This is a genomic window from Exiguobacterium sp. s39 (assembly GCF_018618925.1).
GTDB lineage: Bacteria > Bacillota > Bacilli > Exiguobacteriales > Exiguobacteriaceae > Exiguobacterium_A > Exiguobacterium_A abrahamii.
The window spans coordinates 978,537-1,033,962 of the sequence record NZ_JACSNA010000001.1; the positions used below are offsets into that span (position 1 = coordinate 978,537).

The 55,426-nt window shown below is 46.2% G+C and carries 67 protein-coding genes (2 of these 67 only partly in view); 30 read left to right on the plus strand and 37 right to left on the minus strand.

The window, feature by feature from the left end; translation table 11 throughout:
- Nucleotides 1-158 carry the final stretch of a phosphotransferase gene (locus KNQ11_RS05215; RefSeq protein WP_214770204.1) on the plus strand. 649 nt of this gene lie to the left of the window's left edge, so only the last 158 of its 807 coding nucleotides appear in the window; its start codon lies beyond the left edge, outside the window; it ends in the stop codon at nt 156-158.
- A gap of 67 nt (nt 159-225) precedes the next feature.
- Here KNQ11_RS05215 and KNQ11_RS05220 read toward each other — a convergent pair whose 3' ends face one another.
- From KNQ11_RS05220 to KNQ11_RS05240, 5 genes are read right to left on the minus strand one after another with little or no spacing between them, the layout of a single operon-like run.
- Nucleotides 226-1,539: a HAMP domain-containing sensor histidine kinase gene (locus tag KNQ11_RS05220; RefSeq protein ID WP_214770207.1), complete on the minus strand. Its 1,314-nt coding sequence runs from the start codon at nt 1,537-1,539 to the stop codon at nt 226-228.
- Nucleotides 1,536-2,207, minus strand: coding sequence for a response regulator transcription factor (locus KNQ11_RS05225; RefSeq protein WP_214770210.1), 672 nt, complete (start codon nt 2,205-2,207; stop codon nt 1,536-1,538). Before KNQ11_RS05225 ends, KNQ11_RS05220 begins: the two co-directional genes overlap by 4 nt.
- A 16-nt stretch (nt 2,208-2,223) precedes the next feature.
- Entirely contained in the window at nt 2,224-3,369 is a 1,146-nt protein-coding gene (locus KNQ11_RS05230; RefSeq protein ID WP_214770212.1) for an ABC transporter permease, read from the minus strand.
- Nucleotides 3,366-4,043, minus strand: coding sequence for an ABC transporter ATP-binding protein (locus tag KNQ11_RS05235; protein WP_133207334.1), 678 nt, complete (start codon nt 4,041-4,043; stop codon nt 3,366-3,368). The genes KNQ11_RS05230 and KNQ11_RS05235 overlap by 4 nt, the downstream gene beginning before the upstream one ends.
- Nucleotides 4,043-4,900, minus strand: a complete 858-nt coding sequence (locus tag KNQ11_RS05240) for an efflux RND transporter periplasmic adaptor subunit (RefSeq protein ID WP_214770215.1) — start codon at nt 4,898-4,900, stop codon at nt 4,043-4,045. Before KNQ11_RS05240 ends, KNQ11_RS05235 begins: the two co-directional genes overlap by 1 nt.
- 168 nt (nt 4,901-5,068) lie before the next feature.
- Here KNQ11_RS05240 and KNQ11_RS05245 point away from each other — a divergent pair, with 168 nt between their 5' ends.
- Genes KNQ11_RS05245 through KNQ11_RS05270 form a run of 6 tightly spaced genes read left to right on the plus strand, consistent with a single transcriptional unit; the run spans nt 5,069 to nt 12,871 of the window.
- Nucleotides 5,069-5,764, plus strand: coding sequence for an ABC transporter ATP-binding protein (locus KNQ11_RS05245; protein WP_023468400.1), 696 nt, complete (start codon nt 5,069-5,071; stop codon nt 5,762-5,764).
- 27 nt (nt 5,765-5,791) lie between these two features.
- Nucleotides 5,792-6,559, plus strand: coding sequence for a hypothetical protein (locus KNQ11_RS05250; protein WP_214770218.1), 768 nt, complete (start codon nt 5,792-5,794; stop codon nt 6,557-6,559).
- Nucleotides 6,560-6,578: 19 nt separating this feature from the next.
- On the plus strand, nt 6,579-9,224 hold the full coding sequence (locus KNQ11_RS05255) for an ABC transporter permease (RefSeq protein ID WP_214770220.1): 2,646 nt from the start codon (nt 6,579-6,581) through the stop codon (nt 9,222-9,224).
- 52 nt (nt 9,225-9,276) lie between these two features.
- The gene (locus KNQ11_RS05260; RefSeq protein WP_214723299.1) at nt 9,277-9,693 is read left to right on the plus strand and encodes an NUDIX hydrolase; all 417 of its coding nucleotides are present in this window, start codon (nt 9,277-9,279) and stop codon (nt 9,691-9,693) included.
- A gap of 14 nt (nt 9,694-9,707) precedes the next feature.
- Nucleotides 9,708-12,326, plus strand: coding sequence for an ABC transporter permease (locus KNQ11_RS05265; protein WP_214770223.1), 2,619 nt, complete (start codon nt 9,708-9,710; stop codon nt 12,324-12,326).
- Between the two features lie 17 nt (nt 12,327-12,343).
- Nucleotides 12,344-12,871 carry an HAD-IIIA family hydrolase gene (locus KNQ11_RS05270; protein WP_214770225.1) on the plus strand — a complete coding sequence of 176 codons (528 nt, stop codon included), beginning with the start codon at nt 12,344-12,346 and terminating at the stop codon, nt 12,869-12,871.
- Between the two features lie 201 nt (nt 12,872-13,072).
- Here KNQ11_RS05270 and KNQ11_RS16900 read toward each other — a convergent pair whose 3' ends face one another.
- Complete coding sequence (locus KNQ11_RS16900; RefSeq protein WP_285800976.1) at nt 13,073-13,195, minus strand: hypothetical protein; 123 nt, start codon at nt 13,193-13,195, stop codon at nt 13,073-13,075.
- A 152-nt stretch (nt 13,196-13,347) separates the two neighbouring features.
- Between KNQ11_RS16900 and KNQ11_RS05275 the strand changes: the two genes are divergently transcribed.
- From KNQ11_RS05275 to KNQ11_RS05285, 3 genes are read left to right on the plus strand one after another with little or no spacing between them, the layout of a single operon-like run.
- Nucleotides 13,348-14,049 carry a hypothetical protein gene (locus KNQ11_RS05275; protein ID WP_214770227.1) on the plus strand — a complete coding sequence of 234 codons (702 nt, stop codon included), beginning with the start codon at nt 13,348-13,350 and terminating at the stop codon, nt 14,047-14,049.
- Nucleotides 14,021-15,277, plus strand: a complete 1,257-nt coding sequence (locus tag KNQ11_RS05280; protein ID WP_214770230.1) for a hypothetical protein — start codon at nt 14,021-14,023, stop codon at nt 15,275-15,277. The genes KNQ11_RS05275 and KNQ11_RS05280 overlap by 29 nt, the downstream gene beginning before the upstream one ends.
- Nucleotides 15,278-15,307: 30 nt before the next feature.
- Nucleotides 15,308-16,561: a hypothetical protein gene (locus tag KNQ11_RS05285; protein WP_214770233.1), complete on the plus strand. Its 1,254-nt coding sequence runs from the start codon at nt 15,308-15,310 to the stop codon at nt 16,559-16,561.
- 1 nt (nt 16,562) lies between these two features.
- Here KNQ11_RS05285 and KNQ11_RS05290 read toward each other — a convergent pair whose 3' ends face one another.
- Together KNQ11_RS05290 and KNQ11_RS05295 are read right to left on the minus strand one after the other, a co-directional pair.
- The gene (locus KNQ11_RS05290) at nt 16,563-17,093 is read right to left on the minus strand and encodes a nucleotidyltransferase family protein (RefSeq protein WP_149427424.1); all 531 of its coding nucleotides are present in this window, start codon (nt 17,091-17,093) and stop codon (nt 16,563-16,565) included.
- On the minus strand, nt 17,090-17,677 hold the full coding sequence (locus KNQ11_RS05295; protein WP_197484507.1) for a TetR/AcrR family transcriptional regulator: 588 nt from the start codon (nt 17,675-17,677) through the stop codon (nt 17,090-17,092). Before KNQ11_RS05295 ends, KNQ11_RS05290 begins: the two co-directional genes overlap by 4 nt.
- 154 nt (nt 17,678-17,831) lie before the next feature.
- On the opposite strand from KNQ11_RS05295, the gene KNQ11_RS05300 reads away from it, so the two are divergent.
- Both KNQ11_RS05300 and KNQ11_RS05305 read left to right on the plus strand, forming a co-directional pair.
- Nucleotides 17,832-18,548, plus strand: coding sequence for an ABC transporter ATP-binding protein (locus KNQ11_RS05300; protein ID WP_214770237.1), 717 nt, complete (start codon nt 17,832-17,834; stop codon nt 18,546-18,548).
- Complete coding sequence (locus KNQ11_RS05305; protein ID WP_214770240.1) at nt 18,548-19,576, plus strand: ABC transporter permease; 1,029 nt, start codon at nt 18,548-18,550, stop codon at nt 19,574-19,576. The genes KNQ11_RS05300 and KNQ11_RS05305 overlap by 1 nt, the downstream gene beginning before the upstream one ends.
- On the opposite strand, the gene KNQ11_RS05310 is transcribed toward KNQ11_RS05305, so the two are convergent.
- Nucleotides 19,577-20,281 carry a hypothetical protein gene (locus KNQ11_RS05310; protein WP_214770243.1) on the minus strand — a complete coding sequence of 235 codons (705 nt, stop codon included), beginning with the start codon at nt 20,279-20,281 and terminating at the stop codon, nt 19,577-19,579.
- An 82-nt stretch (nt 20,282-20,363) separates the two neighbouring features.
- On the opposite strand from KNQ11_RS05310, the gene KNQ11_RS05315 reads away from it, so the two are divergent.
- From KNQ11_RS05315 to KNQ11_RS05325, 3 genes are all read left to right on the plus strand, one after another.
- Nucleotides 20,364-20,708 (plus strand): DUF2200 domain-containing protein, encoded by a 345-nt coding sequence (locus KNQ11_RS05315; protein WP_050678012.1) that lies wholly within the window; start codon nt 20,364-20,366, stop codon nt 20,706-20,708.
- A gap of 12 nt (nt 20,709-20,720) precedes the next feature.
- A complete protein-coding gene (locus tag KNQ11_RS05320; RefSeq protein ID WP_023468416.1) occupies nt 20,721-20,891 on the plus strand; it encodes a hypothetical protein in 171 nt (56 codons plus the stop codon).
- A gap of 75 nt (nt 20,892-20,966) precedes the next feature.
- Nucleotides 20,967-21,176, plus strand: a complete 210-nt coding sequence (locus KNQ11_RS05325) for a hypothetical protein (protein WP_214770245.1) — start codon at nt 20,967-20,969, stop codon at nt 21,174-21,176.
- A gap of 59 nt (nt 21,177-21,235) precedes the next feature.
- Here the strand turns inward: KNQ11_RS05325 and KNQ11_RS05330 are convergent, their stop codons facing one another.
- The 5 genes from KNQ11_RS05330 to KNQ11_RS05350 form a co-directional block, all read right to left on the minus strand.
- Nucleotides 21,236-21,778 (minus strand): NADPH-dependent FMN reductase, encoded by a 543-nt coding sequence (locus KNQ11_RS05330; RefSeq protein WP_050678013.1) that lies wholly within the window; start codon nt 21,776-21,778, stop codon nt 21,236-21,238.
- A 54-nt stretch (nt 21,779-21,832) separates the two neighbouring features.
- Nucleotides 21,833-22,816: a ring-cleaving dioxygenase gene (locus KNQ11_RS05335; RefSeq protein ID WP_214770260.1), complete on the minus strand. Its 984-nt coding sequence runs from the start codon at nt 22,814-22,816 to the stop codon at nt 21,833-21,835.
- 58 nt (nt 22,817-22,874) lie between these two features.
- Nucleotides 22,875-23,309 (minus strand): MarR family winged helix-turn-helix transcriptional regulator, encoded by a 435-nt coding sequence (locus tag KNQ11_RS05340; RefSeq protein WP_214770263.1) that lies wholly within the window; start codon nt 23,307-23,309, stop codon nt 22,875-22,877.
- A 369-nt stretch (nt 23,310-23,678) separates the two neighbouring features.
- Complete coding sequence (locus KNQ11_RS05345; RefSeq protein WP_214770266.1) at nt 23,679-25,979, minus strand: AAA family ATPase; 2,301 nt, start codon at nt 25,977-25,979, stop codon at nt 23,679-23,681.
- Between the two features lie 92 nt (nt 25,980-26,071).
- Entirely contained in the window at nt 26,072-26,500 is a 429-nt protein-coding gene (locus KNQ11_RS05350) for an Lrp/AsnC family transcriptional regulator (protein WP_214770269.1), read from the minus strand.
- 136 nt (nt 26,501-26,636) lie between these two features.
- On the opposite strand from KNQ11_RS05350, the gene KNQ11_RS05355 reads away from it, so the two are divergent.
- Nucleotides 26,637-26,795: a DUF1272 domain-containing protein gene (locus KNQ11_RS05355; RefSeq protein WP_214770271.1), complete on the plus strand. Its 159-nt coding sequence runs from the start codon at nt 26,637-26,639 to the stop codon at nt 26,793-26,795.
- A 35-nt stretch (nt 26,796-26,830) separates the two neighbouring features.
- On the opposite strand, the gene KNQ11_RS05360 is transcribed toward KNQ11_RS05355, so the two are convergent.
- Both KNQ11_RS05360 and KNQ11_RS05365 read right to left on the minus strand, forming a co-directional pair.
- The gene (locus KNQ11_RS05360) at nt 26,831-27,295 is read right to left on the minus strand and encodes a DUF4188 domain-containing protein (RefSeq protein ID WP_214770274.1); all 465 of its coding nucleotides are present in this window, start codon (nt 27,293-27,295) and stop codon (nt 26,831-26,833) included.
- 1 nt (nt 27,296) lies between these two features.
- Nucleotides 27,297-27,833 carry a PadR family transcriptional regulator gene (locus tag KNQ11_RS05365; protein ID WP_075642403.1) on the minus strand — a complete coding sequence of 179 codons (537 nt, stop codon included), beginning with the start codon at nt 27,831-27,833 and terminating at the stop codon, nt 27,297-27,299.
- A 147-nt stretch (nt 27,834-27,980) separates the two neighbouring features.
- Between KNQ11_RS05365 and KNQ11_RS05370 the strand changes: the two genes are divergently transcribed.
- On the plus strand, nt 27,981-28,253 hold the full coding sequence (locus KNQ11_RS05370) for a hypothetical protein (protein WP_214770276.1): 273 nt from the start codon (nt 27,981-27,983) through the stop codon (nt 28,251-28,253).
- Between the two features lie 5 nt (nt 28,254-28,258).
- Here KNQ11_RS05370 and KNQ11_RS05375 read toward each other — a convergent pair whose 3' ends face one another.
- Nucleotides 28,259-28,816, minus strand: coding sequence for a histidine phosphatase family protein (locus KNQ11_RS05375; protein WP_214770279.1), 558 nt, complete (start codon nt 28,814-28,816; stop codon nt 28,259-28,261).
- Entirely contained in the window at nt 28,813-29,475 is a 663-nt protein-coding gene (locus tag KNQ11_RS05380) for a Type 1 glutamine amidotransferase-like domain-containing protein (RefSeq protein ID WP_214770282.1), read from the minus strand. The genes KNQ11_RS05375 and KNQ11_RS05380 overlap by 4 nt, the downstream gene beginning before the upstream one ends.
- Nucleotides 29,476-29,565: 90 nt before the next feature.
- Here KNQ11_RS05380 and KNQ11_RS05385 point away from each other — a divergent pair, with 90 nt between their 5' ends.
- From KNQ11_RS05385 to KNQ11_RS05405, 5 genes are all read left to right on the plus strand, one after another.
- Complete coding sequence (locus KNQ11_RS05385) at nt 29,566-30,285, plus strand: alpha/beta fold hydrolase (RefSeq protein ID WP_214770285.1); 720 nt, start codon at nt 29,566-29,568, stop codon at nt 30,283-30,285.
- Nucleotides 30,286-30,366: 81 nt separating this feature from the next.
- The gene (locus tag KNQ11_RS05390; RefSeq protein ID WP_214770288.1) at nt 30,367-31,074 is read left to right on the plus strand and encodes a hypothetical protein; all 708 of its coding nucleotides are present in this window, start codon (nt 30,367-30,369) and stop codon (nt 31,072-31,074) included.
- A 10-nt stretch (nt 31,075-31,084) separates the two neighbouring features.
- The gene (locus KNQ11_RS05395; protein ID WP_149427443.1) at nt 31,085-31,789 is read left to right on the plus strand and encodes an AAA family ATPase; all 705 of its coding nucleotides are present in this window, start codon (nt 31,085-31,087) and stop codon (nt 31,787-31,789) included.
- Nucleotides 31,790-31,894: 105 nt separating this feature from the next.
- Nucleotides 31,895-32,233, plus strand: coding sequence for a hypothetical protein (locus tag KNQ11_RS05400; protein WP_214770290.1), 339 nt, complete (start codon nt 31,895-31,897; stop codon nt 32,231-32,233).
- Nucleotides 32,223-32,441 carry a helix-turn-helix domain-containing protein gene (locus KNQ11_RS05405; RefSeq protein WP_167507574.1) on the plus strand — a complete coding sequence of 73 codons (219 nt, stop codon included), beginning with the start codon at nt 32,223-32,225 and terminating at the stop codon, nt 32,439-32,441. Before KNQ11_RS05400 ends, KNQ11_RS05405 begins: the two co-directional genes overlap by 11 nt.
- Here the strand turns inward: KNQ11_RS05405 and KNQ11_RS05410 are convergent.
- From KNQ11_RS05410 to KNQ11_RS05420, 3 genes are all read right to left on the minus strand, one after another.
- The gene (locus tag KNQ11_RS05410; RefSeq protein ID WP_149427447.1) at nt 32,416-32,826 is read right to left on the minus strand and encodes an SRPBCC family protein; all 411 of its coding nucleotides are present in this window, start codon (nt 32,824-32,826) and stop codon (nt 32,416-32,418) included. The two genes, KNQ11_RS05405 and KNQ11_RS05410, sit on opposite strands and share 26 nt — an antisense overlap.
- Before the next feature lie 86 nt (nt 32,827-32,912).
- Entirely contained in the window at nt 32,913-33,131 is a 219-nt protein-coding gene (locus tag KNQ11_RS05415; RefSeq protein ID WP_149427448.1) for a hypothetical protein, read from the minus strand.
- Entirely contained in the window at nt 33,128-34,414 is a 1,287-nt protein-coding gene (locus tag KNQ11_RS05420) for a right-handed parallel beta-helix repeat-containing protein (protein WP_214770292.1), read from the minus strand. Before KNQ11_RS05420 ends, KNQ11_RS05415 begins: the two co-directional genes overlap by 4 nt.
- A 117-nt stretch (nt 34,415-34,531) precedes the next feature.
- On the opposite strand from KNQ11_RS05420, the gene KNQ11_RS05425 reads away from it, so the two are divergent.
- A complete protein-coding gene (locus KNQ11_RS05425) occupies nt 34,532-35,110 on the plus strand; it encodes a hypothetical protein (protein WP_214770295.1) in 579 nt (192 codons plus the stop codon).
- Nucleotides 35,111-35,146: 36 nt separating this feature from the next.
- On the opposite strand, the gene KNQ11_RS05430 is transcribed toward KNQ11_RS05425, so the two are convergent.
- Nucleotides 35,147-35,761 carry a histidine phosphatase family protein gene (locus tag KNQ11_RS05430; protein ID WP_214723355.1) on the minus strand — a complete coding sequence of 205 codons (615 nt, stop codon included), beginning with the start codon at nt 35,759-35,761 and terminating at the stop codon, nt 35,147-35,149.
- A gap of 144 nt (nt 35,762-35,905) precedes the next feature.
- On the opposite strand from KNQ11_RS05430, the gene KNQ11_RS05435 reads away from it, so the two are divergent.
- Nucleotides 35,906-36,781, plus strand: a complete 876-nt coding sequence (locus tag KNQ11_RS05435) for an alpha/beta hydrolase (protein WP_214770298.1) — start codon at nt 35,906-35,908, stop codon at nt 36,779-36,781.
- Between the two features lie 274 nt (nt 36,782-37,055).
- Here the strand turns inward: KNQ11_RS05435 and KNQ11_RS05440 are convergent, their stop codons facing one another.
- Together KNQ11_RS05440 and KNQ11_RS05445 are read right to left on the minus strand one after the other, a co-directional pair.
- Entirely contained in the window at nt 37,056-37,766 is a 711-nt protein-coding gene (locus KNQ11_RS05440) for a hypothetical protein (protein ID WP_064299789.1), read from the minus strand.
- Nucleotides 37,763-38,293: a nucleotidyltransferase family protein gene (locus tag KNQ11_RS05445; RefSeq protein WP_251139634.1), complete on the minus strand. Its 531-nt coding sequence runs from the start codon at nt 38,291-38,293 to the stop codon at nt 37,763-37,765. Before KNQ11_RS05445 ends, KNQ11_RS05440 begins: the two co-directional genes overlap by 4 nt.
- A 186-nt stretch (nt 38,294-38,479) precedes the next feature.
- On the opposite strand from KNQ11_RS05445, the gene KNQ11_RS05450 reads away from it, so the two are divergent.
- Both KNQ11_RS05450 and KNQ11_RS05455 read left to right on the plus strand, forming a co-directional pair.
- The gene (locus tag KNQ11_RS05450) at nt 38,480-39,067 is read left to right on the plus strand and encodes a hypothetical protein (RefSeq protein WP_064299787.1); all 588 of its coding nucleotides are present in this window, start codon (nt 38,480-38,482) and stop codon (nt 39,065-39,067) included.
- Nucleotides 39,068-39,132: 65 nt separating this feature from the next.
- Complete coding sequence (locus tag KNQ11_RS05455) at nt 39,133-42,369, plus strand: FtsX-like permease family protein (protein ID WP_214770304.1); 3,237 nt, start codon at nt 39,133-39,135, stop codon at nt 42,367-42,369.
- A 52-nt stretch (nt 42,370-42,421) separates the two neighbouring features.
- Here the strand turns inward: KNQ11_RS05455 and KNQ11_RS05460 are convergent, their stop codons facing one another.
- The 11 genes from KNQ11_RS05460 to KNQ11_RS05510 form a co-directional block, all read right to left on the minus strand.
- Nucleotides 42,422-43,345: a DMT family transporter gene (locus KNQ11_RS05460; protein WP_214770307.1), complete on the minus strand. Its 924-nt coding sequence runs from the start codon at nt 43,343-43,345 to the stop codon at nt 42,422-42,424.
- Nucleotides 43,346-43,450: 105 nt separating this feature from the next.
- A complete protein-coding gene (locus KNQ11_RS05465; protein WP_149427462.1) occupies nt 43,451-43,921 on the minus strand; it encodes a hypothetical protein in 471 nt (156 codons plus the stop codon).
- A gap of 33 nt (nt 43,922-43,954) precedes the next feature.
- Nucleotides 43,955-44,272 (minus strand): hypothetical protein, encoded by a 318-nt coding sequence (locus tag KNQ11_RS05470; protein ID WP_149427464.1) that lies wholly within the window; start codon nt 44,270-44,272, stop codon nt 43,955-43,957.
- Between the two features lie 29 nt (nt 44,273-44,301).
- Nucleotides 44,302-46,746, minus strand: coding sequence for an ABC transporter permease (locus KNQ11_RS05475; protein WP_214770311.1), 2,445 nt, complete (start codon nt 46,744-46,746; stop codon nt 44,302-44,304).
- Entirely contained in the window at nt 46,743-47,492 is a 750-nt protein-coding gene (locus KNQ11_RS05480) for an ABC transporter ATP-binding protein (protein WP_214771902.1), read from the minus strand. The genes KNQ11_RS05475 and KNQ11_RS05480 overlap by 4 nt, the downstream gene beginning before the upstream one ends.
- A 97-nt stretch (nt 47,493-47,589) precedes the next feature.
- Complete coding sequence (locus tag KNQ11_RS05485; RefSeq protein WP_214770313.1) at nt 47,590-48,012, minus strand: cytidine deaminase; 423 nt, start codon at nt 48,010-48,012, stop codon at nt 47,590-47,592.
- A gap of 10 nt (nt 48,013-48,022) precedes the next feature.
- Nucleotides 48,023-48,793, minus strand: a complete 771-nt coding sequence (locus KNQ11_RS05490; RefSeq protein WP_214770316.1) for an ABC transporter permease — start codon at nt 48,791-48,793, stop codon at nt 48,023-48,025.
- Nucleotides 48,790-49,491 (minus strand): ABC transporter ATP-binding protein, encoded by a 702-nt coding sequence (locus KNQ11_RS05495; protein ID WP_214723369.1) that lies wholly within the window; start codon nt 49,489-49,491, stop codon nt 48,790-48,792. The genes KNQ11_RS05490 and KNQ11_RS05495 overlap by 4 nt, the downstream gene beginning before the upstream one ends.
- A gap of 96 nt (nt 49,492-49,587) precedes the next feature.
- Nucleotides 49,588-50,028, minus strand: a complete 441-nt coding sequence (locus KNQ11_RS05500; protein ID WP_167507577.1) for an NUDIX domain-containing protein — start codon at nt 50,026-50,028, stop codon at nt 49,588-49,590.
- A gap of 10 nt (nt 50,029-50,038) precedes the next feature.
- On the minus strand, nt 50,039-50,293 hold the full coding sequence (locus tag KNQ11_RS05505; RefSeq protein ID WP_167507578.1) for a hypothetical protein: 255 nt from the start codon (nt 50,291-50,293) through the stop codon (nt 50,039-50,041).
- Between the two features lie 116 nt (nt 50,294-50,409).
- On the minus strand, nt 50,410-52,014 hold the full coding sequence (locus KNQ11_RS05510) for a M3 family metallopeptidase (protein WP_214770319.1): 1,605 nt from the start codon (nt 52,012-52,014) through the stop codon (nt 50,410-50,412).
- Between the two features lie 159 nt (nt 52,015-52,173).
- Between KNQ11_RS05510 and KNQ11_RS05515 the strand changes: the two genes are divergently transcribed.
- Nucleotides 52,174-52,380, plus strand: a complete 207-nt coding sequence (locus KNQ11_RS05515) for a helix-turn-helix transcriptional regulator (protein ID WP_023468455.1) — start codon at nt 52,174-52,176, stop codon at nt 52,378-52,380.
- Nucleotides 52,377-53,075, plus strand: a complete 699-nt coding sequence (locus KNQ11_RS05520; protein WP_214770322.1) for a DUF3169 family protein — start codon at nt 52,377-52,379, stop codon at nt 53,073-53,075. Before KNQ11_RS05515 ends, KNQ11_RS05520 begins: the two co-directional genes overlap by 4 nt.
- Nucleotides 53,076-53,119: 44 nt before the next feature.
- Here KNQ11_RS05520 and KNQ11_RS05525 read toward each other — a convergent pair whose 3' ends face one another.
- Nucleotides 53,120-53,269, minus strand: a complete 150-nt coding sequence (locus tag KNQ11_RS05525) for a hypothetical protein (protein WP_023468457.1) — start codon at nt 53,267-53,269, stop codon at nt 53,120-53,122.
- Nucleotides 53,270-53,369: 100 nt separating this feature from the next.
- Between KNQ11_RS05525 and KNQ11_RS05530 the strand changes: the two genes are divergently transcribed.
- Together KNQ11_RS05530 and KNQ11_RS05535 are read left to right on the plus strand one after the other, a co-directional pair.
- Complete coding sequence (locus tag KNQ11_RS05530; protein ID WP_023468458.1) at nt 53,370-53,552, plus strand: hypothetical protein; 183 nt, start codon at nt 53,370-53,372, stop codon at nt 53,550-53,552.
- Between the two features lie 6 nt (nt 53,553-53,558).
- Nucleotides 53,559-54,422 carry an NAD-dependent epimerase/dehydratase family protein gene (locus KNQ11_RS05535; RefSeq protein WP_214723377.1) on the plus strand — a complete coding sequence of 288 codons (864 nt, stop codon included), beginning with the start codon at nt 53,559-53,561 and terminating at the stop codon, nt 54,420-54,422.
- A 47-nt stretch (nt 54,423-54,469) separates the two neighbouring features.
- On the opposite strand, the gene KNQ11_RS05540 is transcribed toward KNQ11_RS05535, so the two are convergent.
- Nucleotides 54,470-55,426: the 3' portion of a phosphotransferase gene (locus KNQ11_RS05540; protein WP_214770325.1), read on the minus strand. The gene runs 30 nt beyond the window's last position; 957 of the gene's 987 nt are visible here — the last part of the coding sequence; its start codon lies beyond the right edge, outside the window; it ends in the stop codon at nt 54,470-54,472.

Below are 55,426 nucleotides of genomic sequence, written 5' to 3' on the forward strand. Positions count from 1 at the left end.
AAGTCCTGTATCTGTTGATTGATCAAAGAGCTGCGGAAGGTGATGCTGCCTTCATCAAGATGAAAGAAGAGGGTCACGACACACATTACCGCGCGGAATACCGTTTCATCGCGGAACATGGGGAGAAGTGGTTTACCAATGCAAATAACTTAAGCTAACACATACTAAAGGAGCGTCACACTTCACGATAAAACCGTGTAAGTTCACGCTCCTTTTCGTCTGTCTTCATTCTCGCGTCTCGTGCGCCATCAACATAACGGTCACGATTGCTCCTTGATCTGGATGATTCTTAATCGTCAACTCACCGTCATGTAAATCGATGATTCGTTTAACGATTGATAAACCAAGACCATGTCCTTCATTCGCTCGTGACTGTTCGCCCTGATAAAAGCGATCGAAAACGTACGGTAAGTCCTGTTCCGCGATTCCTGGTCCTTCATCGCGAATCGTGACACGAATGTTCTTTCCTTCATGCAAAGTCACTTCTAACACTCCCGATTCTGGCGAATAACGAATCGCGTTCTCCAGCAGATTGAGCCAGACGTGCTGCATCAGTTCCTCTTCCCACTCGACGGACACTTCCGGTAAATCGAGCTCCAGTCGAAGTGATTTCTCCGTCCATTGTCGTTCCAGTAACAAAAGACTCGTCCGAAGTTGTTCGTCGAGGCGATACCGTTTCCGCTCGATGATCGTCTGATGATCAAGCCGCGACAAGCGGACCAGATTCGAAGTCAAGCGTGATAGACGGGTGCTCTCTTGCTCCATGATCGTCAAGTACTGCTGCCGTTTATTCAGATTTTCTTCTGTCTGTAACAACCTAGAAAATCCTTGAATCGAAGCAATCGGTGTCTTCAGCTCATGCGAGATCGAGGCGACGAGATCCTTTGCAAGATGGTCGTTTCGTCGCAGTGCTTCGGTCATGTGGTTGAAGTTTTCAACGAGGAGCGCGACCTCATCATTTCCGCCTTCCGTGATCGAGACATCATAGTTCCCGTTCGTCACTTCAATTGCCGCTTCACTGATGCGACGAATCCGTCGTGTCACGAGCGTGACGGCGAGCCAGGTCAGGATGAAGGCGACGCCGATCGTGATTGCGATACCGATCCCAGCTGACGCTCGTAATCCGTCAAGGATCCGTTGCCCGGCAATCGGTGTCGAAACGAGATATCCTGTCTCCATCTGACGGATATATCGCGACGGTTCGATCCATGTTCCATCGATCGTGATCTCACCCTTTTGCTGTAACTGGTTACGTTCTGACGCCGATAATGACTGTACTTGATTGAGCGACGTGTATTGTGTCGTTTGAATCAAAGACTGATCCATGTATTGACTCGCTTCAGCGAACGACAGGTTTTGGTCTTGCATCAATCGTTCAATCTGATCCGTTCGTTGTTGCAATTGATTATTCAGATCTTGATCGATTTCTTGGAACTGGAACCAGACCGTCATGATGAAAGGTAACAGCAGTGGAAGTAACAACAAACCGAATAGGATGACGAAAAAGCGACCGGAGATCGAGCGGATGAAGCGCTTCACTGGATCACTCCTTTATAACCGAGTCCCCAGACCGTCTCGATCGTAAAATCATCATAAGTGCTGAACTTGTCACGCAATCGCTTGATGTGGACATCGACCGTCCGACTGTCGGTCTCGACATCATATCCCCAAATCTCGTCCATCAACTGCTGACGTGTAAAAATCTGCTTCGGATGTGCCAACAAGCGATAGAGCAGTTGAAACTCCTTCTGTGGCAACGGTATCTCACCACGAGGCGTTACGACCGTCGCATCCGTCATCCGTAGTTGCAGGGAATTAACGATTAATTCTTGTGCTGCTACGATCTTTGACCGGCGTAACAGCGCTCGGATCCGCAGTAAGAGCTCGTCCAAATCAACTGGCTTGACCATATAATCATCGGCACCGGTCGTGAATCCGGATTCCTTATCCTGAAAGGAATCCAGCACTGTCAACATCAAGACAGGTTGTTCGTACCCGAATTCACGCAGCAGTTCAACCAGTTCAATCCCTGAAACGTGCGGCATCATCACATCCGTCACGACGAGGTCGACGTGTTTCTGATCGAGTTGATCGAGGGCGTCTTTTCCGTCTCTCGCTTCAATCACCGTAAAGCCGGCGGACCGGAGTGTCTCACCTAATAGTAGACGGACATTCCGGTCATCTTCGGCAATCAAAATCGTTACCATCGTCCTCCTCCTTCACTTAAACATTTCGTAAGGCTTCGATCGGATTCAAACGGGACGCCTTTCGCGCTGGCATATAACCGAACAAGACGCCGACACCGATCGAAAATCCGGCGGCAAGCAGAATCGTGCTCACGGAGAGTGTAAACGGTGTACTAATCATCAAACTGACGCCAAATGCGAGCATCGCTCCGACAAGAATCCCGATCAGTCCACCCATCAAGGACAGCAAGATCGATTCCAAGAGGAACTGTAGGCGGATCGTACGTGGTTTCGCACCGAGTGCTTTTCGCAAGCCAATCTCCGTCGTCCGTTCTGTGACCGAGACGAGCATCATGTTCATGATACCGATTCCGCCGACGATCAAGGAAATCGACGCAATACCCGTCAACAGGAGCGAGAGCATCGTATTGATTTGGTCAATCGAATCGAGTGCTTCATCCAAGCTGACGACGTCATACGTATCGTCGCGTCCGTTATAGAATTGATACACCTTTGCCGAGACATCCCGTTTGACGGTCGCGACGTCTGCCGCGTCCGTCTTGAAGACATCCACTTGCTTAACGGCTGTCACCCCAAGCGTCCGCAGGGCTGTCGTATAGGGAATGACGATTTGATCGCCATCCGCGTCACTGACACCGACGATCCGGTAATCGAGTCCATCGAGCTTGATCGTCTTACCGATCGCGACCTGACCCGGATAGAGCGTCCGGGCGACGGACGGACTGACGACGGCGACATGCGTCTGTTGTTTCACATCACTGATGACGATACCACGTCCTTGCGGGACATCTTCTGATTCCCGGTAATAGATGTGGTTTCGTCCTTCGATCGTCACTTGGTCGAGCGTGTGATTTTCGACACGGACGTCCCGGACCGTCGAAACGGTCGGTGAGACACCGCGTGTTCCTTTAATCGTGTTTAACTCTTCCAGTTGTGCAGGTGATAATCCTTCTTTCAACGGTGTCTCTGTCGTTTGGACCGTTAATTTATTGGCACCGAACGACGCGACCTCTTCGTTGATTGAGGCCGTCGCGCCGTTGACGATCGAAATCAAGGCGATGATCGATGCGACACCGATGATGACACCAAGCGTCGTCAAGAACGACCGCATCTTATGATGCCAGATATTCGACCATGCCATCCGTAACGTTTCGCGAATCATGTCGTCACCTCCGTCACCTGACCATCCTCGATCCGGATGATCCGGCGGGCTTGCTTAGCAATATTGACATCGTGTGTGATCATGATGATCGTCTTCCCTTCCTCTGAGAGGCTCTCGAACAACTCCATGATTTGTTTCCCTGTCTTTTGATCGAGCGCTCCGGTCGGCTCATCGGCGAGTAAGATCGTCGGTCGCGTCACGAGCGCCCGGGCAATCGCAACCCGTTGTTGTTGACCACCGGACAGTTGACTTGGTAAGGCATCGGCTTTATCTGTCAATCCGACACGTTCCAGGAGCTCAAGCGATCGTGCGCGGCGCTCTTTGCGCGAGACGCCGGCATAGATGAGCGGTAATTCGACGTTTTGTAGGACGCTCATGCGCGGTAGCAACTGGAACTGTTGAAAGATGAAGCCAATTTCTTCATTGCGGATCGTCGCTAGCTGATCCTCGGATAGATCGTGGACGAGCTGCTCCTGCAAGCGATAGACGCCGTTTGAAGCGACATCGAGGCATCCGATGATGTTCATCAGCGTTGATTTTCCTGAACCCGAAGGTCCGAGGATCGTCACATATTCACCAGCCTCGATCGTCAGCGATACTCGATCGAGGACGATGTGACGATTGGTTCCTTCGCCGTAAGATTTTTGGATTTCTTGCAAGTCAACGACCGGCATCAGGACGCACCTCCTGGTGGGGTCGGAAGAAGACCGGAACCACCGTCTTCACTCGGCAGGAAGACTTCGTCTCCGGCGGACAATCCGTACTTGATTTCAATATCCTGTCCGTCCGTCACGCCCGTCTCGATGTATTGACGAGTCGTTTCCCCGTCTTTTTTCACATACACATACGGACGATCCGACTTCGAATACGAAATGACATCGAGCGATAAGACAGGTACATCTTGTGCGAGTTGATATGGTAAACGTCCCTCGACCGTCATGCCGGGTAACCAGTTTGACGAGCTCGGTATCGATACCTTTGCATTGAAATACGTACTTCCATTTTCCGTCACAGCTTCCGGACTAATCGATTCGACCTTCCCGTTGATGGTTTTATCAGATGCATCCGTCTGTAGTTCAATCGCATCTTCAACTTTAATCCGTTCGATATCTTGTTCATCAATTTTCAGACGAGCGATCAACTCTTTGTTGTCTGCAACAACGAAGAGGACGGTATTCGGGGCATAGGCTTCGCCTTCCGCGACGTCAAGACGAACGAGTTGTCCGGAGCGAGGTGCCTTTACATCTTCTCCTCCTTCGACGCTGATGATCGTTTGACCTGATTTGACGGTATCCCCTTCTTCAAAGCGAACGTCGGTGACGCGGACATCACGATCACTGATGACCGTCTGTCGATCTTTCGCTTCAAGCGTGCCTGAAAAGTAGAAGAATGTTTTTAATGTCTTCGACTCGACGACCTCCTTCGTTCCTTGTGCTTCTCCTCGTCCTAAAAAGAGCGTGGAACCGATTAATAGGAGTACCAGGATGACCCCTCCACTGATCCATAACCATTTCTTGCGTGTTCGTTTCATGTTAAATGCCTCCCTTGATTGGTGTTAATCCGATCATAAGGAGAAGTTATGAACCAACTATGAACAAATGTAAAAAAAGTGGTTGGGTCAGAAATAAAAACGCAATAGACAAAATTTTCTAAAAATAATACACTGAACATAACCAAATTATGTAAAAGGAGTGGTCATATGGATATTACTTTTCAAGATATTTCGCATACATTCGAACGAAGCGGTGTCCGGACCGACGTCTTGCATCAACTAAACGGTCAGTTTTCGCAAAGTGAGGTGACGGCACTCGTCGGTCCATCCGGGTCTGGAAAATCAACGTTCCTGAGTCTCCTTGGTTCACTCGATCGCCCGACGTCCGGTCAGATTCTTTATGACGGACAGGACATCACGTCTTGGAAGAACAAACGGTTATCGCAATTTCGCTCGCAAGAGATCGGATTCATCTTCCAGCAGTTTCACTTATTACCGGCACTGACGGTATCTGAGAACTTAAAGGTCGCCTTGTTAAAGCAAAAGACATCCTTTAATCAAGAGGAGCGGATTCTCGAGTTGCTCGAACGGGTTGGACTCGACGATAAACGGAATGCTTTACCGGCTCAATTATCCGGTGGACAACAACAACGGGTCGCGATCGCCCGTGCCTTGCTTCACCATCCGCAATGGATTCTCGCGGACGAGCCGACCGGTAATCTCGATTCCGTGACCGGTGACGCAATCTTCGAGCTGTTACTAGAGCTGCATCGTGAAGCCAAATGTGGCGTTTTATTTGTCACACATGACCTAGAACTCGCCGAACGTGCTGACCGGATTCTCTTCATGCAGGATGGACGAATCGTTGAAGATCGCCGGAAGCGTACGGTGCAAAGTGTCTAAGTATTGTTAATGAGGAGGTGTCTCGCGTTGCACACGTTTCGTGCCAAATTAATCACGAGCTTCATCGGCTCAATTGTCGTTTTTCTGTTGCTGTCGGTATCGACGCAGTCCGCGTATGAAGCGTTTCAGAATGCGGACTTCTCGGAACAGGAGACGACGATCGTGCGGGGATGTAATCATAACGACTTATCCAATTTATTCTTCACAAAAAACAGTTGTAATTTCGATGACAAAATTGATGAAAAAGAAGACGGCGTCTATCTGGGAACGTCCGATGAAAAAAGTAAAAATACGGGAGGCACACCACGCGGTCGAAAAGTAAAGGATCTTCCTCCATTTTCTATTTTGAATGTTGTAGAAGGCACATCCTCCAACAACATTCTATTCTTCACCGCTGTACTTGTACTCGTTGCTTTCGTAGCATACCGGATTCTTCGTCGGCGGCGACGTTCATCACAATCACGAGAATCTGAAAGTGAAGCAAACCATTGGGTCCAACCATCTCCTGAAAGTTATGTCCAACAAACAAACCTTCAATCGATGCTTACTCCGCCTGAAGAATCATTGCGCCTGATGCTATTTGATTTTAATCAACGCTTACCACGTGCCCTCAAGCGGCGAAGCCATGAATCGTTGACAGACTGGACGGAGCGCATTCATCTGGTGACGCCACTCTCCCCTTACTTCGTCACCCGCTACGCGGCGCAAGCAGAAGTAGAAGCACTCGATGCACAAGCGATTCACCATTTCGAACAAGATCTTGCGTGTTATTTAAAGACGCAGCTCTCCCAATAACAAGCAAAGGAGACTACATATGCTTCGTTTCGTCATCAATCACTGGCGCCGGCAGCGAGGGAAATTCATTCTGACGCTCATCGGTGCCCTCATCATCAGTGCCGGACTCAGTTTGATGTTCAACTTGACCGATTCGAGTCAAGGGACGGTTGAACAAACATTACAAAAAAAATGGTCGTCTGCCTATGACATCGTCGTGCGACCGAAAGGAAGTCAGCTTGCAAGTGAGTCGAATGATTTACTTGAACCGAACTATTTAAATGGGATTGATGGTGGAATTTCCTTCAAACAATACGAAACCATCAAGAAAATGCAGGACATTGCAATTGCTGCACCCGTCGCCGTGATGGGTTATGTCAAACTTGGCTTACGCGTTGATGAGCAATGGGACGTTCCCGATAAACCTGGCTTTTACCGTTTGAGAGAAACGCTGACATCACCTAACGGTTTCGGGGAAAAAATCCTAAGCGACGAAGCCGTTTATAGTGTCAATGGCAATCAAAACGCACGTGTTGCTGATATACCAGGAGTCTTTACAACTAAGTCCACGTCGCGAATCATCTATCCTCGGACATTCAGCTTGCTTGTAGCAATTGATCCTGAAGCTGAAGCCAAGTTAGTGGCTCTTGACCGTAGCATCATTCCTTCAAAAGGAAATAGTCGCTATTTTACTAAAAATGATAAAGCTACCGAAAAAGCAAATCCAAATACCATTCCGATTCTTTTAAATCCAAATTCATTTAATCAAGGGACTTTTCAGTATTCAATCGAACGACTAGATGTTCCATTCGATACACAAAAACAACAAGATACATTTTATTCAAAGATTCCAAAGGATTTTACACCTGCGTTTGAGATGCTGAATGAGATTCCAGGTAAAACAATCAAAAAATTTAAGATTTCTTCAAAAGATGTTGAGCAAAAATTTTTTAGCACTTTAACGAATACTCCAACCAAAAATACTCAATCATCACGATTAGATGATGCAACGATTTCTGATTACTTACAACTCGAAATCACGACTGGACCGCTAACGTACCAATCTGAAAAAAGTCCGTTTGCCGCGCGTTGGTCAAATGCCTACCAAGTTGAGAGTCAGAAAATTCAAGTCACGAATCCATTTTTAAAGGATACGAACGCTTTACCTAAAACCGGATATCGTTCCACGCATTCGTTAGAAAAAAAAGTAAAAGACACTATGGGTAGCGGAAATGATATTTATTATTCTCCCGGCTTTTCAATGAATGTCATTGGACTTTATGATCCTAACAAAATTCGTGTATCAAAAGATCCACTTAATGAGTTACCGATGGAAACATATCGCCCTTCTTCAGCTGATCTGGTCTTAGATGCAAACAGAAAACCAATCAATCCAGCTAAATCTATCAATACTTCAGGCGACCCAGTCGGATTACTGACTAACTCACCGAATATGTTGACGACTCTAGACAGTGCACAGCAATATCGAGGCAACAAATCGATCTCATCGATTCGTCTAAAAATTAAAGGTGGCGAAACACTCAGCGAAAAGTCAGATCAGCTCTTACAACAAATCAAAGCAACCATCGAGAGAGATCCTGGTCTTGTCGCTACGATCACTAAGGGTTCTTCCCCACAACCGGTCGTCACGAAAGTCGTCGAACAAGGCAAAACACTCGGTTGGATCGAACAACCATGGGTTCATATCGGTGCTGCGATGACGATCTTCCGCGAGACGAGTGTCGGTTTTTCAGGCGTCATCTTCGCGATGCTCGCCGTCGCCATCGTTTATGTCCTCGCGACGAGTTATGTTTCGATGCTCGCGCGCAGAAAAGAATTCGCTGTTTTACTCGCACTCGGCTGGCGGACGAAGGATCTCTATAAAATTGTCTTGATCGAGGCTTCAATCCTCGCCGGATTCGTCTCTACGGTTGCCTTGATTGTCGAAGGAATCTTCTCATATGTCCGTAATGAAGCGATGAACGGTTGGAGCCTCCTTTGGATCGCGCTGTTCAGTCTCGTCATTTACCTGGCTGGCGCGACCTGGTCGGCGTGGACGATCCGTCGCATATCACCTTATGAAGCGATCAAAACCGGCGAATACGCGAAAGCAGCTCGCGTCGGACTGAAACTTCGTTCGACCGCGACACTCGCACTAAAGGAACTGATCGGGAAATGGAAACGAAACAGTTTGTCGGTCCTCTCGATTGCTTTACCGACAGCTCTCTTGACCTTTTTCCTGTTCGTGACGTTCCATTTACAGGGTGTTCTTTACACTTCGTGGCTCGGTCAGTTCGTTGCCCTGCAAGTCGGTCCGATGCATTACGTGACGATGGGTGTTGCCATCACGATCGCTATTTTGACGACGGGAGAGATCATGTGGCAAAACGTCACCGATCGCCGCGCCTCACTCGCCGTCCTAAAAGCACTCGGCTGGACGAACGGTGCGATCCGTCAATTGATTGTCCTTGAAGGTTTCCTCGTCGGTCTCATCTCCGGAGTCATTGGGATGATTGTCGCCTACTCGACGATTTACGTTTTATACGATCTTGTTCCCTGGAATGAGCCGTTATTGATTGGCGTATCGCTCGCCCTACCGATTCTGTTCGGTGTCATTGCAGCCTTCATCCCAGCACAACTGGCAGCACGTGTTCAACCGTATCAAGAACTGAAAGATGCATCTTAATATTTGGCGGAGGGGCAACAGGCGTTGTCCCTCTCTTCACAGGAGGAAGTCTATGTTACCGACATCGATTTATTCGTTATCAGCTGGAGCGGTCGTCTTGAATGACCAAAACGAGATTCTTTTGATCCAAGGACCAGATCGCGGTTGGGAGTTTCCGGGTGGCATCGTCGAGCCTGGGGAAAGTGCAGCTGACGGTATCATTCGCGAAGTCAAAGAAGAGTCTGGAATTGAGATTGAAATCGTGAAATTTTGCGGCATCTATCAAAATCTCGAGGCGAATGTCTGTGCGACCTGTTGGCTTGCAAAAGCGATTGGTGGTCAACCGCAGACGAGCAGCGAAAGTTTAGCAGTCGGTTTTTTCCCGCTCGAAGAAGTGTTACGACGCGTAACGTGGTCGAACTTCAGCGAACGAATCATACATATCTTAGATGAACAGTCTCATCCGTTTTTCGTAGCTTTTACTCCATAAAAGGAGGAATGACGATGTTTCATTTTGTCTTAAACCAGTGGCGCCGGCAACGTGGAAAATTCATTTTGACGCTCGTCGGTGCGCTCATCATCAGCGCTGGACTCAGTCTGATGTTCAACTTGACCGATTCAAGTCAGGGTACGGTCGAGCAGACGTTACAAAAGAAATGGTCGTCCGCGTATGATATCGTCGTTCGACCGAAAGGCAGTCAGATGTCGACGGAGTCGAATGATTTGCTGGAGCCCAACTACTTAAACAGTATTACAGGTGGTATTTCTTTCGCACAGTATGAAAAAATCAAACAGATCGAGGATGTGGACATTGCCGCGCCAGTAGCGGTGATAGGATATGCCAATATCGGTCTAACCATCAAAGATCAGATGACAGCTCCGAAAGCCCCTGGGTTCTATCGCATTTCTCGCACGGAGTACAGTGATTCCGGATTGAAGAAGGAGAAGCTCTTCACGACCAACATCCATGCCATCAAGAGTGACGTCTCTTCTGAATTACGCATCCCAAACCTCGATAACTTCTTCGTCGAGGATATCAACCCTTCGAAGATGGCGATGATTGTCGCAATCGACCCGGAACAAGAAGCACGCCTCGTCGGTCTCGATAAAAGCGTCAAGAAAAGTCCCACATCCCGTTATTTCGAAGAGACGGACCAAGCAAATCCGACATCTAATGTCGTTAACGGTTTTACGTTACCGATCCTCATCAATCCGAATACTTCAGATGCGGGATATACCGACTTTAAAATCGAACGGCTTGATTTACCATTTAAAACGGAACAACAACAGACGGAGACGATCGACCGCCTCCAACAGCAATCAGAACTACAGGATTATTTAGTAACGATTAAAAGTAAAACACTCGAAACGAAACGTATTTCCGCAAAACGTCTAGATTCACTGTTGTTCAATGCTTTAGCAAAACCAGATTCCGTGAAACGAAAAGAACTTGAAGTCACCTCATCTGGACAGCTACTCTACCGGACGGGAGCTTTAAACTATACTGCAACCGATAGCCCGTTTCCGAAGCGATGGAGTCAAGCCTACTCGTTGAACAGCGAGACGCTTCAAACTGATCAATCGCTTTTTGATATTCCCATCCTCCCCTCAAAAGGATACCGTCCCGTCCAGTTCAGCAAGATGAAAGTCAAAGATACAGACACGAAAGAAGTATCTGAACTTACTCCAACCGTCGACTTTGATGTCATCGGATTGTTTGACCCGAAAAAAATCACAGTATCCAAAGATCCGTTGAATGAACTACCGTTAGAAACGTATCGCCCGGCGACCGCTAATCTGGTCCTTGATGCAACAGGAAAGCCGATCAATCCGTCACCTACCATCAATTCATCGAATAACCCGGTTGACCTATTGACGGGTTCACCGAATATTTTAACGACCTTAAACGCCGCTCAACTGATCAACGGAAAACAATCCATTTCGTCCATCCGTTTAAAAATCAGTGGTGCCAAACAGATGGGTGAGAAGTCCGAACAATTACTCCAAGACGTGAAGCAACAAATCGAGCGAGAAACCGGTCTCATCGCTACGATCACCAAAGGTTCCTCTCCTCAACCGGTCGTCACGAAGGTGATCGATGACGGGAAGACGCTCGGTTGGATTGAACAACCTTGGATCCACATCGGTGCTGCGATGACAATCTTCCGCGAGACGAGCGTCGGGTTCTCCGGTGTCATCTTCGCGATGCTTGCCGTCGCCATCGTCTATGTCCTCGCGACGAGCTACGTCTCAATGCTCGCCCGCCGGAAAGAATTCGCTGTTTTACTCGCACTCGGCTGGCGGACGAAGGATCTCTACAAAATCGTTTTGATCGAGGCGGCGATCCTCGCTGGATTCGTCTCGACGATCGCCTTGATTGTCGAAGGCATCTTCTCGTATGTCCGTAATGAAGCGATGAACGGCTGGAGCCTCCTCTGGATCGCGCTGTTTAGTCTCGTTATCTACCTCGCCGGCGCCACTTGGTCGGCGTGGACGATTCGCCGGATCTCGCCGTACGAAGCGATCAAAACAGGCGAGTATGCAAAGGCGGCTCGTGTCGGACTAAAGCTTCGTTCGACCGTGACATTGGCGCTAAAGGAACTGATCGGGAAATGGAAGCGTAATAGCCTGTCCGTTCTCTCAATCGCTCTTCCAACGGCTCTGCTGACGTTCTTCTTATTCGTAACGTTCCATTTACAAGGAGTGCTTTATACATCATGGCTCGGACAATTCGTTGCCTTGCAAGTCGGTCCGATGCATTACGTGACGATGGGCGTTGCAATCACAATCGCTATTTTGACGACGGGTGAAATTATGTGGCAAAACGTCACCGATCGCCGCGCCTCACTCGCCGTCTTAAAAGCGCTCGGCTGGACGAACAGAGCGATCCGTCAGTTGATCGTCCTTGAAGGCTTCCTCGTCGGTTTAATTTCCGGCATCATTGGACTGATCGTTGCCTATTCGACGATTTATGTCTTGTATGACCTCGTTCCATGGAATGAACCATTATTGGTTGGCGTATCGCTTGCCTTACCGATTTTGTTCGGTGTCATCGCCGCCTTCATCCCAGCTCAACTGGCAGCACGTGTCCAACCGAATCAAGAACTAAAAGATGCTTCGTAAACTAAGGAGTTGTACACATGAATTCTATTCAGGCAATATTTCTTGACCGAGACGGAACGATTGGTGGAGATGCTACCGTCCACTACCCTGGAACGTTTGCGTTATTTCCATATATTCCTTCACTAATCGAACGCTTACGTAATCAAGGGATTTTACTGATTGCGTTCACGAATCAACCTGGTATCTCAAAAGGATTTGCCCGTGAAGAGGATTTTCGGACAGAATTACTGAGCTTCGGCTTTGATGATATGCTGATTTGTCCGCATGCAGCGGAAGATTGCTGCACTTGTCGCAAACCATCACCTGAATTATTAAGGCAAGCACAAGCAAAACACGATCTCCGACTCGATCAATGTGTCGTCATCGGGGACCGGTGGAGTGATATGGTGGCAGCTGCGCACGCCGGGTGTATCAAAATCTTAGTCCGAACCGGTGCCGGAGAGAGCTCCATTCGTGATTACGCTGACCGGGTGGAACAAGCAAACGTCGACTATATTGCCGACGACTTAACGGACGCGATCGCTTGGCTCGATACGCAAAACTGAACAAACAAAAAGGCGCGCTTCCACAATGGAAGTCACGCCTTTGTTATTTCTTCGAACGTTTTGGTTGAGAAGATGCGTAGACACTAACCGCTATCACAAATAAGATTGCAAACCATGTCCAAAATGACATGTCATCGCCTCCTTTAAATAATGCATAGGTACTTTAACTACCTTCTTTTTATTACCAATAAATCCCTGCAATCATTTATTAGCAATTTTTCGTAATAGATAAAGCGCGTAGATGATCGATGGAACAGCCATCGCCATGAGGATGAGATGGACACTTCCGAATAACACGTTCATAGCTAGATTAAATTCTGACACTTTTGTTTCCTCCTATATTTCGATGGTTCTTTTATATTTATTCTACTATAATAATGCATTCACTATTTTTTGAACCCTTACAATTATGTAATAATTTTCAATTCCCCTTCATTATGAAGGGATTCACGTTACACTGAACGTACGAAACAGAGGTGAATATGTTGCAATTAACATTTGAGTACATGCCTTATTATTACGATGATGATCTTCAATTGATTCCAAATGATTTTTCAGACCCTGATAATTTGCGCTTCGTCATCGAACAAGACTACTCGTCAGCTTTTAGCATCTTTACGAATCCAGACGATGAATCCTCCTCGTTTGAAAGTTCATTTCTTGAGCAGTGGTTTCATCGATTACAAGCTTTCCCACTATTCGTCTGTGTAGAGGTGAATCGTTATGACGAAGAAGAGTTTGAAGCGTTATGTCGCTTTTGTTCAATTACATATAATGATTTAACACCACTTGCGGACAAACGTTTCATCGTCGCTGAACTGAAGCATGTTACCGATTTTCAACACCTGTATTCTTACTTACATTCCCACGCGAGTTGGAATGATCTTGTCATCTGGTCGACCAAACCAAATGTCTTCCTGATTGAATACCGAACGCACTACTACTCCGAAAGACCAGAAAAAACGGTCATCGTCTCCATGCAGGAAAACATGTCTATCTTTGCGTTCAGCTACGATGCAGATGTCGTGAATGTTGTCTCGAATCAACCGTTTTTTGAGACGGCCGATCGCCTGTTTAATACCTTACCCGACTTCGTTATTCCAACCTTGATTGACGACACGGAGGACATACAAAAAAGGAGTGAACAGCTTGCATGCCCTAACAAAACAACTAACTAAATACATGCTCGAGAAATATCAGTTAACCGATTATGTACTCTATGAATCGTCCTACGCTCGACACAAACTGAACTACCAAACCGTTTACTCTTTTGAAACGTTTTGGATTCCGCGAGGTGCATCGGTTATCGAGGAAGAGGATGGCACGATGCTTCCTGAAGGAACCGTGCAGATTACAATTGACCCTGTTACGAAACGAACGACGACGTTATCCTTACACGGTCTGAACTCGATTCATTCCGTGCCTGACGATTTACGTGATCCAACCACTCGGATCGCTTGGATCGAATCAGAGACCGATATGATCCATGGTACGCATTTCATGCTCGAAGAAGAAAACGACACTTTTTTCAGTTATATGAGTTGTCACGAAGGGATTCGGCTGTCTCCCGGTTGTTTCATTCACTTAACGTTAACGGAAAATGGTCAACTCGATGAGTTGTTCCTATACGGTCCTCATCCGAGTGATCATCATGTGAAACAGGAACCTTTCGCTTTAACGCTCGAGGACATCGACTCGCTAGCTAAACAACAAATAAAGTGGTTCTCCTATACAAAACCAGGACATCAATACGCGCATACTGTCGTCGAGACGATCGTGACGCAAGAAGGATCTATCCTTGTGCCTAGTAAACTGGATTTCACGTCATCATTTGATCGAAATGACATCTTAACGTGGGCAAATCCGTCAACTTCAATTCTCAAACGCCATCCTTTCCAATCAGCAGCAAGCGTGACAGCAGAGGATGCGATCATGCAGACCGAACATCCTGATTTTCGTCCGATCCAGCAAGAGACGGTGAACGCCTGTCGAAACGCGATTCAAGAAATCGTCCAAAACGTCTACCCCAGTGAATCCGGACAATGGATGATTCGTCATATCTACCGGCAACACCCCAACCTTGCTGTCAAATTATCTCGCGCGAATCCGACGTCCTATGTTGATCAGCAAAGACGCATCACGATTCTCCTTGATGAAAAGACGCTTGACTGGATTAGCTTGACCGACGATCAGGAACTCCATACCGCGCTCGCATCCGTTACTCCACCGAAGCTCGAAGATGATCAGCAAGATATCATTTTCAATGCATTACGTCCGTACCTTTTGCTCACGCCGCGTTATGTGTTCGATGTCTCAAAAGGTCACTACGTTCTTTGTGGTTTGCTTGACTCGAACCATGCCTACTTACCAGCAACAAATGAGATCGTTTTATTACGTGATCTATAAAGTGAAGTTAGATACGAAGGAGTGAACGAGTTGCATCCATTAACGAAAGATTTAATCTCCCATATCCAAGACAAATATCAACTGAACGATTATGTCTTACATGAGACCTTCTATCGCCGTGAAAAAATTCATGGTGAAACGCAATATTCGCTTGAGACGTGTTGGTTCCCCATCAATCACGGTCCTTGGTCTGAAGATGAGAATTATCCAGACGGTACGATAGAGATCCAAGTCGATACGGCTACAAAACGAACGACTTCGATCCACAAAAATGGCACTGTCACGATTCATTCTCTTCCAGAGGATTTACGTGATTTAGACATTCGGATTGCATGGCTTGAGCAAGAATTAGGAATGACGTTCGAGAAGCAGTTCATGTTCCTTACGCATCAAGATTCCCTGTATCAGTATGTCAACTGTCATCACGGGATTCGCCTCTTCCCCGGTCTGTTCATATCGCTTGAGCTAACGAATGAAGGAGCGCTCGATTCTTTCAGTGTCTATGGAACCCCCGCGCTGAGTAACAAGTATCTGACTGAACTGTTCACATTATCCCTTGAACAAACGGCTCCCATCATCTCGCAACAGTTCCGGAGTTTTTCAGTTCCTAACGAACACCAACACAAACTAGCATATGCAATTGAAGAAATCTTTGTTTCTCAAGACGGCTTGCGCACGTATCCTCTAAGTAATCCCGAAACTTCGTCCGTTGCCATGAACGAGATCGTAACATGGGAAAAACCGTCCACGTTCTCCTATACGCGCAAATTGATTAAGCGGCGAGACACCGTCACGGCACGCGATGCCGAAGCTCAAACGCCACATCCGGATTACCGACCGTTGACTGACGAGATGCTGGAAACCTGTCAGTCGATTGCTGTAGACCTCATCGCTGCCGAGTATCCAGAGGAGTCCGGAGCGTGGACGATTCAAGAAATCAATCGGGATTTCCCATTCATTAACGTAGTAGTACGCCGGACTCGTGACGATATAAATCTCGCTTACAAACGTCGTTTGACGATTCTCCTGATGGAAGATACTTACGAAGTCAGCCTAATCGTTGATAACGAAGCATTTATTGATCTCTATAATGACTCGACACAAGGATTGCCTGATAGCGTTCCGGAAAAAGTCATACGTCACGCACTCATGCCTTACCTGACATTGAAACCGTATTATGTCTTCGACCGGGCACTTGACCACTATGTTCTCTGTGGTTTGCTTGACTCGAACCACGCTTACTTATCAGCAACGAACGAAGTCGTCTTATTACGCGACTTATAGGTCAATTCAGCCATTGATCTATCCGATTTCTTACGACTTGCGGAAGAACGAGGCTTCTCAGTTGTTCGAGACGCTTACGGTCGACTTCCTGTTTCATAAATACGTCTTCAATCATCGCGACCTTTTGTTCTCGTCCTGGAATCAGTTGATAAATGACATACCAATCAACGAGTGACATGAACGGACGTCCAGCTGAATCGATTGATTGTTCATCAAACGGATAGATGAACACGCCCTCGCCATGACGAATCTGCAGTCCGCTCATCAAATCGATATCGATTCCTTCAATGATAAATTCTTGGAACACTTCCGTCGCGTAAAGTGACGTCTTGTCTTGTTCGACGACAGTCCCCATGTCCGCCAACAGTTGGACTGCTCGTTCGGCGTCCGCTAACGCGACGACGAGATCGATGTCGCGCGGTACAACTGGTAGTCCATGCTGCGCCAACAATAATGAACCACCGATACCAAAATGAATCCGTTCTTGCTGCAAACAAACGACGACTTTTTCTAAGACTTGCTCAAGACTCATCGCCGGAACCCCGCTGCTCGAAACGGTCCTTCCATCGAAATCGTAAAGATGATTCGCGCAATTTCATCCGGTGATGTCTCGTTTGGGTGGCTCAACCAGGATTCGATGACACCGAGATGGGCGGCTGAGAGATAGGCAATGAGATAATTTTCTGGAACAAGCCGTTCTCCTTGTTCCGGTAGTCCCGAGAACAGAATCTGTTGCATGTAATCACGGACTCGCTTCCGAAACATCCCATCACTCGTCGGACTGAGTAAGATCCGCATCAGCGTCCGGTGTTCATAAAGAAACGTTAGAAACGGGATGATTCGTCGGTATGGTGAGTCCTCCGTTTTGTTGATCAGGACGAATGGAATCTCGCGTTCGAACGTCGCTTCGATCTTTTCAAAAACCTCATTCGTCATCCGCTCGAGCAGTTCGTATTTATCCGCGTAATGATGGTAGAACGTCCCGCGATTGACTTCCGCCCGTTCCGTCAACAACTTAATTGTCACGGCGTCAAATCCAACTTCGTCGATCAGCTGAAGGAACGTCTCGCGTATCCTCCGGTCGGTCCGGATAACGCGTAAATCCTGTTTTTTCATCGAAATCGCCTCTTTCTTCAACATTTTATCGAGATGTGTCGCTTAAGCGACAGATGAACGTTAACTGGTCATTGCTCCCAGTTTCTCTCCCTTTTATAATGAAATTAATCAACACGTTGTTCAATAATTATTTCATAAAAGGAGGGAGAATACGATGGATCTACGATTACAAGGTGTATCAAAATCATTTCATCAACAGAACGTCCTCCAACAGATTGATCTTTTGATTCCGTCCGGTGAAATTTGTGGTTTGCTCGGTCCGTCAGGTTCCGGAAAGACGACATTGATTCGTTTAATGATTGGTGCAATCCAAGCAGACGCAGGTTCGATTCAGATTGGCGACACTTCGATACCAAATTTCAAGATGTTATCGCAGATTGGTTTCATGCCACAAAACGATGCCTTATACGAGGATTTATCTGGCCTTGCGAACCTGCAATTTTTCGGTTCCTTATACAATATGTCCCGTCAGGATTTAGCAAAACGAATCGACGAGGTATTGACACTCGTCGATTTAACGAATGATCGAAAAAAGCTCGTTCGCCATTATTCCGGCGGGATGAAGAAACGATTGTCCCTCGCCATCTCGATCCTGCATCGCCCTAGCGTCCTATTTCTGGATGAGCCGACCGTCGGGATCGATCCCGTGTTACGTCGCCAGATTTGGAATCAATTCCAAGCGATCCGTACGCAAGGCACGACGATCGTCGTTTCGACCCATGTCATGGATGAAATCAACGAATGCGACCGGGCAGCACTGATCTATAACGGTCGGATCATCGCCTACGATCCGCTCGACCGTTTACTTGCGCAGACTGAAAACGGTCAGGTCGAGGAACTGTTCCTGCTAGCTGGAAAGGACGTGACGTAATGTGGCAACTCGCACGACGGGTCATCCGTCAAACGTTGAACGATAAACGAAGCGTCGGACTGATTTTGCTTGCTCCATTACTAATCTTCACCTTGATCTATTTCCTACTTGGAAACGATGATTACACGCCTGTCGTCGCTATCAGTCAAGATGTACCGGCTCCAGTCTCGCAAGCGATCGAAAAACAGGATCTGTCGATTAAAACATATAACGGCAGCGATGCTGACGCCTATCTAAAGGATCATGAAACGGTCGACGTCGTCTTAGATATGAAAGACAATCAGCTAGCGTTGAACCTCCGCGAACCTTCAACGAAAAGTTCAAAAGCGTTACGTGAGATTCAAGCTGGATTGGCATCCCTGCAACCGACGATGCAACTCGAGACGAACTATCTTTACGGAAATGTCGATCAATCGACGTTTGATGCGCTTGGTTTCGTCTTTTTATCCTTGTTCTCCTTCTTTTTCGTCTTTATCTTATCGGCAATGGCACTCGTCAAGGAACGCAGTGGCGGCACGCTCGAGCGATTGATGATGACACCAATTCGCCAAACCGACGTCATCTTCGGCTATACGCTCGGCTATAGCGTCTTCGCTTCCATCCAGGCAATTCTTGTCGTCCTGTACGCGACGACCGTTCTTGACTTACCATCTGAAGGCTCGATCATCTGGGTCTTTCTGACGATGCTTGGACTTGCCGTCGTCGCAGTCTTGTTCGGCGCAACGATTTCAATCTTTGCTCAGTCTGAATTACAAGTCGTCCAGTTGATTCCCTTTACGATCATTCCGCAGATTTTCTTCTCGGGCTTGATTCCGCTTGATTTAATCCCGTATGGACTCGGTAACATCGGATATATCACCCCGATTTTCTACGGAGCGAGCGCGATCAAGGAGGTGCTCGTCTACGGCAACGGTTGGTCAAGCATCTGGCCGTACTGGCTTGGATTATTCCTCTATGGTGCAGTGTTGTTCCTGTTGAACATGCTCGCTCTCAATAAATATCGCGGACACCAAAAAAGACACGGCTGATTACACGAGCCGTGTCTGATTTTGCTTAAGCTGTTCAAGGAAAACAGTCCGTCGAGAAGGATCAAGTGTCTGTTCTGCCACGTCGGCATACCGAACGAGCTGATACATCTCATACGGAACCGTGACCTCTAAACGTGTTAACCACTCCGTCAGCGTCTCATGTGTCCGTCGCTGTTGCGCTGGAGCAAGTGACCGATTGAACGCGCGCACTGCTTCACGAATTTTTGAATCAAGAATACTGTCTTCTGATGAGGACTGGACTTCAGGCGTTAGCGTTAGCGATAAAGCGGTTCGTTTTGGTTGATGCCTTGGTGGAAATGACCACTGCATGCGGTTGAATCGTTGTCGACGATACAGATAGAAGATGATCACTAAAGCGACAATCCAAGGAGTCACACGAGCGATTTGATTGATCGCATCCGTCAAGAAACCTCGTCCAAGCTCAATCGGTTTTTTCTTTTTAGGTTCCTTCCGATATCCTTCGTGCCCGCTTTTTGAAGAATCCAGTTGTTTGATGATTTGCTCTTTTTTCGCATAGATGACCTTTTTAGTCGGTAAAATCGTACTCGGAACACGTACCCAGTTTCCTGTCGATTGATCAATCGGTGGATCGATCAATGCCTGATACGATAGTTTTACACCTACGACGCATAAAAATAGTACTAGGCACGTCATGAAAGTCATTCCAATGATTCGACGTCTCATTTCATCCTGCACCTCCAAACCGACTTAAAATCCTTGACACAAGACCTTTTCCCATATGTTACCATGAAAGGAGGCGATTCAGATGAGTTACGAAAAAGTATTTCAAATGCCGATGCAGCAGCTGTATCAGGTATACCGTCAAAAAGTCGAGCGCAAGCAACGGACGCAAGACGAGCTTGATGACGTGCTGTTCTGGTTGACCGGACACACGCAATCAACTCTTGAACAAGCCATACAAACCCAAACTGTCGCAGCCTTTTTCGAGCACGCACCCGACCTGAACGAACGCCGATTTTTAGTCACTGGCGTCATCTGCGGGATTCGTGTGGAAAATCTAACGGATCCGCACATTCGTAACATTCGGATTCTCGACAAACTCGTCGATGAGTTGGCGAAAGGAAAAGCGTTAGCTAAAATCTTACGATAAGGAGGAATGCTAATGTCTACTTTACTCAGTACACTGGCGATCCTCGTCATGGTGACCAGTGTGACCTATTTCATCGTCTATCAAGTCAAACGAAATAAAGGAACCCATCGTTCACCCGTCTATCGACTTGCTTTTAGTGGTCTGTTGGTCGGCTTGATGGTCAGTTATTTTTTGTTGACGTGAGTCGTGATTTTTAGTTTTTGATTTAAACAATAAAATCATTAATACAGTATTTGAAATAATGAAGGAGGTATACGATTGAAGATTCGAAAATGGATCCTTCCGCTTTTGCTACTCATCTGTCTTGCTTCACCGAATGCCGCAACAACATATGTGAAATGGACGGTCGCTACGACGGGCCACTATCTCGAACGTCTTCAAGCGGCTGACATTCCTTATAAAGTCCGCCAACACACGCTTTACATTCAAGAAAAGGATCTGCGCCGCGTCACGTCGTGTTGTACATGACAACGATAGAAACCCCCCTCATTTCGCTGAAATGAGGGGGGTTTCTGATCAATCACGAATTAGCGAATCGTTTTTAATGCCGTTGCCCACGGAATGACTTGATCGAGCATCTGGTTGACCGATGTTTCTTGAACGGCTGCCGCTTTTAAGACCGATCCATTCTCGAAATCAGTGAACAAGGATAACGCTGGATGCACCCGGACATCGGCAATCAATAACTCACCGAGGATGCCACGCAAGTGTTCTGCCGCCCGAGCTCCACCGACAGAACCGTAAGAGACGATCCCTGCTGCTTTATTGTTCCATTCGACCCGTAGATAATCGAGCGCGTTCTTGAGTGACGCTGCGATTGAGTGGTTGTATTCCTGAACGATGAAGACGAATCCGTCTTGTGCTGCGACATCCTTCGACCAAGCAGCAGCACCCGACGCATCCCCATCCTTTTCACCTAGGAGCGGTAATTTGTAGTCCGCGATATCAAGAATCGTATAGTTCGCGTCACCTCGTTGATCAGCCAGTTGTTTGACCCAGTTCCCGACTTGTGGGCTGAGACGTCCTTCACGTGTGGATCCTAAGATGATGCCAATGTTTAATTTCTCCATCTTCATTTCCTCCTCTTATTTAGATGCGGTTAGTTACGTTATCGTAGCGTTCTCTTAAAGGTATTCTTTTTCGATTTTCCGAGTGCTCCGGACCGTATCGATCGGACGGACCATTTGTTCGATCTGTTCTCGTTGCGGCTCGAGGAATGGTGGTAACGACAATTTCTCCCCGACCGTTTCGTACGGCTCGTCACCCATGAAACCAGGACCATCCGTTGCCCATTCGAACAAGACACCGCGCGCGACACGGGCATAGAGGGACTCGAAGAAGAAGCGATCGACGTAACCGGACGTGTTGAAGCGTAAATGTTGCATCCGCTCGATCCATTCCTGTAAAGCAGCCGTATCTTCAACGCGGAAAGCGACGTGGTGCACCGTTCCGAATCCTTGACGTCCGCTTGGTAGAACGACGTTGTGCTCAACGATGACTTGTGCGCCGTTTCCTCCTTCGCCCATCTCGAACAAGTGCAGGGAACCAGCTTGATCGACTTCTCGCATCAACATCGCTTGTTCGAGTACCGCTTTTAAATTGTCGAATTCCGCGATCCGGATGTGAATTGGACCGAGTCCCGTGATCGCGAACTCGAGGGGTACCGGACCATTTTGCCACGGTGTGCCGGAAGCGACACCTTGATTATGCTCGTCAGAAATCAACATGTATTGTTGCTCATCGAAATCGACGAACGAGAGCGTCTTCTTGCCGAATTGTTCTTTGATACCACGGTGCTTGACGTCGTATTTGTCAAAGCGTTTGATCCAGTATTCGAGTGCCGCATCCGTTGGGACACGGAACGCCGTCTTGAAGATTTCATTCGTTCCGTGTGATCCCTTTTGGATACCAGGGAAATCAAAGAATGTCATATCCGTGCCTGCAGATCCTTTATCATCGGCGAAAAATAAGTGATACGTCTGGATGTCATCCTGATTGACGGTCTTCTTGACCAATCGCATCCCTAGGACGTTCGTAAAGAAGTCATAGTTTTTCTCGGCACTGCTCGTAATCGCCGTCACGTGGTGTATTCCTTTTAGTTCATTCATGAAAAATCGCTCCTTTTATGGTTATTATCTCGAATTCGAGATATCAGTCTAAAAAATTTTATTGTTTTTTTGCTTGATAGCCGATCGTTTTGGCTGTCTCGATGAATGCTTCGAGGTCTGACGGGGCTATTCCTTGAAATACTTGATTAATCGCTTGCTCGTGCTTTGGAAAAATCGTTTCCATCAGTTGGTGTCCTTCAGAGGTCAGTTCCGCAAATGTCACGCGCCGATCCTCTGGACATGCTTTTCGGACAACGTAATCTTTCTTTTCGAGCTTATCGATGACATAGGTGATGCTACTGCTCGTGATCAAGACTTTTTTCCCAATCAATTGAATCGGTTGCCTGCCTTTGTGAAACAGCAACTCAAGAACCGAAAAATCCGTTGGGTTCAACCCCCATTGCGCAACATCCTTCTTGATGACTTCATGTAACGCATCAACTGCGCGCACCATGACCGTCAATGCTTTCAAGTTCGGATTCGGTGGAGTCATTTCGTTCACCTCTTTTGTATCTTTAATTCATATATCTTTAATTCGAGATAAATATACCACCTCTGTAATTATTCGTCAATTACTTTGAGTCGTTTTTAATGTGCATTATTTTCAATTTAAATTCAAATAATCATAAGATAAAATAATTTATCTTTTAACAAATTTAAAATATAGTTAGTTTTTTAAAAGATCTGTATCTTAAATCAAATATTATACTTAAATAATTAACGTCATTATAAGATACGCCTTAAAAGTAAATATTTTTTATACATTTACTTTTAAGGTTAAATAGCAATATTTAGATTAACTTAATTTACTTATAGCTCTGATAAAAAATTAATTAAAGAAACAAATGGAAGAATAGAAATTTCACTTCCAATAAGTTGAAAAATGTTTTGTCGCATTATTTGAATCAAATAATTCTTTAAACATTCTTTTTAAATCATCTTTACTTTTCCCTATAGTTTCCATTGAATGATCGTCTATAGAATGTGAATTAACATCAAATAGTTTTTTGTATTCTTCATTATTTTTATAAAAATCAACGATTGAAATTCTATTAAATTTAGTATAAGTCTCAACTATTCTCCTCATTGAATTCAACATTGAGTTTGTTAAGTCATGTGAGTATAGAGACTGTAATTCTATCCAAAGAAGTTCGTAATGAGTATTAAAATCTTCTTTCGGAGAAGTAATTTTTTTAAAGATTCCATTTTCTAATCTATAAAAATTATTTTTACTGTATTTTGATACTTCCACTATCTTTCCTTGAAGCTCTTTTTTTTCTTTAAAATATCCTTGCGGCTGAACATTTAAATAAAAATGAGCATTATGCGTTAAGCAAATGAAGTAATCTTTTGTAGAATGGAATTTGTCTATAAATTTATCTGTATAAATTTTTTGAATCTCTGTAATAATTAAATATTGCATTGTATCGTCATTTGAATTCATTGGATCATCAAATACAATAACCTTTTGTTTATTACTTCTTTTTTCAACATCACTCAAACTTTCTATAAAATATAAAAATGCTATAATATTCTTTTCTCCAGTAGATAGCTTATCTATGGATCTCACACAATTTTTATCTTTTATTTGATAGTGTTCAACATCCTCTAAATCTTTTTCTAATGTTAACTCTAAATTGTATTTTCCAACTTTTTTTAACTTTTCATTAATAATTTCAACAAATTTAAATGTGTTTTTAGTACTTTTTAAAATTCTAGCTTTTTCTTCATTTAATTCTCTTAATTTATTTTCTAAGTAACAAATTGTATTTTCTTGCAGGTTTAAGTATGATCCTTTAATGTCTTTTTTCCTCTTATTAATTATAATATTAATATTTTCTAATTCTTCATTAATTTTATTTAATTCAAATTCCTCTAATTCATAGCCACGCCAATTACTCTTATATTCTTTTTTTTCTTTTATTTTTAAGGATACAAAATGAAGTCTAAGCTTTTTCATCGCAACTTCTTTTTTCATTATAATATTATCAGTAAAATTATTATGTTTATTTGATAGTTCATTTAATTTATTTTCGATAATTGTAAAATCTGATGGAATTGTAAAATCTAATTTTTCAATGGTTCTAAAGATCAAATTAAATTTATCGGAAAGACTTTGATTCAACAAATCTAAAATATATCTATATTCTATTTTTTTATTTTTTATTTCTTCAATAATTTCTACGGCTTCTTCATGAAATATACTATAAAAATTTTCTTTTTTAATTACTTCTATTTCATTTATCTGGATTATTAATTTTTTTATTATATCAATTTGATTAGTTATTTGATTTTCGATATCTTTTACTTCAGATAGCGATATAAAAGTTTCCAGTTCGCTAAATCTTTTTTTATTGATCTCGTTCCCACAAAATGAGCAGTTCTCTCCTGCATGATGAATTTTTAAACCATGTCTTACAAAAGTCATTCTATCTGGATCATCTTTTAATTCTTTTATTAAAGAAACCTCCTGCATTTTATGACCTAAAATTTCATTAACATCATTAACTAAATTCGATAATTCTATAGATTTAAATTTAAATTCACTCGAAATTTTATTTTTAGTTACTTCAAATAAAATTCTTTCGTTAATTAAAACTTCCTCTTCACTTAATAACCTGCTTGTCTTAATATCATTTATAAAATGATTTCTAATATAATTGGGTTTAGTAATTTGAGGATTATTTTTAGTTTTTAATTCTCTCGCTTTATCGGAATAAAAAGAATCAAGTAGATTTCTTTGTTCATTGTATTTACTTAAAATATCTTCCCTTTGTTTATACAAAAGGTGTTTTTCTATACCTTCTTCTAAATATAAATATTTCCATTCTAAAGATTTTAGTTCGTTGTTAAGAAGAAGTTTATCTTCTTCAAACTTTAAAATTTTTTCTTCAACATTATTAAATAACTTTTTTGCATTTATATTTTCTTCACCTAAGACGATAGCATTTAATTTTTTATCGACTACCAAATTATTAAATCCAGTAAAAATACGTACATCGTAATTATCACTTAACTGACTCAATATCATTTTACGAAGAGTGGATTTTCCTGCGCCATTTTTACCGAATATAAAATTTTTATTCTTTAATTCTAAAAATTGATTTTTATTATAGTCAAACACACCATACTCCTGTTTAGATAAATCAATACTTATACTCATTTGAACATCCCCAATCTATATTTTGTGATGAAAAAATAATAATCTTTCTAACTTTCTATTAAATTTTGTCTACAGTCTTTTATATGCCTTTTCTAATATACCGTATATCCCGTGAACGGCACTGGCGTCGACAGTCGAATCCAGGTCGACGGTTTGCCGTAGACCGATGCGTCATCGAGAAAACGTTCCAGTGTTGCAACGGACGCGGTTTGCAACTTGACCATGAAGTTATAGCTACCGGTCAGGCGGTGACACTCGACGACTTCTGGATGTCCTTTACAAAATTCAATTAAGCCTGCGCAGCGTGTCTCTTCGAACATGACGACCGCGAGTAACCCTTGCGCGAGTGCTTCTGGATTAATGACAGCGCGGAATCCTTCGATGATTCCCGCGTCCTCCATTTTTCGGACCCGTTCGATGACGGCAGGTGCCGATAACCCGATCTGTCGTCCGAGTTCCGACCATGGAATCCGGGCATCGTCTTGCAGAATCCGGACAATCTGTTGATCAATTTGGTCCATTTTTCATCTCCCTTTCGAATTAAAACCACTTTCTTCAAATTAACACGGAATCAAAGGAAAATATAGCCTTTCCCTATGTTCTCCTACTGTGCTCCTCAAAATGCTTTTCTTATACTAATTACAGGAGGTGATACATATGGAATCAACCTGTGTCCGGTGTCAAGAAACGATTGAAACGACAGTCTATCAGTGCTCGCACGCTTGTACGTTTTGCGAACCGTGTACGAAAACGCTCGAGCATATTTGCCAAAACTGCGGGGAGATGCTTGAACCCGTCACGCCAGTCGCGACATAAAAAGACGGATGCCTCGGCACCCGTCTTTTGTCTATTTAGATCGTCTCTTGTGATTGCCGCTCGGCTAAGCGTCCTTTTGCTTGTTCTTGATGCGGCTTGATCGCCGACTCCCCGAGTGCTTTCGCTAGACCTCGGGTTGGAAGATTGACATACATCGACTCATAATTGCTGACTTCGAACGTTTCATGAAAGATCCCGACCGTTTCTGATGTCCGTGCCTTCTGATTGAATCGTTTCCACGCCGTCAAATGACGGGAACCATGGGCATATGCCATCAATTCTTCCGTCGAACGCCAATATTGAATCAACGTCACGGAACGCCAACCGACAAGTGACTCATGCGAAATCAGACCGACATCGTTTGCATAACACTCTTGTAGCATCGGTCCCATCGCCTGGACCGTCGGCAACCATTGCCGGACGGAACGCAGACGATTGATCCGTAAACCGATGATAAACACGACGACGTCTTTGTTCGGAGTCGCAATGATCCGTTTCATGTCAATTTCCTCCTTCAAGGGTCTCAAGGGAAGCGTCACACCAATCGAGTAACGCACGTGTCTTCCGAATGCCATAATCAAGCGTCAATAACCAATAGACGGCATCATTCGAGTCCGGATAAGAACGAATCATCGCATCGATCGCTTGATACGTCTCAAGTCGTTCTTCGAGCAATCGCGCGTGCTCCTGAATTTTCTGCAAGGTGACCTCTTTTGAAGCATGTCGAGCGAAGTACAGCTTCAACAACAGGTCGTTCCGTTGCACCGGCAGTTCGACGGACGGTTCAGCGACCCACCTCTCGAGCTCTGCATGCCCGTTTTCCGTCAGGGCGAATTGTTTCCGTTCCCCATCCGTGACCTCTTCAACGATCAAACCTTCCGCTTCTAACCGTTTCAGCGTCGGATAGACTTGTCCGAAGCTGATTTTCCAAAAGTGATTCAAGCTCGTATCGATCGTGTGTTTCATCTCATAACCAGACGTACATCCGCTTGCAAGAAGTCCGAGAATCGCATAACGGGTCATATTTTCTTTTGGCATCGGTCCCTCCTATATCTAAAAGATAGTATCTTTTAGATATAGTTCCCGTTCATTCAAATGCCAAACAGGAAATTTACTGGATGAAGCAGGAATTCTCATTTTAAATCCGAATTCTTGTTCACATACTTAATTAAAAGGAGTTCTCACATGACATATGCTAAAACTTCTCTCTTCTTTAGTTTGCTCGGTCTGCTCATCGCCTCTATGATTTTCCCGCCGCTCAACTGGTCGTTCGGACCAAACTCGATGCTTACGATACCGATTGGACTTGTCATTTATCTGTTTGGAATCGGACTCGGGATCGTTGCCATCAAACGACGCGAACCGGGAATTCTCAAATACGTTAGTCTCGCCTGTGCCGTTCCACTTGGTGTGTTACTATTGCTCTTTCTCGGTTTCATCTTCAGCGGGCAGATTTAATCATTTTACAAGAGTTGTTCATGAGACGTTTTCCCGTCTGCATCGAACGTCAGCTGATGGATTGCTGGACTCCCCATCGCGCCCAGCCACTCATTTGCCGGTCGCCCAGTGTAGTGTTCGAGCACTAACGCCAACACGAGACCATGCGTCGCGACGACCAATCGGTGGTGCGGGTGGGTTTTACGTAGCTGATCGATGGCTACTAGAGCACGATTGCGTGCTATTTGATTCGACTCTCCACCTTTTTGCGCGTAATCATCATTTTGGAATGATCGCTTCAACAGTTCTTCTAGCCGTTCAGGTGATAAACGTTCGTCTGTTTCCTGAAAACACCGTTCCTGAAACGCTGCCTCGTAGATCGGCAAACCTCGTTGCTCAGCAAGTGGGCGAACGGAGTCCATCGCCCGTTGCATCGGACTCGAGTAGATGGCGTCAATCGGCAGCGCTTCAAAGAACGCTACGAGTTCCTGCGCTTGTTCTTGACCTGCATCCGTTAATCCCCGCCCTCGATCACTGCCTGTTTTGATCGATTCGCAATGGCGAATGAAATAGAGCGTCCTCATCGCAACTGGACCCACTTTCCTTCAGAAATCACGTCTACGTTCGAACCGATAACACGGATCGCTGTCGCGTCGTCGATCGCGTACGCCGGATTCGTCAATGTCTCAGCCCAAGATTTGGCAGCTTGTAAGTGATTATCTGGTAATTGCGGATGATCGAGGTGTGGGAAAATTGAAAAGTCAACGAGACCTAATGTTGCGTCCGATTGCTCCGGCGTCTTTTTCCATCCAACGAAATCTGTTCCGATTCGTGGCGTAAGGACCATGCTACCGGCGCTCATCCCGACATAAACACCGGTCAGTTGCGGTAATAGTCGATCGAAGCCCGATTCGACGAACCAGTGATATAGAAAGAGTGGATCACCACCATTAACGAGAATGACATCCGCTTGTTCGACCGCTGGTTGCCAAATTGCTGAATCAATTACCGAGACCGCTGATAATTCCAACAGACCGACTGACTTCCATCCTAAATCGACCATCGGTGCCTCATCTTTTCCTTGAATGAAGTTGACAGCGAGGTCCGTTCCTCTGCCTAATGCGTAGGAAGCTGTCGTGATCGCAATGGCATGGCATTCCTCAATCGGTTTTCTGAGCATCTCGCGTAACGCTTTGTGAATCGATGGATTTTGTATTCCACCGGACGTTAATAAATAGTCCATCATCATACCTCCAGTCCTTTGCTTCAGTTTACAATATTTGTTTCTTTCTGGTATCCTTACTTTTATTCCCACTAGAATAGGAGGAATCATATGTCTTTCGATTTAATGACGTTACCTGAAACGACGTTACACTCTCGTCTGATTCTCGGAACTTCCGATCAACCGACGTTTATCTTTGAAAATGGATATGGACAAGATCTTTCAACCTGGCAACCAATCATGGATCAAGTTGAAGGACTTGGAACGATCTTGATGTATGACCGTACGAACATCGGTGGTAGTATGCAGTATGATTCCGAGACTAGTCGCCAGAGCGTGAATCGCCTTCGCCGTTTGATCCATACCTTATCTCTCAAACCACCCTTTATTCTTGTGGGTCATTCCTATGGCGGCACGTTAGTTCGACAATTTGCATCGCAATATCCAAGTGAAATAAAAGGTCTATTGCTCATCGATGCAACACCAGAATCCTATATTCAACGCTTCTTACCAGTGATGCCAAGCACGTTCCAATCCATATACAAAAAACAATTCACGCTCGAATGTACATACGAAGATTTTAAAGAGAGTATTGAAGCGACGAACGTCGATGTCCTCTACCCATTTCCAGTCGTTGTTCTGTCTGCTGGTAAAAAGGATCATTATTCGCGTGAGGCGCAACTATTGTGGCACGAATTGCAACGACAAACTGCTGCACAGTCGATTCAAGGCTTGTTGATCGAAGTTCCAAACAGCCGGCACTTCATTCAACAGAATGCCCCCCATATTGTTGTCGATGCGTTACATCGTTTGATTTCAGGTGATTCTTAAGCTCTTTTCAAAGGAACTATTTCCCATTTCCAAACGTATACTTAATATAAGCTTGATTCGACACACTGATTGGAGGCACATATGTATTCGATTCCTAGCTATTTCACACTCTACTTAAAAATCATGCTAACCGATAAGATTCCGGTCTTTTGGTCGTTGATTTTCCCGTTGATTCTCGCCTTTGTCTTCGGGTCACGCCTCGACTTCACCGAGAACAGTTTCCTCTCATTCCTCGCGCTCTTTTGGGGCTATATCTTACTTTCGATTTACGTGAATGGCATCGGACTCCAACTTGCCCGGATGCGGGAGCATGGTTTGATGAAGACGTATATCATGATTTCCGGTAGTAAGATTGGTTGTATTCTCGCACTCGTACTCGTTCAGCTCGTGTTCGCAGCCGTTAGTTTGACGGTCTTTACGACGATCCTGATGCTTGTATTCGGCTTCTTCTCACCTTTGACGTTGTTACTCGCTTATCTCGTCTTGTTGCTCAGCATCCCGCTTGCTTTTGCAAGTATCGCCTTGACGATGCTTCCGGCAAAGATTTCGAGTATGTCGACATTAATCAACATCGTCATGTATCCCCTGTTCTTGTTCGCAAGTAACCAACCGGATCGCTGGTACAGTTACTTGAATCCTTTTTATGTCATGAAAACACTTGGTCTCGCCGTCTCTGAGCACGTTACGGGAGCATCGTTACTTATCTTGACCGTCGTACTCGTCGTTTATCTGTTACTTGGTCTATTCTCTGTCAAACGCTTTAATCTCATGTCATTGCTGACCCGATAGGAGGATTCAGATGCACGTTCAACACGTACGCTTCAACTATCCGAAATCACCTGATCTGTTACACGATGTCTCCTTTTCGCTTGTTCCCGGAAAATTGAACGTCTTGATCGGGATGAACGGTGCCGGGAAAACGACACTGTTTGATTGCATGACCGGTGCCTTACCGATCACGTCCGGAGAACTGGACTTACCCGATATCTCGGACATTCTCTATTTGACGCAATTCATCTATTACTCGGATGAATTAAAGGGTAAGGATGTCGCCGTCTTCGTCGGTCGGCTCGCTCGTTTGAAAGCATATCGCAAGCAAGAGACGTATACGCGTCATCTGAAACAGCCGCGAGAGCTTGATTTATTCGCTCATCTGTGGGAAATGAAAATCGGTAAGATGTCCGCTGGCGAAAAGAAATGGTTGTTCGTCACCCTGTTGACGACAGTACCACGTTCGCTCTACATCTTTGACGAGCCAACGAGCGGGGTCGACCCGGCAACACGGCTTCATATCATGCGACGCTTCGAGCAGATGACAGCAAACGGTCAAACGTGCCTCTTCTCGACGCATCAATTACACGATCTATTGCATACCGATGCCCATGTCATCTTCCTTCATCACGGTCGTATTTTGTACGAAGGCGACTTCAAGGATTGGTTGAACCGATTCGAGACGACCGATCCGGACGTCGCGTTCGTTCAGATGCTTGAACTGGCAGGATAACGTTAACCACCTCTATTTTGGAGGTGGTTTTTTTGTAATATTTGAAATATATGTTTTCTAAAAACATGTAAAGGATATACACATTATAAGAAAGGAGGTCGTCCGATGAACTTCATTTCCGGTCAAGCTTTTATCACGATGATGGATTCACTTTTCAACGAAGAGGAATGGAATCGACACGTCCTATACGTCACTGCGAATTCAGCAGCGATCCACTTACAAAAACGATCTACCACCATTCTCTCGCAGCCTATGGAATGTCAGATTTCGTTTCTCGTGCATTTACCAACGCTAGAAAAACGACTGATCGTCAAAACGAATCAACAGGAGACGCGTCAATTTTTCTTTGATTCAATGGCTTCCATCGATTGTATGTGCAATAGTATAATGCCGTGGGCGAATCCAGGGAGATTCAATGAGGAGGAAAACGTTCATGTCCACTAACACTCTTGAACAACGCATGAATGCCGTCCTCGATTGTTTGGCGGCCGCAAAGGACTACCAACGCATCGCCGGACGGCATGATGTGTCGTATCAACAATTGTATAACTGGGTCCGGCGCTATGAGAGCGGCGGTATTCCTGCCCTGACGGATCGCCGTGGCCGGAAGTTACGAAGCGAACGACTTACTTCGACTCAGCATACGCTTTGAACCGATCAAGGATTGCCTGCCAGCCCGCTTGTTGCATTTCAGGCGGGTTGCTTGTTTCGGCATCAAACGATTCGACGACTTCGGTCTGTTGCCCGTTCCGAGAGAAGTCGATTGTCACCTGGCGACCATCTTCGAGGACATACGCAATGCGTTCGTAAGGAACGATTGTCTCGTATGTACCCGTGAAATCAAACCCGATGCTACCATCTTTTGCTTCCATTCGATTCGTGAATTGACCACCGACCGTCAAATCATTCGTTGACGCCGTCGTATGCCAATCGTCAGACGCTGCGTTCCAGCGTTTGATGTCTTCTGGTGCGTTCCAGATCTCCCACACGGTCTCGATCGGACGGTCAATCACGGCTTGAATCGTTAGTTTCGTCATCTTTCTTCCTCCTTACTAATTGAAGTTCCCTCCCTATTTCGAGGACGATTAAATGAATTCCTTTTTATTATCGATTAATTCAGGTGTTATTTTGAACGCTTTGTTTTCCATAACATGAACAATAGAATTGCTGGAACGAGACAGATGATTGCATCGGTAACGGTCGGCAGTCTTAACGCCGGACTTGTTAAAAACCGAACGCCTTCCACCGTCCAAATCGTTAACATACAGGCGGTCAACGCTGCAAGCCGCCAGCGTCTCGGAATCCGGATCCAGTAAGCGAGGAGTCGCTCCGATAACTTCATCTTCCTTCCACCTTTCGGACCGCTTTCAGAAAGCTTTGTTCCGTTTTATAGGAAGCGTCGCGCCACATGAAACGTTTTGTATGCTGGAACGTATTTTTTTCAAACTGATTTCCCGAACTCGTCTTGAAGTAATGGGCGACACTTAACGAACCATCGAATGTGTTCCCGATGATTTTGTTGTCGTGGACATCATGCTGGACGAGCAATTGACCACCCTCGAGCCCTTTCGTATCATTCCCGATCAACTGATTTTGCTCGATCCGGACACGTTTTGTACCGCCTCGCTTCGTGTCATACCCACCGATCGCAATTCCGGTGTAGACGTTTTGCCGTACATCATTCTGGCGCACGATGACATCTTCTGCGTATCGTCCGGCATGTTCACTCGTCACTTCAATCCCTATATCACTCGCTTCGACGAGATTCTTCTCAATTGTTAGGTTTTTCCCACCATCGACATAGATACCGGCTGCATTGTATTCCTTCCCGTAAGCAGGATTGCCGTAGCTCGACGTCCGGTAAACACGATTTTCCGACACGACGCCCTCACGGACGTAGTCGTCTTTCTTCGACTGAGCGATCCCTTCGTGTCCGATCAAATCAATGCCGATGTTGTCGTTATCCCGTACGACGTTCTTCGTCACACGGAAATGTTTGACGTTTCCGTTTAAGACGAGGGCTTCACTGAAACCGAGACGATTCTGCTCGACTCGGTTACCGGTGATCGTCAGGTGACGAATCGCTCCCGTTCCGTAGACGGCGATGCCGTGTGCATTCCCATCTTTCGCGAGCGTCTTGATCTGGCGAACCGTATTGTTCTTCAACGTGATGTTAAATCCTGATCCCGTGACCAAAATGCCGATCGGTGTCGCATCCGACCGTTTCGACTGAACGGCTTCGATCGTCAGTCCTTGGATTGTCACATATTTTCGATTTTTCACCTGAACGATCGGTAAGGTTGCGTCCCGATCTTTGATGTTTTTCCCGCTTAACGTGACCTGCTCGTCTTGATAGTTTCGGAAGGTGATCGGGCGTTCTTTCGTTCCGTTCTGTCTAACGTTCAGCTTCTCGTAATACGTTCCTTTTCGCAAGTAGACCGTCGTACCCGCAGTCGCTTTTTGTGTCGCCTGTCGAATCGTTTTAAACGGATGCTTCAACGTGCCAGTATTTTTATCACTGCCGTTCGGTGCGACGTATAACGATTTTGCCGTCGATTCGGCCTCTTCACTTGTCGAGGCACAACCGACGAGCAGGACGGTTGCTAATAACCATTTGCCTTTCATGATTTCCTCCTTTATTTAGCAAGAACATTGTTGGTATAATCTAGGTAACATTTCTAATTTTTTGAATATTTCAATTTCATCTCGATTCACTATGACTATGGAAAAGAGGATCACGTCATGAAATACGCGCTCTTATTCACTCTGCCCTTCTTGCTTGCTGGTTGCACAACGGAAGCAACCGTCCTTCCAAAAGAAGCCGTCAACATCAAGAAGTCTTCCTTTTCGATCACACCTTCTACCACGAAGGACGAGTCGCAGCAACAGCGGACATTTTTCTTAACTGGTACACTCGATCGCCCACTCCAGCTCAAAGCGGTCCAATTTGACGATACAGAACCACCAGAGGTGCTGATCGACAAATCGATTCCTGCCGGTACATATGATCGCACACCGTTCCAATTGACGTATGATTTGAACCTGCTCAACGATTCGCATGCCTTCACCTATTCGCTTGATACGAAGAATGGTATTCCTGAGACGAAAACGGTCTATACCTTACCTCAAAACGTCCAGACTGACAGCGGTCAATTCAATGATCAGAAACAGACGATTGCTTCGTTCTATCCCTTACTCCTCAAACGCTATACGACAGGAGAATCGATCATCGGTCGCTCGATCGACACGTTATCCTCTCCTCATCTAAAAGTCAGAAAACAAGAAGGCGCAATTTTGATTTATTTGGCGAAATCACGATAAGGGGAACGGCGGACCGAGAAAAAGTCCGCCGTTTTTTTAGTCCGCTATGACATGCGACATGTCAGCTTCTAATCGAATCACGGCTTCCCCATCCCTGTATTCAACGATCGTCAAACTCGTTCCATGAATGAACGGCGGATCCCATAATGTCGCGAACGGCTTTCGTTGAAGATATGTCAGCAAGATGTTAAGGAAGATGCCGTGGGTGACGATCAAAATGTTTTCGTCTTCTTCATGGTCTGCTAGTCGTTCCAAAAACGATAGAATGCGCTCGCGGACCGCGTCAAAGGACTCTCCACTCTCCGGTATGTAGGTATGCGGCGTTTGCCAAAATGCAACATGAGCAAGCGGATGCGCGACTTCAATTTCCGCTGCCGTCCGTCCTTCCCAGGCCCCCATGTGCATTTCACGCAATCGATCGTCGATGGTGACCGGAATCGCTGGATCGAGATCCATCATTCGAACTGTTTCTCGGACGCGACCAATCGGACTGATATAGAGGTGATCCAGATGAATTTCACGTAAGCGGTGACCAAGATCCCGCGCATTTTGTCTGCCCTTTGCTGTCAAAGGAGAGTCTTCCCAGCCTTGCATTCGTTTTTCGAGGTTCCATTCCGTCTCGCCATGACGCGTAATGTAAAGTGTTGGCATCTGTTCCATCCTTTCGATTTCTAGTTTCTTTCAAAAGTGTATCAAACTCTGGCTGCTTTTTCCTGCAACTAGAGAAAACGAATCCAGTAGAGAAATTCACCAATCCGTTCGGTATGATGAAGATAGACCTAAAGGAGGAATTCGATGAATCGCCAAGAGATGATTGACCTTGCCAAACAAATCCGCTCGGATGAGGAACGTCCTCAAGTCACACCTCCTCATCCATCGCAAGCGACAACGACTACACTACAAGTGTCGACTTCAGTCGGAGATGTCCGAGTGTTGTGCCACTCACCGATTGATGCAGTAGAACCGTTACCCGGATTCATCAGTTTCCATGGTGGTGGTTTTATCACCGGAACGCCAGAGATGGATGAACCATGGAATCTGTTTCTCGCTGAGACCGTCAACTGTCATGTTCTCAATATTGAGTATCCGTTAGCCCCGGAGCATCCATTTCCTGTTCCGGTTCACGTCGCCTATGAGGTCGTTCAGTGGATTTTCCAACATGCTGATACGCTACACCTCGATGCTTCACGCATCGCAATCGGAGGGCATAGTGCTGGTGGCAATCTTGCGACTGCCGTATCGTTATGGAACGCTGAGCAGACAGATCCTGTGCCGCTCATCGCTCAAATTCTGGACTATCCTCCGCTTGATCTCGCGACGGATCCCGCGGATAAACCATTCTTCGAGGAGGCGATCTCCGCTGAACAGGCACGGCAGTTCAATGCGATGTACATCGCTCGTGCGGAAGACGCGTATCATCACCTCGCTTCGCCACTCTATGCGGCTCAACTCGATGCGTTACCACAGACGCTCGTCCTGACGGCGGAGCACGACTCGCTGGCGCAGGAGGCGCGGCAGTATGCGAAACGCCTTCAGGCGGCAGGTGTCGCTGTTGAGCACCAGGAATTCGCCGGTCAAGCTCATGCGTTTACGCATCACGGTGACTTAGACGTGGCACTTCAGGCGTGGCAACGTATCGCGGATTACCTCAAGTCTGTCTATCGTTCGTAAGTATACGGAGCTGACTCAAAAGTCAGTTTCCACAAAGATAAGGATAGCAGAATGATGATTTGCTACCCTTATCTTATAACAAAAAGAATGACGCGTTTCACGCAACTCCCACAGGAAAAAGCGCATCTTTGCGCTGTCAGAGACAAACAAGACCCGCTTTCCTGCTTGAATAAGGCAGGAAAGCTGGCTTGTGTCTCGCCTGAGGAAAGGGCGTGAAAAGACGTGTCATTCTTTTTTGAGTCAGCCTCTTTGTCTTTTTAGCCTGTCTAATCGTTTACTCGGTGAGAAGCGAGTCAATCGGACTGTCTAGTGATCGCTGAATCAATCGTATGATCGTCTCTTCCGGTCGATCACTGACGATCCACATCACGTCTGTTCCGTTTTGGTAGGCAAGATTGAGCTGTTTTCCTTGCTTTAGAACGTGTACTTTCAATCCATTAACGGTACGTACCCGTTTTCCAAATCGTGCCGGAATCTGCTCACTTTTCAGTCGTGTCTGAATCACTGTATAATGACGATTCGTTACAAGTTTCGTCGTCATTTTCTTCTTGTTTCCTTCCCACGCTAGGCTCCCTTCGATTGCCTCGCCTTTCGTCGATTGATCCCGAATGAGATCCATTGAACTGCTTAACATCCAGTTCGACTTTTTTTCGTAAATCATCAGCGTATCGTATCGTCCTTCAATCACGCTTGCTAACAGTAGATTATAGTCACCGAATCGAGCGTCCACTCGAAAATCGTCTTGCTTTAACGTATAGGTGGACTTGTCACTCAAGTCATACTTAAACTGATGCTCAGCGGTCTGAGACGCAGTCGGATAGGAACCACTGTCGAACAGACTCATACCATCAACGTGAATCTTTTCCTTCACCTCGACATTCTTTTCCGGCGCGCATCCGCTGATACAGAGGAGTCCTACTAGTAAAATCGGTATCGTTTTTTGATAACTGATTCGTTTCATCGCATAAGCTCCTTCTTGTTTCATGGACGTATATGTAGACTCGGATCGTCTCTCCATCCTTTTTTACTAACCCGTTGCTGAAAGATCGAATGACGTTCAGTACCAACTTGAAAAGACGGTGTCGGTCGAATGATCCGATTCGTAAAGTCACTTGCGCCGTATGGAAGATAGAGTTCAAAGTCTGGTCGTCTCGTCACACCGATTGCCGTGACGATCTCCGGGAACTGCGCGATTGCATCTTGTGCTGATGTGTATGGAGGCAAATCGTTGACTGCGTGCATGCGTGCTTGATTCTTGACCGACCACGGTAAATCAAGCCATTCACACAATTGTCGCTCATGTCTTTTTTCCGTCGCTTCTGAAATATCCGATGGATCAAAATAAACGATATCGATGTCCGACTGTGCGTTTAAGTCGGTTCCCCAAACCTTCGAACGTAAGACACCGGCACAGATCCACCAATCCGGCAAATCAAGTCGTTCTACATTGGCCAGCATGAGTTGCACTTCCGCATCCTCTCGTAATCGCTGTTCGATGTCAGCTTGATTCATTTCGTTTTCTCCCTCCAACGCAGCATGATGCTGGTTGCTTATTTTCTATAGTTTACCTCATTTCATCAGAACGGGAATCATTCCCTGACTTTTATCCCATTTTTTGTATTATCACTTGTTTCCATTCCTTGTAAATAGTATATTTTGTATAACTATTCTGACAATTCAACGAAAAGGAGTGTTTTCATGTCACGTTCTCGTAAAACGATTCCCGTGCTTGTGACTTCTTTTGCTCTGCTTGGTGGTGTTGGTTGGTACTGGGCTTCACATCAGGATAAACCCGTCAACGTCTCATCACAAACGAAATTAGCTGGTGTTAATGAAACAACCGAAGATCATGTTCAATCGATTCAAGAATTGATGAAGCTAGGAATTGTTAAAACGTATCCTGGTGATCCGGAATTAAAAAAGAAGTCATTCCGTGCTGAAGCACTTTTAGCTTCTCCCCCAAAAGAATTACAGTTAAAAGAAAAGACGGGTTTCCGCTACGTAACCGTACCACTTGTCCTGCATGATACGACTGAGACTGTGGGAGGTTACAGCATTTATAAACCGAACTTGTTTGTTCTAAATGACGGTAAGGGCAACGAATACAAGGTGGTCGACTATGTCAACCATAATCCGAAGGCATGGCGTAACAGTCATCAGTATTACGCTCCACAACGTGCTCAACTCGATCTCGTGTATCAAGTACCAGTCAAATCGAAAACGTTCGTCTTACTCGCAGATTCCGACGCGTTCCCGAAAACACATGCGATTAAGATCGAGTTATGAACTGTCGCGCTTGCATGAATGTGTAGGCGCTTTTTACATAGTATTTTAGAAGGGACGTGGTGTGAGTGCTACGATTCATTTGGAATTCTTGGTGGCGCAACAAAGAACGATTCATCCTCTTACTTGTCGGCGTACTCGTCGTCAGTACCGGATTGAGTTACTTGATCGGCACGACGCAAGCGAACAACGGTACCGTCGTTGACGAGTTACAAAAACGCTGGAAATCTTCCTACGATATCGTCGTTCGTCCACCGAACAGCCGGAGCGTGACGGAAGACCTCAAACTACTCGAACCGAACTATATGAGTGGTCTAGACGGTGGGATCACGATGAAACAATACAAAACAATTCAAGCCCTTGCAGATGTCGACGTCGCTGCTCCAATCGCGATGATTGGAAATCATGCGACAGGTGCAAACGTCGGCACGCATCGTTTTGATGATTACGGTGTCTATAAGTTGACGATCACTGACAAACAGAATACCGGACTAAACGTCGAAAAGTATTCTTCCGTCAACTATCTTGCTGCTGGGTGGACGCCGGATGAAAATGCCACTATCTCTGGTGTCTCACCTGCTGCGCTCGGTGAAGAACCTTTGCTCGAGTTCGGGAGCGATACGATGATTGCCGGAATTGACCCAAAAGCGGAAGCCCGCTTGATTGGTCTAGACGAGGCGACAGTCGACGGCAAACATAGCCGTTATTTTGACGAACAGGACACAGCAAACATCGTCGATCCGGAACTTGGAACGGTCGAGCTTCCCATATTGATGAACGAGCGCGAGTATGTCGACGCATCGCGAACGTATACGTATGAAAAGTTAGATCTTCCCCTCATTAATGATTCGATTCAGGAGACGATTCGAGATGTGACGAAACGGGGCGGTAAAAAATATTTAAAAACGTTAAAGACGACGGATAGTCCTGGAAAAACCTATTCCGTCACGACACAAGACGTTCAGAAAAAATTGATCCAGCAAATCATGACAGACTCCTTTCCGACATTACCCTCTGGTAACTCCGAGTGGCTGATCCTCAAACCGTCACCAATCAGTTACCAGACGATTTCGAGCCCTTTCGCTTCGCGTTGGCCTTTCAGTTATCAGGTCGAACCGAAAAAAGTCAATCCTGATTCCTTACTTGCGAAACGGACGATGTATCGTGAGGCACGGATGTTCGGAAAAACGAGTGACGATTGGCCACGGATTCGCTTGAACTATATCGGCGTCTTCAATCCGAAGAAATTGAATTTATCAAAGGATCCGTTAACCGAATTACCGATGGAAACTTACTTCCCAGCTAAAGCACAATGGGTCATGGACAAAAACGATCGACCGGTCAATCCGGTCAAGGACGTCAAGCCGACGAACGACGCCTATGATTTCTTGACGAAACCACCTTCTATGTTGACGACGCTCGATGCCGCCTTTAAGATTCGCGGTGAAAAAGCGATTTCCGTCATTCGTGTCAACGTCAAAGGTGTCGATCAGATGAATGCCGCGAGTGAGCAAAAACTCCAAGATGTCGCTCGCGAAATCGAGGATAAGACCGGTTTGATCACGGACGTCACGCTCGGTTCGTCACCGCAACTTGCATTGACTTACTTACCGGGTCTAGAAAAAAAATCGGCGCTCGGCTGGGTGCAGCAACCGTGGATCAAGCTCGGTTCTTCAATGACGATTTTCCAGGAAGCGAAAGTCGGTATGTCTGGTGTCATCGCTAGCGTCATCGCGGTCGCACTCGTCTATGTCTTTAGTTCTAACATCATCCTGCTGTACGCTCGTAAAAAAGAGTTCTCGATTCTATTATCACTCGGTTGGCGGCCACGTCAGCTCTCTAAACTGCTATTCCTTGAAGCGACGCTACTCGGTTCTCTCGTCGCACTAATCGCCTGGACGATCCTCGGTACGTTCTGGTTGACGACGGACCATCCAATCGCACTGGGTCGGATTCTTCTAATCGGACTAGCCGGTTTACTCATCTACTGGGGTGGTACACTCGTACCGATGACATTGATCCGAAGAATCAAGCCGTATGAGAGTATGCGTTCCGGGGAAGTCTCTCGTTCACGACGCTTCGTCCGCTCCCAATCGATTGTTGGTATGAGCATGAACCAACTCTTCACATACTGGCAACGAACGCTTCTTTCCATCATCGCGATTGCCTTACCCACGGGTCTGTTCATCTTCTTCCTGTTCGTGACATTCCGTCTAAAAGGAGTCTTGTATGCAACGTGGCTCGGCGAATACGTCGCTTTAGAAGTCGGCACGATGCATTATGTCGCGATGGGTGTCGCCTTATTGATTGCTATTTTGACGACGACGGAAATTCTTTGGCAAAACGTCAATGAACGTCGCAGTCAACTCGCCGTCTTAAAGGCGACAGGTTGGCAAGACACACTCATCCGCCGACTTGTCTTACTGGAAGGTTTGTTGACAGGGCTACTTGCTGGGATTGTCGGACTTCTCTTTGCGCTAGCGATGATTTGGCAAGTCTACCGTCAATTCCCGACATCGGAACTCGGTTTCTTATCTGCTACGATTCTAATTCCGCTTGTAACTGGAATTATCGGAGCCGTCTTGCCAGCTCAACGGGCTGTCCGAATCGTTCCGAATGCAGCGATCAGTAGTGTCAGCGTCAATTCCAAAGAGACGGAGCGTCGCTTCAAGCTGGCCCTCTCAACGATTGGTGCCGTGCTATTTGTCGGTGTCTTATCGCTATTCCTGTTTGCGACAAATGAATCGCCAGCTGAACAGACACCGATCGCTCAAGCACCGAAGGTCATCACGACAGGTAGCAAGATTACAGATGGTGTGACCGGATCGAAGAGAACGCTTAAGAAAACAGAAAAACAAGCTTCCGGTGTGATTGAAGAAACGATGGCGAAAGGCGTCATCAAGTCGTTCCCGGGAGACCCCGTCGTCAAAGATACAAGTTTTTGGGTTGGTACGTTATTGAAGCAACCGCCTGCCTCCTTGAAATTAAAAGAAAAAGCCGGTTATCAATACATCACTGTACCGACGTTCTATCAAGACCCATTTTATCAAGAAATCGGTGAAGAAAGGTTTTACCATCCGAATCGTTTCAGTCTGACTGGAGTCAGCGGAGTCTACGAACCGATTGATTATGAAAATAAGAACGAAAAAACTTGGAAACAAGGACTGAAATACGTCGCCCCGGGCAAAGCACACGTCAATCTCGTCTATCAAGTTCCGGCAGACGAGACGGAATTCGTCCTGTTCGTCTCAGGGGATAACTTCGCGAAGACGATTTCAATCAAAATCGATTTAAAGAACGACTAAAAACAGACCGTCTTGCGCGTAGATTCCCCTATGCGCGAGACGGTCTGTTTGTTCATAAACGAATCAGGATGATGCCACCTAGCATGACAAGTAGACTGACGATCTGCACACCAGTGACCGGTTGTTTTTTCGCACCGAACCAGCCGAAACGGTCAATCAATAGACTGCCAGTCAGAAGACCGATCGTGACGATGACGACAGCGAGTCCTGTACCAACGAGCGGAACGATGAAGGCATTACCGGCAACGAACAACGCACCGATCAACCCACCGATCCAAATCCAGGCAGGTAAGGATTGCGACCGATCGATGTGCCACTTCGTTCGGAGGATCAGATTCAGCAATAACAAGGTGATCATCCCGATGACAAATGAAATCAAGGCGCCTTTGACGGCTGACTCGAGAACACTACCGAGATGACCATTGATCGCCGTCTGGGCAGCACTCATCATACCGGTCAGAATCCCGAGCAGACGCCAGACAAGCACCGAGTTTTCTGATGATGCCACCTGTTGCTTCCGCCGTCGTGCGAAATAGTCACCAAGCGCGACCGTCCCGACGACACCGAGTAACACAAGCACTGCGCCGATGACTCGTGTCAGTGAGAGTGAGGTGACCGTTGACTCAAACAATCCGAAATGATCGATCAACAGTCCCATGATGACCTGACCGAAAATGGGCATGATGACCGTTTGGACGCCTCCGAGTCGTGGAAACAACAAGATGTTCCCGGTCAAATAGATGACGCCGAGCAGTCCCCCACCCCAAATCCAGAACGGTTCATCGGCAGTAGCCGTGAGACCTGTGAGATTCCCATCGACGAGCAACACGAGAATCAGTAAGAAGAGTGAGCCGATCGAAAAGGAAATCAGCGAAGCGAGGAACGGCGAACCGACGACGCCCCGCAGTCGTGTATTGACACTCGTTTGAACCGGTACGAGCAGACCGATGATAAATCCAATGATGATTGCAAGCATACGAGGACCTCCTTTTTCATGTGCCCCTTCATCATACGGTAGCGGCTCATGTTGAAGCGACCGGAATGCTCAAAAAGGAGCCGGTTCATCGACCGGCTCCACGGATTAGATCTTTTTCCACGACTTCGGATAGGTCCGGAGTTCCTTCTTCGTTGGATGCTCAGCATCGAGACGTTTTCCGTTTCGTTCAAGCAACATATCGGACACGAGCAAAACAATCGCAAGAACGACATAGACGGCAAAACTGAGGAAGAATGGCAAGTCGAATACGATGATCAGTGGGAAAAATAATCCCATTAAGATCACGAACAAAAAATCGGTCACATACTGCCATTGAATGATTTTTTTCATCTGTGGTTCTACCGTTAATGCCATATCACGTTCGACTTCTTGCGAGTGAATCCGCGCAATCCAGACCAATGCTACAAGTAAAAAGAACAATGGCCAGTACACGTCCCGATTGGCGACGACTAATAAGATACTGACGCCGTACAGCAACGAGCTGTACAAACGTGGTTTGACGAGTTGACGCTTTTCTTCTTGAATGAACGCGATGCGTTCGGCTTTCGTTTTCACCTATATTCCCCCAAACGGATGTAACATCTACTATTAATTCGATCGAACCGTCCGAGATCGACCGATGTACTCGACTTTATTTTGAAGTACACGATACATCCGGTATTCTCCCGTCGGTGCCGACTTCAGCTGAACGGCAATCTGATGACGTCGTGATTTCGATGATTCCGACGCTACGAAGTACGGTTTGACCGATGCGATATCATCGCGTCCGAACTGCTTCGTCACGTGTCGAACGACTTGTACTTCAACAATCTGTTCATAGGTCGCATCCCGTTCATCTGCGATCATCCACCAGCCGACACCGCTAATTATTACGAGTAATAGAATCGCCCCGATCGTTTTTCGCATTTCGATCCCCCCGGTTCACGTGCCCTTATTTACTGTTTCAATTCGTGAACGAGGTTTTCCTGCTTTCGTCGGGTGACGAACCAAGCGATGCTTATGACAAGCACTATTAAACCGACAATGGTTCCGGCAATCGTCGGTACGTTGAAGTAAAATGATCCCGCATCATCAATCCGTGTCACGAAGAAGGTCGCCCCGATACCACTGATCAGTCCAAAGGTGATGCCGCTCCCAATGAATAAGAGCATTTGAATGAGTGTCAGCTGACGGAGCTTGTTCCGTGTCAACGCAATCGTTCGTAGCAAAGCATACTCACCTCGTTTTCCACTCACGAAACTGAGTAAGGCGTTCGCAAGTCCGAACCAGACGGATCCACTCATGACGACGAGCGCAATCAAGAAGACGAACCAGCGTTCCGTCGTTTGTTGCTCCGCATCGCGAAGCGCGTCAGATAGTCGACTCACTTGCAATGTCGGATAACTTTGCGTGATCTCTGATAATGTTGTGGTCACTTGCGCCTTCGTTAACTCGGACGGAACGTCGATAAAGACATTCAAGATGTGATCGTTTGGTTGCCGCAGTTGCTCGTTCCGCCAATCCACGAGGACGTCTGGTGCTATCTTCTTTTCAATTCCAACGATTCGGAATTGACCGACCGAAACGCTTCGTTCTTGTTCCCCGTCCCATCGCCCGAGCGGCAACATATCGCCTTTTTGAAGACTGTGTGTTTTAGCAAAGGCACGTGAGACGATGATTCCTTCTGCGTCACTCGTCTGTTCTCCCGCTAAGACATCAAGACGACGATAATCCGTCACTTCGTATTCGATCGAGACATCTTCTTGAGGCGACTGGTATTCGAAGGAATTGCGAGACGACAGGAAGGTCGCTCTTGCGCCAGGTAGGTCGGTTTCAATTTGTCGAATCAATTGCAACGGGTTTCCTTGCGATCCTTCATCCAAACGACTCTTTAAGACGACCTCCGTCGGATATTGGCTGATGATGTACTTCCGTTCGTTTTGTTGCACCGTCTCAAGGAACGTCGAGCCGATGACGACGATGATCATCAAGACTTGAACAATCAGCATCAACCAGGCATTTTTCCGAAGTTGCGGTAACACGCCCCGGAAGGCGACGAAACTTGTCGGTCCCGCTAACCGACGAACGATCGGTTCCGCTCGCTGCAGCACTCCCTTCAAGAGGAGTGGCGTCGCAAGATACATCGTCAGTAAAAAGGCGACGGTTGCACCGAGCCAGGCGATTGTCCGTGCCCCCTCCGTACTGGCAATCACTTCAGCGAACAACACCAAACTGACGGTCAATCCACTACTGAACAGGACGAGACGTTTTCGCTGGGTCGGTCGTGACGCCGTTTTCAGATTTTCTCGCAAGACGTGGAGTGGTAACACATCCCGTTTTCGATAAGCCGTACTCGCAAGCAACAGCAGAATCAACAAAGCACTACCGATCGTGATGAGCATCAAAAACGCTCCCTGATCAATCATGAGGGAGACGATCATTTTACCCTCTGTCGGCCATACGAGTTGACCGAGCAACGGTAAGCAAATACTGCCTAGAATCGTAAGCATCGTGCCCGCTAAGACAATCAATCCAGATTGAACGAAGAAGAGCTGAAACAATTGCCGGGTCGTCGCCCCAAGCGTCCGCATGATTGCAAATTGGACAGCATGTTTACGTAAATACAAGTCGAAATTCGCCATCAAGATGAAGCCGGACACGACAAGGATCAGTACTGACAAGATTCCGATGTAGCCGTTCAGCGCCGGTGAGAGGGCTTGCCCCTCCGCAAGTTCAACCCGGAGCTTCGGATTCGCTTTGACGAGTGTATCGGCATAGTGGACGAAATCCACCTCTTTTTTTAGATTGAGCAAGACGGCTTTCGTTTCGATCGGATGGTTCCTTTTAAGATCAGCATACGAAAGCAAGACTTGATCGTGCGAAGCTTCAGACGTTTTTGCATTTGGTAAAATCTCTCGGATCCGATACGTCTTTTCTCCGACGCGTAGCGCTTGCCCGACACTACGATCAAGCGACGTCGCGAGTCTAGCTGACACGATTACTTCTCCCTGTTTCAAATCGTTCGTGAAATGATACCGACTTTTCGTCAGGGCATCCGAATGAACTCCCATCGTCTCCACGTCGGCCATCGTTTGACCAGCGACGCGCGCCGTCGTCTGTAAGATCGACTCTGCGCGCAAGACACCGTGATTCTTTTCAAGTTGCTCCAACACGGACTGATCCGTCCGCTCGTCTTCTGGTGTATATTTGACCGTCAGATCGACTTGACCGTATCTTTGTTCATGATCCGCTTCGATTGCGGCTTGATTATGTAGTAAAAAAATGACCATCGTTAAAACGAGACCAATCGAAATCATGACGCTTCCGATTGAGGTCACTAAAATCATCGGACTTTTACGGTACAGTCGGTGGGAAAGACGGAAGAGATGTTGTCGTTTCATACAGCCCCCACGAACTGCTCGTATGTCTCTAAGATCGGCGCCACGTCACCGGTCGACAGCTGATCGGCGACGATCTGTCCGTCATGGAAATACAGCACCCGCTTCGCATGAGCGGCTACGGTCGCATCATGGGTCACGAGCAGGATGCTCGTCTGTTGTTCGCGATTAAGTTCTTGTAGCAACTGCATGATTTCCGCAGATGTCTTGAAATCGAGGTTCCCCGTCGGCTCATCCGCTAAGATGATCGGTGGTCGACTGATCAAGGCACGCGCGATCGCGACACGTTGTTGTTGTCCACCCGACAACTCTTGCGGTCGATGATTGTTCCATTTCGTCAGTCCGACTCGTTTGAGCCAAGTCTCTACCTCTTGATTGATCGTTTTATCATACATCCCCTTCAACATCAATGGTAAGGCGATATTCTCCTGCACCGTCAAATCATCGAGCAGGTGAAACGATTGAAAGATGAACCCGATGTGTTGCTGACGGTATAACGTCGCAGCAGGTTCAGTGAAGATGTCGCGTTGCCGTTTTTTCTTTAAGGTCAACGTTCCGCCGGTTGGCGCGTCAAGCGCTCCCAGGATATTCAACAGTGTACTTTTCCCGGAGCCACTCGTGCCCATGATGGCGATGAATCCTCCTTCCTCTAACGTAAAGCTGACTTGCTTCAACGCATGGATCGTCTCCGTTCCACGTATGTAGGTTTTTGATAACCGTTCGACTTCTAATAAAGCTGACACGCATATCCCTCCTTAGTTGTTCCGTCTATATCATAACCATAATAAGGATTTTTTAGAAGTAAATGCAAAAATACTCCTCATCTAAACGATGAGGAGTTACTGGTTATTGTCGGACATATTTCAATGGAATCAAATCTGCAATTCGAACTTTCGTCAATTGATCGTCGATCGTTAAGAGGACAAATGCGTCCGGTGCATAGTCGGAAATCAATTCGCGGCACATGCCGCACGGACTGACGACACGAATCGTTCGGTCCGTCTCATCCGAATAGGGATGTCGGACAGCGACGATCGTCTCAAAATCCGTCAATCCATCCGTGATAGCGGAACCGATCATGATTGCTTCCGCGCACACCGTCACCCGTCCGATATACGCTTCGACATGAACACCCGTTTTCGTCGCGCCATCTTTCGTCCGCAACGCAGCTGCGACGTGATGTTTATCGTCGGTGTAACGGCTTTGAATCGTTTCGGTTGCTAGTTCGACCAGTTGCAGGTCGGCTTCTGTAATCGGATAAGTCTGCATAATCTGCTCCTTACGTATCTTTTTTCTTATAGGTCAAACCGATGAATTGTGCTTTTTCATTGAACAGTCGACGGTAGGATAGAAAACCAACGAGGACCGATGCCATCGCTGCCGTCGTCAAGATTAGGAATAGAATCAATAGTTGATAGAGGACGGCTTCCATCGGATCCGCGCCACCGATGATCAACCCACTCATCATCCCTGGCAGTTGGACGAGCCCCATCGTTTTTTGCGCTTCGATCGTTGGAATCATACTTGTCCGGATCGCGCCTTTTAAGCTCGTATCAATCGCTGTCTTCGCATCTCCACCGAGTGAAAGAATCAGTTCGATGACCTCGTCGCTTCGTTCGACCTCGTCCTTGAACTTATTGAGGAACAATAAGGACAAGATCATACAGTTTCCGATGACCATCCCGCTGATTGGAATGACTTGCTGGGCTTCGAACGGAATGATTCGTAACCCGAGCAAAATGCCCATCGTCAATGTTTCAACCGCAATCAGTGTGAACAAAATGATCCACTGAATCCCGGGAATTCCGTCCCCTTTACGGATGACGTTCAGTGTCGCTGCGCCGATCATCAACAGAATCATCAATAACATGAAAATTGGACTTCCGCTTTCAAAGACGAACGTCAGAATATAACCAATGATCAAGAGTTGGACGATCGATCGAACGGTTGCGATGATGATGTCCTTCTCTAGACCCAGCCGTAACGTCCGCGCTAAGACAAGGGGGATCAGAATGAAGATGAGCGAAGTTGCCAGTTGGAGGTAACTCATATCGATTCCCCCTTCAAGAATGCTTGTGTCTCTGCTTGACCACCTGAAGCGAGTTCTTTAAAAGCACCAGACTCGATCAATCGTCCATCCTTTAAAAACCAGATGTCGTCGCTGACCCGCTTGGCTTGCTCTAAGTCATGCGTAATCCAAATGATCGTCGTCTGTAACTCCTGCTGCAAATCAAGAATTAACTTCTCAATCTCCTGTACCATCCGGTAATCAAGACTTGCCGTAATTTCGTCGAGCAACAGGACGTCCGGACGATTGACGAGTGTTCGTGCGATTCCGAGTCGGCTCCGTTCGCCACCGGACAAATCTTTGACCGGTCGCTCAAGTTCGACGGATAGGTCAACTTGTTGTAACAAACGTTCCGCTTCTTCGCGCGGTAACGATTCACCGAAGATCGATTTCGGCAAATTGATATTATCGTAGACGGTACCTGGAATCATCGGCGCGCTTTGGAACGCCATCCCGATCCGTTTGCGGACATCGAGCAGATCCATCTGTTCAAGTGGTTCGCCTCGAAAACAAATTTCGCCGCGATCGGGAGAAATCAGTCCATTGATGTGCTTCAAGGTCGTGGATTTCCCGGCACCACTTGGTCCGACGAGCGTCGTAATGAGACCTTCGCGGAACTCACCTGTTATTTCGTGTAAGATGTGTTGATAGCTGACTTCGTGAAACGTAAGAATCGACATACTGTGTGTTCACCTGACTTTCTACAAGTTTCGAGTAATACTCCTGTAAAGTTGTACCCGAAAATTCGTCACCTTAGTACGTCAAGCAACACTTCCTTACGAATGGATGATCTCTCCGGCAAAATCATACGGTACCGTTCGACCAGCAAAGAACGATTCTTTTGACGCTTCCGGAAGATTGAGGTGTTTGAACGCTTCATCACGATCCATCCAGACGAGTCCAGAAATCTCTTCCGGAACATTCGTCTTCAATTGACCAGAACTGATTTCTCCCGCGAAGAAGAAAAAGAGACAATGTTCCCCCGCTTGCGGGAAGAATGCTTCTGCCACATGGACGATGTCACCTGGAATGATCGTAAATCCTGTCTCCTCCAGAACTTCACGCGTGATTGCCGTATGTAGCGTTTCGTCACGTTCGACCGTCCCGCCTGGAAGTGTATAATAGTCACCGTGATCGCCACGATTCTCAACCATCAATAATTGATCGCCTGTGGTATTGAATAATGTCGTATAGACGATGTTTTTACGGATATTCATGTTCGTCCTCCTATTTTCTTCTTTCCGTCTGAATGATACAAAATAACGGATCCAGTTGAATCTCACTGATGCGGTAATATTCATCATCACTATGATCAAGTAACAGACGTTTTCCGTTTTCTTCAACATATTTTAAGGATTGAATTGTTTCAATTCGTAATCGTGACAGCGTCTCCCCAGTCGGTCGGAGGACATGGAGTTCCATTTCAGTAAATGCCGGATACAGAATAAACTGAATACGCTCTTTTGAGGAGTTGTGTAACATGTATTTAGACCGCTGATAGAATGCTTCTTCCTCCGGAAACTCAAGAATCGGCTCTACTCCGAAAAAATAGAGGCTTTCTAACTCTTCTGGTATATGAATTTTCTTGTCGTCCTTCATTATATCGATGTACCGTCCTGTAAAATTATCTTCCAAGTCTCCACTTCTGATGTCAAAAAGCTCACTAATTCGCTCACCTCTCCTTCAGTCGGCAAGAAAGATACACCCGCTCTCGCGTAGACATCTTGAACCGAATGGGTTTGACTAAGCGCCAAGGCTGCGATGAAGTCTTTCAGTGTTTGGTCAGGGTCTTTCGTGAAACGATGATACAACTGAAGAGCGGCAATCTGAGCAATCGCGTACTCGATGTAATAAAACGGTGTCTCAAAGAGATGGATGACACTCATCCATTCGTGACCTTTCCAATCGGGTGTTTCCGACCAATCGATGACGTCCGTATCGTATGATTCTCGGAAATCGGCATAATAGACATGTCGTTCTTTTGGATCATGGTCGGGGTGAGCATAGAGCCATGATTGAAAACGATCGACGATGATCGTCTCGGGTAAGAACTCGACAATGGAACGCATCTGTTCCAGTTTTGCCCGGGCAACGTCTTTTTTATCCGAAATCACCTGATGCCATTCGTTCATCGTCAACAACTCGAGCGACATGGCAGCGAACTCCCCTACTTCAAGCGGAATCGGTTGTAGTCCGTCGTACGTTTCTTTCATCGCATCATGATGGACGGCATGGCCGATCTCATGCATGAAGATGACGAGATCATCAAACGTATGGATGCGATTCATAAATAAGAACGATTGTTGTTCGACCGGTAAATACTCACAAAACCCTCCGCCGGCTTTGTTCGACCGGGCATCGATATCGAGATGATTCCTATGTCGCATTTCTTTTAATATGTCCGCAAAATAGGGATGAACACTCTCGAGAATTGCTTGTGCCTTGTCTAAGAATGAAGTGTCAGAACCGGTCACGTGATGATCAATCTGTGTATAGGCCGATTGTCGGACGTCCCACGGATGGAGCGTCTTTTTGCCGAGAAACGTTTGTTGTTCGCGCTGAAATCGCCGTTTGACCGGTAGAAAGTCGGATTGAATGATAGTGGCGTAATGATTGACATCTTGACTCGTATAATCGACGCGTCCGAGTTCTGCAAAAGCTAGTTCTTCGTATCCGATCTTACCACTTGCAGTGGCACGCGCTTGTCGTAAATCAACGAGTCGTGAAAACAAGGGTTGAATGACGGATTCTTTCATGCGGAATGCTTCCTCAATCGATAAGAGCGCTTGTTTTCGAGTGGATTCATCCGCGTCAAATAAAGCAGCATGAAGATCGGAAACCGACTCTCCCGATTTTGTCAGCATCGTCGCCTCAATTCGGAGATAGTCTTGAATAAGACAAGCTTCCTCCTCTGTCGTACTTGTTGCTCTGAGTGATTGTTCAAAACGTGCTCTCGTTCGAAGTGGGACGTCATCGCGCGAGACGAGATCCATTTTTACGGAACGTCTCAACGTATCGAGCTTATCCGATAGCTGCTGACGCCCTTGTTCGTATTCAGAAGTGGTACCGGGGTCTGTGACGTCCTGGAGATACACGATTTTTTGTTTGAGCAATGTCTCTTCCATTTGGAGAATCGAAGCGATTCGATGCGCAACATCCTTATCATTATAAAAATTATCATTTACAGGTGACTGAGATTTCATCGACGGATTTCACATCTCCTTTCAACTTATTCCAGTATACAGTTTATGCCAACGATATGATCATTTTACAAATAAATGACTATCATATTGTCTTATTTGACTATTATCTTTGTCAAAAAGACCGTGATAAGTTACATTATATAGGAGGTGAATCCCTATATGAAATCCAGATTAAAAGAATTACGTGCCCGTCACGGATGGAATCAGTCTGAACTGGCACGGCGTGCGAACATTTCGCGCCAGACGATCAGCTTAATCGAACGCGAAGAATTCATGCCGTCGCTATTGATCGCTGTCAAAATTTCTCGTGTGTTTGATACGCCGTTAGAAGACATCTTTTATTTCGATGAGGAGGAATTAACATGAACAAGGAAGCAGTCAAAGTCATCATCGCAGCTTTACTCGGTTTCATTAGCAGTTATTTCGTCATGTTTGTCCTCAAAAATACCAATTTGTCACAGTTTGAACGATCGCTCTATCTTGATTACATATTCACTGGTCTTTTGGTTATCTTGACGATCTTGACTCTCAGTTACATCGTACGCTATTTACAAATTCGTCAATTGACTAAACGCTATGTTTCTTCCGACGAAGAGGACGCGATTGACGATCAAGTGAATCGCTACTATGCGGACGGCATGATGATCGTGCAGTTCTCCAATCTCCTCAGTATCGGGCTCGCTTCTTTTAGCATCATTGAAAACCAGTTCGGTCTTCATTTGATACTGAGTGGATTCTTTTTCGTCATCAGTTGTATTTCCTCGATTTATTTTCTCAATCTTATGCGCCAGATCTATCCCAACCGCTATTTCCCAAAGTATTCGGAAAAGAACTATGCTGAAAAGCTATTCGCTGCCTCAGATGACGGAGAACGTCACGTCATGTTCGAAGGTCTGATTCGGTCACAGTCCCTGTTACAATTTTTATTGATGGGTATCATTGTCGTATTAGTCGTGTATTCGTCTGAGACCGGTCAATCTCAGATCTTTGCAATCAGCTTATTGATTATCGCCTTGATCTGGAGCAACGCAAAATATTTTCTCCATGTACGCAATCGCTAAAAAGGAGCATCCGGTCCGTCGACCGGGTGCTCCTTTACATGCCTTCAAAAATCACGATGATTTTGTTGCTGATGGACATCATGTTGATTCAATGTATATTCCTGATCGTCGAGCGATCGATGTTTCGATTGACTCCGCGCTGAAATGAACCAAACGACTCCACCAACGGCGAGAAAAATAGCAATGAAGATCATAGACACCCTCCTTTAGATTCCTTTTTTACTTTATTCTTCCAACACTCTGGTTTTTCCTTTACGATAAGATAGAAGATATTAATTTATAGGGGGCGTTAGGATGTTCGGCAAAGAACCGACATGTATGCATTGCGGCAAAACGATTGAAGGAAATGAAAAAGTCTACATCCAGATGCGCTATCCGAAACATCGCGGGATGACGGAAGTCAAAGCATACCTAAAAAGCGAAGGACGTTTCATTTGTGAGCAATGTTTCGCTGAAAAGACAGAGTCAAAGGGTTAAGCACTTATGAACCTGAAAGAGAGTACGATTTTAGTTACAGGAATGACCGGAACGCTTGGTTCTCGTGTTGCGCGACGTTTTCTAAAAGAAGCGCGTGAAGTGCGAGGTTTGTATCGCTCTCAGGAACAAGCGGATCAATACGCTTTCAAAGGTGTCCACGCAGTCATCGGTGAACTCGGTGATCCGAATTCGCTTCTTACAACACTTCAAGGCGTCGATCTGTTGATTCACTGTGCTGCCTATCTCGGAGATGATCCCGATTTAGCACAGGAAGCAAATGTTACAGGTGTACAACATCTCGCGGATGCTGCGACAAAAGCTCGTGTCAAGCGCATCGTTCACATCTCGACGACTTCCGTGTACGGCGAAGTCGTGAGTGGACATTTTACGGAAACGTCACCGCTCTTACCGTCCGAGCACGTCTATATCCATACAAAACAGGAATCCGAACGCCTGTTACAGGAATATACACCCGATTCCGATTTAATCATCTTACGTCCAGGATCAATTTGTGCCGAGGAGCAGTCCTATTGGGGGGATCGTCAAGTCGAGCGGATGAAGGAGGCGGATGTGATTACCTGGGTGCACCCGGACGATGTCGTCCCGTGGGTCCATACGGATAATCTAGTCGAAATGATCGTCCTTGCCGCAACGAATGCGCATAATGGGGATATTTTTAATGCGATCGATGCGAATCTACCTGAGACGGATTTCCGGATGAAGTTGATCACAGCAAGTGACAAGCCGTACCAAATACCGAAGCGTGCAGCGGAACACGCGACATTTGCGAATGACCGAATCAAGCAACTTGGTTATATTCCGATTCGCACTCCTGAATCAACTATTGAACAGTTGGTCAAATCGTTTTAATAACGAAGAGGCATCGAATTCGAGTGATTCGGTGCCTCTTTTTATGCTTATCTTACGGATATCCACTTGATCCAGCGATTCCGGTCGTGCGCTCGTAATTCTTCTATCGTTAAAAGGACTTGCTTCGTTCCAAGTACTCGTTCCGCCTCAGGGATTCCACTTTTCCCAAGTGAGCGATTGAGATTAAAATTCAGCCAGTCGAGCTTTCCTTGAACACTGCTATCGATGACGTGCGTCCAGTCGACATCAGACAAACGTTGGTTTGTCGCGTAACCGTCAAGAAATGCGTTAAATCGAACGCGGTCAAACGTATTGTTTTTCAGCTTCGCCCAATAACAGGCTGTCTCGAACACGTCGACGGCTCGATGGATCAGACCCGCAGACTCCCAGTCAATCAGGACTGGACCCGTTGGTGTCCAGAGGACGTTTTTTGGATCGAGATCACGATGACTGACGATCCAGTCTACTGGCAGTTGTTTCTGTGCTTTCTGTGCTAATCTTTCAATTCGTTGCAAATGTTCCTGCTCTTCCATGAATAGCTGCAGCCACTTTCCTTGCTGCCGTTTTCCTTCTTCTAAATGACCGTTCCAATCGATTGAAGTACTTGAGGTATCCGGCTTTATGAAGCCAGTCGTCGCTATAGAAAGAGCGTGCAATCGTCCTAATTGAACTCCGATTTGTCGTGCATGTGCCGATCGAAACTGATCGGTTGATAACGTCTTGCCATCGATCCAATCAAATAAAAGGTAATCCGAGCCGTCAATCGTTTGTACCGCTTGATCGTTGACGCGACGTGCTGGTAATGCTGCTAAGTGAAATGACGCTTGCATGGCGACATCTTCTGACATTTTAAAATTTTTTCGCGCTTCAGGACGTTGCATGATGTCCGGATTCAATCGCTTTAAGACGTAAGATCCAGTCGTCGTCTGTAATCGCCATGTCTCATGCATGAGTCCGCCAGTCAATCGTACAGGTTCGCTAATCATTTGCCCTATTGTAAAACG

Bases quoted from the DNA above. Each gene is read 5' to 3' on its own strand.
- KNQ11_RS05225 (WP_214770210.1), bottom strand. From the start codon at position 2,207: ATGGTAACGATTTTGATTGCCGAAGATGACCGGAATGTCCGTCTACTA.
- KNQ11_RS05230 (WP_214770212.1), bottom strand. From the start codon at position 3,369: ATGATTCGCGAAACGTTACGGATGGCATGGTCGAATATCTGGCATCAT.
- KNQ11_RS05235 (WP_133207334.1), bottom strand. From the start codon at position 4,043: ATGCCGGTCGTTGACTTGCAAGAAATCCAAAAATCTTACGGCGAAGGA.
- KNQ11_RS05240 (WP_214770215.1), bottom strand. From the start codon at position 4,900: ATGAAACGAACACGCAAGAAATGGTTATGGATCAGTGGAGGGGTCATC.
- KNQ11_RS05245 (WP_023468400.1), top strand. From the start codon at position 5,069: ATGGATATTACTTTTCAAGATATTTCGCATACATTCGAACGAAGCGGT.
- KNQ11_RS05255 (WP_214770220.1), top strand. From the start codon at position 6,579: ATGCTTCGTTTCGTCATCAATCACTGGCGCCGGCAGCGAGGGAAATTC.
- KNQ11_RS05260 (WP_214723299.1), top strand. From the start codon at position 9,277: ATGTTACCGACATCGATTTATTCGTTATCAGCTGGAGCGGTCGTCTTG.
- KNQ11_RS05265 (WP_214770223.1), top strand. From the start codon at position 9,708: ATGTTTCATTTTGTCTTAAACCAGTGGCGCCGGCAACGTGGAAAATTC.
- KNQ11_RS05270 (WP_214770225.1), top strand. From the start codon at position 12,344: ATGAATTCTATTCAGGCAATATTTCTTGACCGAGACGGAACGATTGGT.
- KNQ11_RS05290 (WP_149427424.1), bottom strand. From the start codon at position 17,093: ATGAGTCTTGAGCAAGTCTTAGAAAAAGTCGTCGTTTGTTTGCAGCAA.
- KNQ11_RS05295 (WP_197484507.1), bottom strand. From the start codon at position 17,677: ATGAAAAAACAGGATTTACGCGTTATCCGGACCGACCGGAGGATACGC.
- KNQ11_RS05300 (WP_214770237.1), top strand. From the start codon at position 17,832: ATGGATCTACGATTACAAGGTGTATCAAAATCATTTCATCAACAGAAC.
- KNQ11_RS05305 (WP_214770240.1), top strand. From the start codon at position 18,548: ATGTGGCAACTCGCACGACGGGTCATCCGTCAAACGTTGAACGATAAA.
- KNQ11_RS05310 (WP_214770243.1), bottom strand. From the start codon at position 20,281: ATGAGACGTCGAATCATTGGAATGACTTTCATGACGTGCCTAGTACTA.
- KNQ11_RS05315 (WP_050678012.1), top strand. From the start codon at position 20,364: ATGAGTTACGAAAAAGTATTTCAAATGCCGATGCAGCAGCTGTATCAG.
- KNQ11_RS05320 (WP_023468416.1), top strand. From the start codon at position 20,721: ATGTCTACTTTACTCAGTACACTGGCGATCCTCGTCATGGTGACCAGT.
- KNQ11_RS05330 (WP_050678013.1), bottom strand. From the start codon at position 21,778: ATGGAGAAATTAAACATTGGCATCATCTTAGGATCCACACGTGAAGGA.
- KNQ11_RS05335 (WP_214770260.1), bottom strand. From the start codon at position 22,816: ATGAATGAACTAAAAGGAATACACCACGTGACGGCGATTACGAGCAGT.
- KNQ11_RS05340 (WP_214770263.1), bottom strand. From the start codon at position 23,309: ATGACTCCACCGAATCCGAACTTGAAAGCATTGACGGTCATGGTGCGC.
- KNQ11_RS05345 (WP_214770266.1), bottom strand. From the start codon at position 25,979: ATGAGTATAAGTATTGATTTATCTAAACAGGAGTATGGTGTGTTTGAC.
- KNQ11_RS05350 (WP_214770269.1), bottom strand. From the start codon at position 26,500: ATGGACCAAATTGATCAACAGATTGTCCGGATTCTGCAAGACGATGCC.
- KNQ11_RS05355 (WP_214770271.1), top strand. From the start codon at position 26,637: ATGGAATCAACCTGTGTCCGGTGTCAAGAAACGATTGAAACGACAGTC.
- KNQ11_RS05360 (WP_214770274.1), bottom strand. From the start codon at position 27,295: ATGAAACGGATCATTGCGACTCCGAACAAAGACGTCGTCGTGTTTATC.
- KNQ11_RS05365 (WP_075642403.1), bottom strand. From the start codon at position 27,833: ATGCCAAAAGAAAATATGACCCGTTATGCGATTCTCGGACTTCTTGCA.
- KNQ11_RS05370 (WP_214770276.1), top strand. From the start codon at position 27,981: ATGACATATGCTAAAACTTCTCTCTTCTTTAGTTTGCTCGGTCTGCTC.
- KNQ11_RS05375 (WP_214770279.1), bottom strand. From the start codon at position 28,816: ATGAGGACGCTCTATTTCATTCGCCATTGCGAATCGATCAAAACAGGC.
- KNQ11_RS05380 (WP_214770282.1), bottom strand. From the start codon at position 29,475: ATGGACTATTTATTAACGTCCGGTGGAATACAAAATCCATCGATTCAC.
- KNQ11_RS05385 (WP_214770285.1), top strand. From the start codon at position 29,566: ATGTCTTTCGATTTAATGACGTTACCTGAAACGACGTTACACTCTCGT.
- KNQ11_RS05390 (WP_214770288.1), top strand. From the start codon at position 30,367: ATGTATTCGATTCCTAGCTATTTCACACTCTACTTAAAAATCATGCTA.
- KNQ11_RS05395 (WP_149427443.1), top strand. From the start codon at position 31,085: ATGCACGTTCAACACGTACGCTTCAACTATCCGAAATCACCTGATCTG.
- KNQ11_RS05400 (WP_214770290.1), top strand. From the start codon at position 31,895: ATGAACTTCATTTCCGGTCAAGCTTTTATCACGATGATGGATTCACTT.
- KNQ11_RS05405 (WP_167507574.1), top strand. From the start codon at position 32,223: ATGTCCACTAACACTCTTGAACAACGCATGAATGCCGTCCTCGATTGT.
- KNQ11_RS05410 (WP_149427447.1), bottom strand. From the start codon at position 32,826: ATGACGAAACTAACGATTCAAGCCGTGATTGACCGTCCGATCGAGACC.
- KNQ11_RS05415 (WP_149427448.1), bottom strand. From the start codon at position 33,131: ATGAAGTTATCGGAGCGACTCCTCGCTTACTGGATCCGGATTCCGAGA.
- KNQ11_RS05420 (WP_214770292.1), bottom strand. From the start codon at position 34,414: ATGAAAGGCAAATGGTTATTAGCAACCGTCCTGCTCGTCGGTTGTGCC.
- KNQ11_RS05425 (WP_214770295.1), top strand. From the start codon at position 34,532: ATGAAATACGCGCTCTTATTCACTCTGCCCTTCTTGCTTGCTGGTTGC.
- KNQ11_RS05430 (WP_214723355.1), bottom strand. From the start codon at position 35,761: ATGCCAACACTTTACATTACGCGTCATGGCGAGACGGAATGGAACCTC.
- KNQ11_RS05435 (WP_214770298.1), top strand. From the start codon at position 35,906: ATGAATCGCCAAGAGATGATTGACCTTGCCAAACAAATCCGCTCGGAT.
- KNQ11_RS05440 (WP_064299789.1), bottom strand. From the start codon at position 37,766: ATGAAACAAGAAGGAGCTTATGCGATGAAACGAATCAGTTATCAAAAA.
- KNQ11_RS05445 (WP_251139634.1), bottom strand. From the start codon at position 38,293: ATGAATCAAGCTGACATCGAACAGCGATTACGAGAGGATGCGGAAGTG.
- KNQ11_RS05450 (WP_064299787.1), top strand. From the start codon at position 38,480: ATGTCACGTTCTCGTAAAACGATTCCCGTGCTTGTGACTTCTTTTGCT.
- KNQ11_RS05460 (WP_214770307.1), bottom strand. From the start codon at position 43,345: ATGCTTGCAATCATCATTGGATTTATCATCGGTCTGCTCGTACCGGTT.
- KNQ11_RS05470 (WP_149427464.1), bottom strand. From the start codon at position 44,272: ATGCGAAAAACGATCGGGGCGATTCTATTACTCGTAATAATTAGCGGT.
- KNQ11_RS05475 (WP_214770311.1), bottom strand. From the start codon at position 46,746: ATGAAACGACAACATCTCTTCCGTCTTTCCCACCGACTGTACCGTAAA.
- KNQ11_RS05485 (WP_214770313.1), bottom strand. From the start codon at position 48,012: ATGCAGACTTATCCGATTACAGAAGCCGACCTGCAACTGGTCGAACTA.
- KNQ11_RS05490 (WP_214770316.1), bottom strand. From the start codon at position 48,793: ATGAGTTACCTCCAACTGGCAACTTCGCTCATCTTCATTCTGATCCCC.
- KNQ11_RS05495 (WP_214723369.1), bottom strand. From the start codon at position 49,491: ATGTCGATTCTTACGTTTCACGAAGTCAGCTATCAACACATCTTACAC.
- KNQ11_RS05500 (WP_167507577.1), bottom strand. From the start codon at position 50,028: ATGAATATCCGTAAAAACATCGTCTATACGACATTATTCAATACCACA.
- KNQ11_RS05505 (WP_167507578.1), bottom strand. From the start codon at position 50,293: ATGTTACACAACTCCTCAAAAGAGCGTATTCAGTTTATTCTGTATCCG.
- KNQ11_RS05510 (WP_214770319.1), bottom strand. From the start codon at position 52,014: ATGAAATCTCAGTCACCTGTAAATGATAATTTTTATAATGATAAGGAT.
- KNQ11_RS05515 (WP_023468455.1), top strand. From the start codon at position 52,174: ATGAAATCCAGATTAAAAGAATTACGTGCCCGTCACGGATGGAATCAG.
- KNQ11_RS05520 (WP_214770322.1), top strand. From the start codon at position 52,377: ATGAACAAGGAAGCAGTCAAAGTCATCATCGCAGCTTTACTCGGTTTC.
- KNQ11_RS05525 (WP_023468457.1), bottom strand. From the start codon at position 53,269: ATGATCTTCATTGCTATTTTTCTCGCCGTTGGTGGAGTCGTTTGGTTC.
- KNQ11_RS05530 (WP_023468458.1), top strand. From the start codon at position 53,370: ATGTTCGGCAAAGAACCGACATGTATGCATTGCGGCAAAACGATTGAA.
- KNQ11_RS05535 (WP_214723377.1), top strand. From the start codon at position 53,559: ATGAACCTGAAAGAGAGTACGATTTTAGTTACAGGAATGACCGGAACG.